Genomic DNA, 57,671 nt, shown 5'->3' on the forward strand with positions numbered 1-57,671 from the left:
ATAGGAAAAGCGCCCGAGAGCATTACAAAGGAGATCGTGATGGCCTCTCTGACCCGGAAGTGCTCATCGGGCTTATCAAGGTAATTAATCCTGATTACGAGCCGCCAAGGCTCGAGCGGATAAAGACAAAGACAAATGATTTCAAGGCATGCAAGCTGTCGAAGGGTGAGTATCTTCCCTTTGGAAACACACCGGAAGTAGAAGTGTTTGACGAAAGAATCAGAACGGAATACGGGTCTGCGCTGATTCCTATGACGGATTTCGTGAATGAGTTTCTCGACCTCGGAGAAACCGTGCATAAGGATGTCAGATTGGTAAAAGCACTGATTGAACTTGTCCAGTGTGACTACAGCATTGCATCGGATGAAGGATTCTTCATCCGCGACGATGGAGGGCAAATAAAAAAGGCCGCACTTAGCGACCTGACAAAAGTGTGCTATCCAGCATTTTTGCTTGGAATCTGGCACTATGTAGTTGTGAATCGGAAGGACAATAGCATCGGAAAACCTACATATGATGAATGGTGCCCAGAGAATGGCGGTGGCCCGAGAAACTACTCAGGCAATATGGGCAAAGGCATTACAGCTGACATCAGGACATATATGCCGGAGCCCACGGATGCGGAACCGGCGGATGATGCCCAGCCTGATAATGAGTCAAATGAAGATGAGCAAGAGGACGACAATCAGTCTGCCGCATTTTCGCAGCAGGTAATCAATAATCCTCTGTTTATTCAGCAAAACGGGGATAACAATACGATTCTGTCAAACTACGGCACAGTAAATTTGACAATCGGCGAAAAGAAAGGAGCCGCGGATGAGTGACAAACTTGAAGTAATATCAGCTTCCAATCTTCCGGACGACAGGAAGCCAGATGTGACACAGACCGGCAATGAGAATGTGGCCATTGCAAACTACGGCACAGTTCAAATGCAGGTCAACCAGCAGTTTTGTGGAATGCCACAGCTTGGAGGACAGTTTTATGTGCCACCGCGGATAAACCGCGAGTATTACAACATCTTTGTCATCGGCACTGAGGAGTACGACAAGCCTTATTTCAAAGTCCCGCGGGATCGAGCTTTGTCCGAGTGCATGTCTAAGGAGACAAAAGAAAAATTCTCTGGCATGACGAAAGAGGACAAGCAGCAAATCATTATGATGCCGTCTCTTTTCATGGCGGAGAATCATCAGTACGGTAATGCCGATGATGGCCAGAAGGTCATATACGGTTTCGTGTCGGATTACAAGATCTACGAAAATGATGTGAAGGTCTTCTGGTGCGGGTACAGACTGGACATTCCTCAGATACGGCTGAATGAGCTTCTGGAAGAGCTGCAGCTTATCGGAGACAACCGGTTCAACGAGATGAATCGGACGCATTGGGCAATAAAGAGATGCGACCTGATACAAGAACTTCAAGAAGCAGGCATCGAGATTCCGGTATTTACATATGGAACATCGAATTGAGACACGGAGGAACAGTATGAAAGACGAAGTTCAGAGAACAATGACGGCAGACGAAATGCCTGAAAAATGGGTGAACCTCGAAGATATAGCGGACTATCTGAGCGTCAGCAACGACACGATAAGAAACTGGATTAAAGACGGGAAGCTTCCTTATTACAAGGCGGGCAAGCGTTACAAATTCAAGATTTCGGAAGTGGACGAGTGGCTTCGCAAAGGAAAAATCACCGAATGATAGAACATAGTAAAGGGAGGAGGAACCGGGTATGCAGGATAAGATGACTTCGCTGATCACAAAGATAAAACTTGATGCCTCTACGGAAGCCTATACTTTTCATGATGAGGAAGTCTGTCCGACCTACATCAATTTCTTCTTCGGAAAGAACGGAGCCGGGAAAAGCAGTATAGCGGATGCATTCAGGCACCCAGAGTGCCTTGAATGGAAAACCGGCATCAGTCCGGCAAACTATTCTGTCCTGATTTACGATAAGACCTTCGTCAGCCAGAATTTTGCAGACTATGGCAATCTGAAAGGTGTTTTTACGCTGAGCCAGGAGAATGTCGAAGCAAGGCAGAAAGCGGAGGCTGCAGCGCAGGAACGGACGCAGGTCGCACAGGATGGTAAGAAAGCTGCTGAAGCCAGAGACAAAAAGCATGGAGAATTAGCTCCGCTGCTGGAGAATTTCAGAAACGTCTGCTGGGAAGGCGCACGCGAATATCGCAAGGACTATGACCAGACTAAGAAGAAGTCCCGCGAGCGGTTTACCGACGAGGTGCTGTCTGGAGACTATTCTCCAGTCGACCATAACGACACAGCCATAAAGGAGCTCTATGACGTAGCTTTCGATCCGGATGCCAGAAGATACGATCTGTTCAAGTCGTCTTCTGAGATTTCCAGCAGCTATGATTTGTCCGGGCTTTCGCTGCTTGCCGAAGCAATTACGAGCAGCGGCGGGACGGAATTTGCTAGATTCATGAAAGTACTGAACGCTTCAGAGTGGGTTCGCCGTGGCCACGATGCCTATGTTCATAAAGCTGACGGAAAATGCCCGTTCTGTCAGCAGAAGCTCCCCAGACGATTTTGAGACATCTATGGCAAGCGCATTTGATGAAAGCTATCAGGAGTCGCTAAACGCACTGCGTACTCTGCAGTCTAACTATGACACGAAAATGAAAGCTCTTGTTGCGCTGTACCAAGGCAATCTTGACGACGCCTATCCCAAGGCAGAGGAACTGGCCGTTTACGGAACAAAATTGGCAGAGCTTCAATCCCGCATTCTCGAAAACAATCAGCTGATTGCCGATAAGATTTCTTCACCGGTAAAGGTAATAGAGCTGAAGGATGCCGATGCGATTATTTCAGAACTGGATGCGTTGGTCTTACAAATCAACAGACAGATTCAGAATAATAATGACATTGTCGCTGCAAAATCCAGCAAGCAAAGTGAGTGCAACCGCATGGTCTGGGAAAAGATCGCCTTCATCCTGAAGGACTATGTTGCCGACTATATCGCTTCGAAAAAGAAGATCGAGGATGAAGAAGCGGTGCTGCAGGAAAAGGTCAAGGATCTCCAGACACAATATCGCTCTCTGACACAGGAGATAAACGACCTGAATGCCGGGATTATCAACACGGCTGATACGGTACGAAGCATGAATGGCTACCTGAAAGACTCCGGATTCGAAGGATTCAGCCTGCACGAAAAAGAAGGCGTCAAAGGCGGATATGAAGTCATACGCGATGACGGTAAAGTGGCCGTGAATCTAAGTGAGGGCGAGCGCAACTTCATCGCGTTCCTCTACTTCTATCATGTAGTTCACGGCATGCGGTCAGAAACAGACTCTGGCAAAAACAAGATCGTCGTAATCGATGATCCGGTTTCAAGTATGGACAGCAGCGCCCTCTTCATCGTAGGTTCGCTGGTCAGGGAAATGATAGGAATATGTGCAAATGTTGCTGATCCGGTTGAAAACGAGAATCCGATATTCGCTGGAAGGTACATCAAGCAGATTTTCATCCTGACGCACAACGTGTACTTCCATAGAGAGATAACCTATCAGCAGGTCGGCTATTATGATTGCACCACGTTTTATATGATTCGGAAGACCGCCAATATCTCGCGTGTACATATTTGCGAAAGGCCAAAGGACAAAGCCAAGACCGAGTATGAAAACTACAATCCGGTGCAGAGCTCTTATGCGGCTCTGTGGGAGGAACTACGTGATGCAGATTCTGTAATTCCGGCGCTCAACGTGATGCGCAGGATTCTCGAGTCGTATTTCCTGCAGCTTTGCGGATACGAAGGTACCAGTCTTCGGGAGCAGCTGCTCGAAGATCCAGAGAACAGAAAGAACTTTATTAAGGAAGTTCCAGGTGGCCAGCCAGATATGACCGACTACGAGCTTGCTTCGACTATGCTTGCTTATATCAACAATCCGAACGGCATCACAGACGGCTTGAATCTTGTGGTCGAGGATTATGACGATGTGGACATGTACAAACGAGTATTCAAGCAGATCTTTTACGTCATGCATCAGAACCAACACTATGACATGATGACAGCTGCGGTCAAGAAACATAATGAATAAGGTGGGAAACTGAATCAATGCCAAAACAAATAAAATCAAAGGAACGAGTCGCGGAACACGGCGAGGTTTTCACGAATGAGCGTGAAGTCAATGCCATGCTCGATCTCGTGAAAAGCGAGACCGACCGGATTGAGAGCCGGTTTTTGGAGCCAGCATGTGGCGATGGAAACTTCCTTGCGGAGATTCTCCGCCGGAAGCTTGCACGGGTGAAGCGACAATATAAGAAGAATAATTCCGAATACACGAAGAACGCTTTTCTGGCGCTTACGAGTATCTACGGAATTGATATACAGGAAGACAATGTCAAGGAATGCCGCGAACGGCTATTCAAGATCTGGGACGAAGCCTATACAAAGCAGGTCAAGAAGGAAGCCAGCGACGAAATACGCGGTGCAGCAAGGTACATTCTGCAGAAGAACATCCTGTGCGGTGATGCGCTCACGCTCATGCAAAATGACGGTACGCCGATCATCTTTTCTCAATGGGACTTCACAGTTGGTTACCGGATGCGGCGGAGGGACTTCACGCTCGATGCACTGATGCGTGATGAGGAACCGGAAAAGGTTGAAGATACTGGCCAGATGAATTTTATGGATGTTCTGGCCGAGAAAAAGAAACAGGGATGGGATTACGACGCCGAGACACACGGATGGACTCCGGCACCGATCAGAGAGTTTCCGTCCGTAGATTACTGGGAGGTTCAATATGTCACTGAATCCTGATTTATTTACAAGCGTATACAAACCGGACGTCCTGTCTTGCCTTGCAGACCTGTCGAACGATGAGGTCTTCACTCCGCCAGATGTCGCCAACAAGATGCTCGACATGCTGCCGCAGGAGCTATTCCGCGATCCGAATACGAAGTTCCTCGATCCAGCCTGCAAATCCGGAGTGTTCCTCCGCGAAATCGCGAAGCGTCTGATTGCCGGGCTTGCGGACAAAATCCCGAATCTGCAGGAGCGCTGCGACTGGATTTTCAAGAATCAGCTCTATGGCATTGCCATCACCGAGCTGACTTCGCTGCTGTCCAGAAGGTCGGTTTACTGCTCGAAGTATCCGAACAGTTCGTTTTCAATTACGCAGTTTGATGATATACAGGGGAATGTACTTTTTCACAAAGTCAAACACAAATGGGACCGAAATGATTCTAAAGGACATTGCATTTACTGCGGGATAAGTTATGGAAACGAGCTTAATGATATCAAACGTGAAGGAATGGAGAATCACGCATACGAATTTATACATACGTTACACCCGGAGGAAATATTTAATATGAAGTTTGATGTGATAATTAGTAATCCTCCATATCAACTCAGTGATGGAGGTGGTGGTGCTGGCAAGAGTGCGTCACCTATTTATCAGAAATTTGTGCAACAAGCAAAGAAGCTCAATCCAAGGTACATGACGATGATCACGCCATCTCGTTGGTTAAATGGCGGCAAGGGCCTTGATTCATATCGTCAGGAGATGCTCCAAGACAAAAGGCTCGTAAAGTTAGTTGATTATGCAGACTCAAAGGATTGCTTTCCAGGTGTAGATATCCCTGGCGGCATCAGCTATTTCTTATGGTCAAGAGATTCAAGCAATGATGACTGTACCATCGTAAACGTTAATAAAGGTGGTATAGAAACGTCGATGGTTCGGAACTTGAATGAATTTCCAACCTTTATTCGCAATAATGAAGCTGTGGCAATTGTCCGTAAAGTGAAAGCTTTCAAAGAAAAAACGATGGCTGATCAAGTGCTATCAAGAAGACCATTTGGGTTAGATTCGGCCACTCCTTTTGATGAGGATGGAGACGTGACACTTAGGAGCAGTAAAGGCCTTGGGAAAATCAGACATGCTTGCATTACACAGGGCAAGAATATTTTGAATAAGTGGAAGGTCATTGTCTCAAAGGTCTCTTTTGAGCACGCAGGTGTTCCCGATAAGAACGGTCAGATGCGTGTCCTTTCTGTGGTTCAAAAGCTACCTCCAAATTCTGCTTGCACGGAGAGTTATCTCGTCGCAGGAGTATATGAAGATGAGGAGCAAGCTGACAACCTAATATCGTATTTAAATACAAAATTTGCTCGATTTCTTATGATGCAAATGCTGGCATCTATGAATATGTCAAAGTCATCTTATTCATATGTGCCTGTACAAGACTTTAGTAGACCTTGGTCCGACAAAGAATTGTATGAAAAATATAATTTGTCGGGTGCTGAGCAAACTTATATTGAAGATGCTATTTTGCCGATGCCCGGTGAGGGAGGTGAAGACTGATGGCTGATATTTTTGATCAATATGTTCATCCGAAAACAGAAGTCAAGCCGATCATCTACGCCTATTCCGATACACGTTTTCCGGGCTGCTTGAAGGTCGGCTATACAGACAGGCCAATCGAAGTGCGTATGCACGAGCACTATCCGACGCTTACTCCGGGTCAGTCGTACAAGGTTGAATACGTCGAATCCGCTCTCAATGCTGACGGAGCAATCTTCATGGACCATGATGTTCACCGAATGCTGGAAGCACACGGCTTCCATGCGCAGAAGTCTCCGGACGGCAAAAAGAGCGAATGGTACAAGTGCTCGGTTGATGATGTGAAAGCCGCTATCCTTGCCGTCAAGACATCATCTCTCAACCTTGAGAACCGCACGCAGAATTTTCGTATGCGCCCGGAACAGGCCCGCGCTGTCCGGATGACAAAGGCTTACTTTGAATCCGAGACAAAGCGGAATCCGAATCATACGGCGAAGTTCCTTTGGAACGCGAAGATGCGTTTTGGTAAGACGTTCACGTCCTATGAACTTGCCAAGGCGATGGACATGAAGCGGGTGCTGATTCTGACCTTTAAACCCGCTGTTGAGGAATCGTGGGAAACCGATCTGCTCTCACACATGGATTTCGAGGGCTGGCAGTTCTATTCCCGTGAGGTCTCTCAGGAAACAGGAATTCGACCACAGGATCTGGATCAGTCGAAGCCGATTGTCTGCTTTGGCTCATTCCAAGACTTCCTCGGCACGAATGCCGCTGGTGGCATCAAGGCCAAGAACGAATGGGTGCATACGACGAACTGGGATCTGGTCATCTTCGATGAGTACCACTTTGGCGCATGGCGTGAGAACGCTAAGCACCTGTTTGAGAAAGAGGACGAGGACAGCTACGACGATCTGGATATCGATAAGTACAAAAAAGATGAGGCCGATAATGCTGTCAACGAGGACTTCCTGCCGATCACGACAAAGTACTATCTCTTCCTGTCCGGTACGCCTTTCCGGGCTCTGAACACCGGCGAGTTCATGGAGGATCAGATCTTCTCATGGACATATTCCGATGAGCAGAAAGCGAAAGAAAACTGGGACGACAATGACGGCCCGAATCCGTATGCGTCTATGCCGGAAATGGTCATGATGACTTATCGGATTCCGGACGAAATCCGTCGTATCGCCTACAACGAGGATTTTAACGAGTTTGACCTGAACGTGTTCTTTGCCGCGAAACCGGAAGTCGAAGGACACCCAGAGACGGCGCAGTTCGTCTATAAGGACTATGTCCAGAAGTGGCTTTCTCTTATCCGTGGCGCTTATATGCCCTCAACTGTCGACGATCTGAAGCTTGGCCAGAATGCCAAGCCAGTTATGCCATACTCTGATGCTCGAATGCTGTCGGTGTTGAACCATACGCTGTGGTTCCTGCCGAACGTGGCCTCCTGCTACGCTATGGCGAACCTGCTCGCCGAGAAGCAGAACGTTTTCTACCATGACTACACCGTCAATGTCTGCGCCGGAACAGCAGCAGGCGTAGGACTCGCTGCGCTTGAACCGGTGCGTGAGTCTATGGACCCGCCGCTCGAGACAAAAACCATCACGCTCTCTTGCGGCAAGCTGACGACCGGCGTGACGATCAAGCCGTGGACGGGTATTTTCATGCTGCGGAACCTGTCCTCTCCGGAGACATATTTCCAGGCTGCATTCCGCGTGCAGTCTCCTTGGACAGTTAAGAAGGAAGATGGTACAGAGGAAATCCTCAAAGAGAATTGCTACATCTTTGACTTTGCCCTTGACCGTGCATTGAGACAAATTTCCGATTACAGCTGCCGCTTGAACATCTCAGAATCAAATCCAGAAAAGAAGGTGGGAGACTTCATTCATTTCCTGCCGGTACTGGCTTTTGATGGAAGCACGATGACAGCCGTTTCTGCGTCCGACATTCTGGATATTACGATGGCCGGTACGTCTGCAACACTTCTCGCACGCCGCTGGGAATCCGCTCTGCTTGTCAACGTGGACAATGAGACGTTGCAGCGGCTGCTTGACAGCGACGAAGCCATGAAAGCCATTATGAACATTGAAGGCTTCCGTAGCCTCAATAAGGACATTGAGACGATTATCAATAAATCGAACGCCGTTAAGAAAGCTAAGGCTGAAAAAGGCGACGACATGACTCCGAAGGAAAAGAAGGAGCTGTCGCAGGAGGAAAAGGAATACAAGAGCAAACGTAAAGAAATACAGGAGAAGCTCATCAAGTTTGCAACAAGAATCCCGATTTTCATGTATCTGACGGATTTTCGCGAATACAGCTTGAAGGATGTCATCACCCAATTCGAGCCGGGACTTTTCAAGAAAGTTACTGGTCTAACTGTGGAGGATTTCGAGCTGCTCGTCTCCCTTGGAATCTTCAATGACTCGCTCATGAACAGCGCTGTCTACAACTTCAAACGCTATGAAGACGCGTCTCTTGAATATACAGGCATCAGCAAACATGCCGAGGATGAAGATGTCGGTCTGTTCAGTACGGTCATTTCCAAGGATGAGTACAAGGATATGGCCTCCGCGCAGACGGCTTCCATGCAGGAGAACCCATTCAAGAAGACTGTCATCATCGAGCAGCCAATTCAGCAGCCGAAACCCGCACCAGCCAAACCGAAGGTCGTGCCGATTAATCAGGGTTACTCTGTACCTGGCTTGGAGCGCGGTTCCTATGTCGCAGAAAAACCTGCTCCATACGACGCTAAGCCAAAATTCAAAGAGGTCGACCTGTCGAAATTCCGTGTTGGTACTATCGTCACACACAAGAAGTACGGTGAGGGCAAAGTGACGGGAATCAAATCGGGCAAGGTCATGGTTTCCTTTGATGTGGCGAATAAGACGTTCTTGTTCCCGGATGCCATTGAGAAGGGATTCTTAACGGTTAAGGAATGGTAGGAATTTCTGCTCAGACAATAAAGTATTGCGGAGGATGCATGAATGTTTGACAAATTTCGTTTGAAAGAGGTGCTCGTCCAGTACAAGAAGGATTTCCTTCCGAAGCACTGGAAAGACGAAAAATATAAGTGGGAAGCGGTTAAATGCTTTCAGGACAACTGGGATGTGAAAGCGGAGGACTTTGCTGATATGCTCAGCCGGTCTCTCTCCAAAACCTATAACCTTCTTGCCTCGATGAATAATTTCCCGGCACGAATGATTACCGGTTTCGCCAAGACTGCGCCGGAGGAAGTCCGGGCGATGTATATTGACCTTTTTGACGAGACCAAGGAAGTCTACGAGCGGATCAACGCATTCAAAATGCAGTCATCTATTCTGCTCGAAAAGTACGGAAACGGAGCCGGACAACATTATCAGTATGAGAATGCCATCACGACATACCTGTGGCTGCGATATCCGGACAAGTACTACATCTATAAGTTCGGTGAGGTAAAGGCAGCGTCCGATGTCCTCGAAAGCGACTACCGCTTCAAGAAAGGCGCATACGCGGATAATATCCGGAATTTCTATAAATTCTATGATGAAATCTGTGAGGAACTGAAACAGGATACAGAGCTGGTAAACCTGTTCCGAAGTCAACTTACAAGCGACTGCTATCCAGATCCGGAACTGAAAACGCTGACCTTCGATGTAGGGTTCTACATCTCGCGGGAATATTCTAAGAAAGATAGCGGCGATCCCGATAATAATGTGTGGTTCCCGTCACAGGAAGAATATGCGCCCGGCATCACTGTTCAGGAATGGGTGGCACTGCTGAATGATAAAAGTGTCTTTACACAGAGCAGCCTTGAAATTATGAAGCGCTTCAAGGACTACGGCGGCGCAGCCACCTGCACACAGCTTGCTGTCAAATACGGCGAGAGCAAGAACTTTTATAACGCCGGTTCTGTAGGATTGGCAAAACGAGTCGTCGAGAAGACCGGATGCCCGGTTATGCCGAGAGATTCTGATAATTCCAGATGGTGGCCTGTCCTCTATGTTGGCAGGCATGCTACAAAAGACGAAGACGGCGGGTACATTTGGAGACTTCGGAGCGAACTCTCCGATGCCTTGGATCAGGTCGATTTGAAGGACGTGGACCTCTATGCAAAATCTGATGACGGCGAAGAAGAACATGGCTACTGGTGGCTGAATGCGAATCCGAAGATCTGGAGCTTTTCAGATCTGCAGGTCGGCGAAGTGCAGGACTACACGCTCTTCAACGAGAATGGCAACAAGCGCCGTGTGTTCCAGAACTTTATTGACGCCAAGGCAGGCGATCTCGTCATTGGCTATGAATCGAATCCGGTCAAGCAGGTTGTAGCTCTTGTGAAGGTCAGTGCGGCGAACGACGGCCAGAAGATTTATTTTGAAAAGACAGAGTCGCTTGCAAACCCGATTGACTACCAGACGCTGAAGGAATGCCCTGAACTGGAGAAGATGGAGTTCTTCCAGAATCCGAATGGCAGCTTCTTCAAGCTGACAAAAGGCGAATATGAATTCATCATGGACATGATCCGTGATGAGAATCCGCTGAATACTGAGGTAAAGATTCCACCTTATACGAAGGAGGACTTCCTATCTGAGGTTTACATGACCGAGGAGAAATATGATCGGCTGGCTGGTGTGCTCCTGAACAAGATGAACATCATCCTGCAGGGTGCTCCAGGTGTCGGTAAGACATTCGCTGCAAAGCGCCTCGCCTACTCACTGATGGGTGAAAAGGATGACAGCCGGATTGAATTCGTGCAGTTTCATCAGAATTATTCCTATGAGGATTTCATGATGGGCTATAAACCGTCCGGCGACAGCTTCGAGCTGAAGTATGGCGTGTTCTATCGTTTCTGCAAGAAGGCCGAGAATCAGCCGGATAAGAAGTACTTCTTCATTATTGACGAAATCAACCGCGGAAATCTCAGTAAGATTTTTGGCGAACTTCTGATGCTGATCGAGAAGGATTATCGCGGCACAAAGGCTACGCTTGCCTATAATGGCATGCCTTTTACTGTGCCGGAAAATCTGTACATCATCGGCATGATGAACACGGCAGACCGCAGCCTTGCGATGATCGACTATGCTCTTCGTCGGAGGTTCAGCTTCTTTGAGATTGAACCGGGTTTTGAATCAAAAGGCTTTAGTGACTATCAGCGGACACTGGAGAACGATACATTTGATGAGCTGATCAAGAAAGTCATCGAATTGAATGAGGAAATCAGCCGGGATAAATCTCTTGGCAAAGGTTTCTGTATCGGGCACAGCTATTTCTGCGGCAGAACGAAGAAAACCTGCACCGACGAATGGATGCAGTCAGTTGTGGATTATGACATTCTCCCGATGCTTCAGGAGTACTGGTTTGACGACGACAGCAAGGTGCAGCGGTGGGATAACATCCTGCACGGAGTATTTCAATGACAAAGGATAAAAGCATATTCATAAAAAACATCTACTATATGCTGTCCTATGCGTTTACTACGCTCAAAGAGTCCGTCTACGACGATATTCAGAAAGAGTCATTCGAGAACATCCATAACCTGTTTGCGGCGATTCTGGCAAAAGGTATAGGCCTTCAGCTGAAGCAGGGACTTTATCGGGAATACATCAATCGGGTGGAGACACTTCCTGTTGTCCGCGGCAAAATTGATATGCCGGGTACAATCCGAAACCGGCTGGGACGCAGACAGGTTGTAACCTGTGATTACGACGAGCTTTCCGAGAATAACCTGCTGAACCAGATTCTTAAATCCACGGTCTTCCTGCTGCTTCGACAGAGGGATGTAGACGAGAAATACAAGGCGGAACTGAAAAAGGAGATGCTCTTTTTCTCGGAAGTGGATCAGATCGAGCTACAGCACATTCGCTGGTCGGATATCCGCTTTCAGAGAAATAATCGGACGTACCAGCTGCTTCTTGTAATCTGCCAGCTGCTGATAGAAGGCTCGCTACTTACAACTGAAAGCGGCGAATACCGACTGGCGAGCTTTGTGGATGAGCAGCGGATGAGCAGGTTGTATGAGAAGTTCATTCTGGAATACTATGCGCAGGAGTTCGGGCAGCGACTGAAGGGATTCTCTTCGAGGGCGTTGCAGATCCCGTGGCAGCTTGACGACGGTTACGATGCTCTGCTTCCGGTGATGCAGACGGACATCACGCTGACATACGGGAATCAGACGCTCATCATCGATGCAAAATATTATGAGCGGACGCTGCAGACGAACTTCGATGTGCAGACACTGCATTCGGGCAACATGTATCAGATCTTCACCTATGTGAAAAACAAGGAAGCGGAACTTGAAGGCACCGGGCATCAAGTGTCGGGGATGCTTCTGTACGCCAAGACTGATGAAGACCTTGTCCCAGACAATGTGTACCAGATGAGCGGGAATCAGATCTCGGTGAAGACTCTGGATCTGAATCAGGAGTTTCCGGAGATTGCTGGGCAGCTGAATAAGATTGTAGAAGATCATTTCATGGTGATGCTTCCTGACGCAGTTTAGCTGATTAAACCTTTCAACGATAGCCATACTTTTTAACGATTGCAGATTGGGGGTGTCGCTTTTGACCACAACAACCACAGCAGCATATGAATACAGGACCGGAAGTGAGCTCCCGCTCTATGCCCTGAAACGAAGAAAAGCCCAGAAACAGTGCGGTTTCCGGGCTAAAAGCACATACGGGCATTGTATCAAAGATAAGGTCTTAATAGATCCTCCCTACAATACGGGCAACGACTTTATCTACAACGACGACTTCAAAGTATCCAGCGAAGAATATGCAGATGAGTCCGGCGAAGTGGATGAAGAAGGTAACCGAATGTTTAAAAACACAGACTCCAATGGGCGTTTTCACTCCGACTGGTGCTCGATGATCTATTCAAGACTTATGCTGGCGAGGAATCTGCTGAGTGAGGATGGGTTAATTTTTATTTCGATTGACGAGCATGAATCCCATAATTTACGGAAAATATGCGATGAAGTGTTTGGACTCGAAAACTTTATTTCCCAAATTGTATGGGAAAAACGTTATACGAGAAGCAATAATGCGAAACGATTCACTACATTGACTGAACCGGTTATTTGCTATGCAAAAAGTTTAGCAAAAGTGACCGACATTAAAGAAAAACGTAGTGAAAAGGCAGACTCCATTTATTCTAACCCAGATAATGATCCAAGAGGAGTATGGACAAGTGTTTCTTACGTTAATCCTGCATCAAAAACTCAACGACCGAATCTCGTTTATAAGATTCACAACCCAGTAACAGGTGAGGATGTAGAGCATCCTACAAATGCATGGAAATATGAAAGGGCAACTTATGAGCAACACGTAAAAGAAAACCGATTGTATTGGGGCAAGAATGGGGAAAACACCTATCCAAGATTAAAGAAATTTTTATCAGAGATGGATGGTGGAATGGTTCCTGTGGACTTGTGGAGACATGAAGATACCGGGACTACAGATCAAGCAAGCAAAGAGTTAGAGAGTCTTCTTGGAAGAAACATATTTGATTTTCCAAAGCCCAAGGAACTAGTCATGCGGATTTTGTCCTTAATCATCAATGGCGATATAGGGCAGGATAATATCATCCTCGACTTCTTTTCCGGCTCCGCTACGACTGCCCACGCTGTCATGCAGCTGAACGCCGAGGACGGTGGACACCGCAAGTTCATCATGGTACAGCTTCCGGAAGAGACCGACGAAAAGAGCGAAGCATACAAAGCCGGTTACAAGAATATCTGTGAGATCGGCAAGGAGCGTATTCGCCGCGCTGCAAAGAAGATTCACGAGGACAATCCTGACGCAACGTTTGATGACGGTTTCCGTGTTTTAAAGCTCGACGATACAAACATGAAAGATGTTTACTATGCGGCAGGGGATTATACGCAAGATCTTGTTTCAATGCTTGAATCTAACGTGAAGCCTGACCGAACCGATCTTGATCTTTTATTTGGCTGCCTGATTGAATGGGGACTTCCACTGTCGCTTCCTTATACTTCGGAAACAATTGACGGCTGCAAGGTGCATACCTATAACGATGGGGATCTGATTGCATGCTTTGATGAAAACGTGCCGGAGTCGGTTATCAAGACCATTGCGAAGCGTCAGCCGCTTCGTGCCGTGTTCCGTGACTTCAGCTTCGCCAGCAGCCCGGAAAAGATCAATGTCGGCGAGATTTTCAAGCTGCTTGCGCCGGATACAAGAGTCAAGGTCATTTAAGGAGGTGGCAGAATGAAGCTGCAATTCAAGCATCAGAAGTTTCAGGCTGACGCCGCCAAAGCCGTCGTGGATGTTTTTGCCGGGCAGCCATACCTCACGCCCACCTACATGATGGACAGAGGAACCGGAATCTATCAGCCCGGCATAAACGAGGACGATGACTTCACGGGCTGGTCGAACGCAAAGATCGTGCCAGAACTGTCCGACGGACAGATACTTGAGCATATCCGTAAGATTCAGCGTGACGGGCAGATCGAGCCGTCCCAGTCGCTCGAGGGCAAATACAACCTGACCATCGAGATGGAGACCGGCGTCGGAAAAACCTATACCTACATCAAGACCATGTACGAGCTGAACAAAGCATACGGTTGGACTAAGTTCATCGTGGTCGTGCCGTCTATCGCCATCCGCGAGGGCGTTTACAAGTCGTTTCAGGTGACGCAGGACCACTTTGCCGAGGAATACGGGAAGAAGATACGCTTTTTCATCTACAACTCCTCTCAGCTTACTGAGATAGACCGTTTTGCCTCTGATAGCTCCATCAATGTGATGATTATCAATTCGCAGGCGTTTAACGCCCGCGGAAAGGATGCGCGGCGCATTTACATGAAGCTCGACGAGTTCCGTTCCCGCCGACCGATCGATATCATCGCCAGGACGAATCCGATTTTGATTATCGACGAACCACAGTCTGTCGAAGGCAAGCAGACAAAGGAACGCCTGAAGGAATTCCATCCGCTTCTGACGCTGCGTTATTCTGCCACACCGAGGGAGTACTATAACTTGATTTATCGTCTTGATGCGATGGACGCCTACAACAAGAAGCTCGTCAAGAAGATCGCCGTCAAGGGTATTACGGAAAGCGGGACGACAGCTACTGATGGCTTCGTTTATCTGGAAGGACTGAACCTTTCCAAATCAGCTCCGACGGCAACCATACAGTTTGACTGCAAGCGCGCATCCGGGATCAAGCCGATGAGCGCTACCGTGACGGAGGGCTACAACCTCTTTGACCATTCCGGCGAGCTGCCTGAGTACCGGGACGGCTTCGTGGTCAAGCGCATCGACGGCAGAGATGATTCCATCGAATTCATCAATGGCATCAAGCTTTACGCCGGAGACGTGATCGGCAAGGTGGACGAGAATCAGCTGCGCCGTATCCAGATACGAGAGACCATCCTCTCCCATATCGAGCGTGAGAGGGAACTGTTCAATAAGGGTATAAAGGTTCTGTCCCTGTTCTTCATCGACGAGGTAGATCACTATCGTGTATACGATAAGAACGGACAGCCTCAGAACGGTATCTTTGCCGACATGTTCGAGCAGGAATATGCCGACGTAGTCGGAAATCTGCAGCGGGAATTCGGCGACGACGAGTACATGCAGTACCTTGCGTCCATCACGGTAGAGAAAACGCATGCTGGCTACTTCTCCATCGACAAGAAGGGCCGCATGATCAACAGCAAGGTCGGCAGGAAGGAAACGACCTCCGACGATATCGACGCATACGACCTGATCATGAAGAACAAGGAGCTGCTGCTTGACCGTGATCCGAAGCGTTCGCCCGTGCGGTTCATTTTCTCGCATTCCGCGCTGCGCGAAGGCTGGGACAATCCGAACGTGTTCCAGATCTGCACACTCAAATCATCATCAAGCGAGATACGCAAGCGGCAGGAAGTCGGGCGAGGCATGCGTCTTTGCGTCAACCAGGACGGCGAACGCATGGACGCGGGAGTTCTCGGAAACGATGTGCAGAACGTCAACGTGTTGACCGTAATTGCGTCTGAAAGTTACGAGAGCTTCGCCAAGGGACTCCAGTCCGAGATTGCCGAGGATATCGCAGACCGTCCTCGTGCTGTTACGAGAGACCTGTTCCTGAACCGTGTTGTCACGGACGATCACGGCAACGAGATGGTTATCGATTCCGATACGGCGTCGGCAATCATGTACGAAATGACCGTGAACCGTTATGTTGACCGCAAAGGCGTTCTCACAGACAAGTACTATGAGGACAAGGCAAACGGCGAGCTTAAGATGGCCGAGGAGGTCAAAGGTTTTGAAGCCGCCGTCGTGGACATCATCGATTCTATCTACGATCCAAAGGCAATGAAGCCTGAGAATGCCCGCAGCAACAACGTGGAACTGCAAGTTGACGAAGAGAAGCTTAACAGCAAGGAGTTCAAAGCACTCTGGTCGCGGATCAACGCAAAGTCCGTCTACGTGGTGGATTTCGATACGGACGAGCTTGTCCGCAAATCTATCGCAGCACTCGACAGCAGGCTGCGCGTGGCGAAGATCTACTTCAAAGTCGAATCCGGCTCGATGGTTGAAATACAGTCCAAGGAGCAGCTGCGGTCCGGCGCGGCGTTTGTCCGGGAATCGTCTTCTACATTCGGCATCAAGCAGGCCATAGTCGCCAGCAAGAGCGTCACATATGACCTTGTTGGAAGAATCGTTGAATCCACCGGGCTTACCCGGAAGGCTGTCATTCAGATCCTCATCGGCATTAATAAGGCTACGTTCGACCAGTTCAAATACAATCCGGAGGAGTTTATCCTCAAGGCGTCGCAACTGATTAACGACGAGAAAGCTACGGCAATCATCGAGCACATCACCTACAGCGTGATGGACGACCACTACGGTACGGACGTCTTCACCGAGCCTACCATCAAGGGTAAGCTCGGCACGAACGTCATGAAGGCAAAGAAGCACCTGTACGACCACATTGTCTACGATTCGACGAACGAGCGCGACTTCGCCACCGAGCTTGATACAAATACGGATGTGGCGGTTTACGTAAAGCTGCCGGACGGATTCTACATCTCCACTCCGGTCGGCCACTACAATCCTGACTGGGCGATTGCCTTCTATGAAGGAAGCGTCAAGCACATCTACTTCGTTGCTGAGACGAAAGGCTCCATGTCCTCGATGCAGCTCCGGCTGATTGAGGAGTCGAAGATCCACTGCGCCCGAGAGCACTTCAAGGCAATCTCCAGCGGCAATGTTGTCTACGACGTAGTAGACAGTTATAAATCACTGATGGAAAAGGTAATGAAGTGAGGGACTTGATATGGCAGCGCATGGAAAGAATATACAGTTGTATTTGATGGACGGAAAACCGCGAATTCTGGCAGAGAAAATTCGACCGGAATACATCAAGAGACAGGGATGTACAGAATCAGCTGAAAGCTGACGGATGGAACGTGATAGTCGTATAGGAATGCGAACTTTCCAGAAAAGCTGACCGCGAGGAACGGCTGCGAAGGCTTGAACGGGAAATCAGGGAATCAAGGGGAAAGCAATGAATAACTACGTTAAAAAGATAGTGTCAGATTACTGCGTGCTTGACACGGAGACCACAGGTCTTTCCGCCTATTATGACGAGGTGATTGAGATTGGAATTCTGAAGGTGCGCAGTGGAGATGTGACCGACAGGTATGAACAGCTGATCAGACCGAAGTATGAAATAGACGGATTCATCACCAGCCTGACTGGCATCACAAACGAAATGGTGGCGGACAAGCCGCCTATCGAAGATGTGAAGGGAGATGTCCTCGCGTTTTTGGAAAACGACATCATCGTCGGTCATAACGCGTCCTTTGATGTCCGATTCCTCGCCGCGGGATTCCAAGAGAACATCAATAACGAGTACATGGATACGATGCAGTTTGCCAGAAAACTGTATCCTGATTTGCCTCATCACCGGCTTTCAGATTTGTCCGAGTATCTGAATCTGACGAACAATGAACATCGAGCCATCGCGGACTGTGTCACAACGATGGAGCTGTATGAGGCGATGAAAACTGAAATGGCTCAGAAAGGACTGGGCATCAGAGACCTGTGGCAGGTAAATTCAAGCGGACACAGTGGGATAAACATAGGCGCAATTACAGCGACAACGGATGACATTGATGAAGACGGGTTCTTCTACGGAAGGCATGTGGTGTTCACCGGAAAACTTGAACGAATGACGCGCAAGGAAGCGATGCAGATTGTCGTCAATATGGGAGGCATTCTTGACAACAGCGTGAACAAGCACACGAACTATCTCATTCTTGGCAACAATGATTACAACGCTGTGCTCCACGGAGAAAAATCCTCCAAGCACAAGAAAGCTGAGAAACTGAAGCTGGAGGGCCAGGATATAGACATCATTGATGAATTCACGTTCTATGACATCATCAATGGGAATTAGGGCAGATGAACAGAACCTTTCAAAGATACATCTGCACCTTTTAAGGATCGACCGAACATTTTAATTTCAGCCTTAGTTGCTGCTATCAGCGAGCAGATCGGCAGGATCAAAGTGCACTTGCATGGCAATCTGAATCTGCACCTGAGAAAAGGAGACAGAACACGAACAATTCATTCGTCGTTTGCCATTGAGCATAATTCCCTTTCGCTTGAACAAGTTACGGCCATCGTTGATGGAAAGCGTATCCTTGGAAATCTGAATGAAATTCGGGAAGTGAAGAATGCCTACGACACATACGAGATGATGCTTTCTCTTGATCCCTGTTCTGTGAAAAGTACAAGAGAAAGCAACTTGATCGGTGCCCGACCAAGATAAGCGACCAAGATACCGACCAGGTTAACGGCAGGCTGGGTTGAGACCTTGATCATAAACCGATTGAGCAGAGGAGAGCAGGTCGAGACGATGGCTTCCCTCCTGCCCGCCGTATTATAGGTAGAGAAAACACGTGGACCAGTTCCCGCAAACGGAGAGCACCTGTAAAAGCGCCGATTTTCGGCTTAGAGCAGTTCCCGCAAACGAACGGAAATGTGTCCGGAATCCAGACATTCGGGTGCTTGTCTCATGCCACATCGAAACCGTTTCCCTGCTGACGAGGGAATAAGAAATCTAAGAGGAGGCAGCCATGCTGATTAATTTCAATGAAATAAAAGAAGCCAAGCGTTAGCGAAGGCTGATTACATGCAAGCTGTGCTGAGACATGTGTCCTCTTAACGAAGGCAAGTGTTTGCGAAACCTAAGCCTGAATTTTAGAGGCAGAACGTCCTTATAAAAATTGATGTCAGGAAATTGAACCCTGGTACCGTAAAAGCCTTGAAAACAAGGTATTTCTGTGCATTTATCTCTTCGCGTCCAGACAGCCGTCCGGACGCGAAAATTCGTTATAGGGAACTTGTCCAAGGGAAATTGTGCCCACCTCGAGTTATGAGGTTGGATGTCAGAGGCTTGAGGTAGACCAGAATCTGATTGATGAGTTTTCGTACCAGCCCATCGTCAAACTCTACGATGGCGGTTTCCTGACCGGCGATAAAATCCTGAGGTTCAGTGATGCGCTTCAAGGTCAGGAAGTCTGTGGTATAAGTCATTTGCAGCGAGGAGATAGATCAATGATTGATATGTTAAAAAAGTGCGGAATCCGCAATATTTATCTCGTGTGGAAAGGGGATACATATGGAGTTTCCAAGAGAATTATACTTACAGAAGCTGATCGGCAAGATGCACAATGGCCGCGTGAAGATCATTACAGGCATCCGTCGCTGTGGTAAGTCATATCTGCTCTTTCATCTGTTTACCCGCTATCTGCACGAGCAGGGAGTCACAGATAATCAGATCATTGGGCTTTCACTGGAAGATCTGCCAAATGCCAGATATCGTAATCCGCTGGAGTTGGATCAATACGTGCGGAGTCGAATTGTGGATCAGTCACGTCAATACTATGTGATGATTGATGAAATCCAGTTTGTGACGGCAATTCCTAACCCGTATCTCGATGATCCGAACGCGAAGTTAACATTTATCGATGTGATCTTGGGATTGATGAAGTTATGCAATGTCGATCTCTATATCACAGGCAGTAATTCGAAGATGTTGTCCAGTGATATCCTCACACAGTTTCGCGATCGAGGGGATGAAATACGTATCTATCCGCTGTCATTTGCGGAATTTAGCGGGGCATATGAAGGTGACAGTCGAAGAGCATGGGCCGATTACTGTACATATGGCGGTATGCCGACAGCGGTGGAACTTCAGACACATGAAGAGAAGAGCAGATACCTGCAGGATCTGTTTCAGAGGACGTACCTTAAGGATGTGATTGAGCGTCATAACATAAAAAATGACGTGTCAATATTAGATGATCTGCTAAATGTTGTCGCGTCGGCAATTGGATCACTTACGAATGCATCAAAGCTCTCCCGAACATTTATGAGCGAAAAGCATGTTAGCATCAGCTCGACTACAATAGAACGCTATTTAGGATATTTTGAGGAGGCTTTTCTCATTAGTAAAGCCAATCGCTATGATGTGAAGGGAAAGCGATATATGCAGACTCCCAGCAAATATTACTTCACAGATGTAGGTCTTCGAAATGCGAAATTGAATTTTCGACAGCAGGAGGAGACGTATATCATGGAAAATATCCTCTATTGTGATCTTATACGACGTGGATATGATGTCGATGTGGGACTCGTGGAGCAGAATGCCGTAACTGCTGAGGGAAAGAAGATCAGGAAGCAGTTGGAGGTAGATTTTGCCGTTAATCGCGGAAGCAATCGTACATATATTCAATCAGCGCTTACGATTGCAGAGCCTGAGAAGCGGAAGCAGGAGATAGCATCTCTGATACATATTCCTGACTCATTCAACAAGATTGTGGTGGTGCGAGAGTATATCACATCATGGCGTGACGAGAATGGGATTCTTTATATTGGAATCGAGCAGTTCCTGCTGGACTAAAAAGTGTTAGGTTATTAACTTCCAGTTTGTTGAGTTGGTTCGAAATCAGATGGATATGTTTTCGCATACCCTCGGATTTTGGATATATTCCCGCAGACACTCGACATTCATAATGGTGTCTCCGGGCACATCGAAACCGTTTCCCTGCTGACGAGGGAGTAAAATAAAAAGGAGCCAGCCATGCTGATCAATTTCAATGAAATAAAAGAAGCTGTCTTCTCCGGAATGAATGGCGGGGAAGGAACAATGGCTGTCCGGATGTTCAATGACAGCAAATACCGCATCATCCCGACGAAACTCCATCCGGGCGCATCGATCGGACTCCACAAGCAGGAATCCGGAGACGACATCAATTACATCCTTTCCGGCACCGGCAAGGCTATCTGCGACGGGAAAGAAGAAATCCTCACCGCCGGCTGCTGCCACATCTGCCCTAAAGGATCCTCCCATACCATCATTAATACTGGAGAAGACGACCTTACGATGCTGACCCTCGTCGTTCATGGATAGGAGGCAGCCATGAAATACAAGACCATCGACCACATCGTGATCACTACGGAAAATCTTGAGGCATGCCTTCATTTCTATGTCGATATCCTTGGCATGAGGGCCGAGGAGAAGAACGGGAGATACGCACTCTTCTTCGGGAATCAGAAATTCAACATCCATACAAGAAAAGCCGAATTTCTTCCTGCTGCCGGGAATCCCGAATACGGCAGTCTCGATCTCTGTCTTGCCATTGAAGGCAGCATCGAAGATGCCGAAAAGGAAATCAAGGAAAAAGGCGGCGCCATCGAAGAAGGCCCTGTCACACGCCATGGGGCGCGGGGTGAAATGAAAAGCATCTACCTGAGAGACCCCGACGGCAATCTTATCGAACTTGCCTCTTATGAAGGCTGAATTGGACCATTTGGAAGGAGAAATCTATGAATAAGGAAAAAACCTGCCAGTACCTCAAAGACCACGGAATCACTTTTGAGACCACCGAGCATAAGGCTGTATTCAACATGGAAGAACTGGCAGAGGACAAGCTTCCTTATCCGGAATGGGACGCCAAGAACCTTTTCGTCAGGGATGACAAGAAAAGGAATTACTACCTCATCACCGTCAAGGGTGAAAAGCAGGTGAACCTCAAAGAATTCCGCAAGGCGCAGGGCCTGAGGGCCCTCTCCTTTGCCAGTCCCGATGATCTCTTGAAGTACCTCAAGCTCACCCCGGGCTCTGTCACTCCGCTCGGCCTTCTGAATGACGAAGAAAACGCGGTTCACTTCTACCTCGATGAGACATTTTTGAGCCATAAGATGGGTGTTCATCCCAATGATAACACAGCCACCATCTGGCTGGACACAGAAGACCTCATTCGCATCCTCAAAGATCACGGAACCGAAGTCAACATCGTGGAAATATAAAAAGGAAATGAAAAAGCAGCCTTGCAAAAGGACTGCTTTTTTAGTGCAAGAACCCGCCTTCCTCATTCCCTCTCGAGTTCCGGCGCTAAGACGAGTATATCGCCGTCTTTGATCACGGTGCTGCCGGAAGGAATGATGGTGTCTATGCCTCTCTTGATCAGGAGGACGCGGCGGGCGCTGGAGGAGGGGATGGCGGCAAGCGGACGATTGGCCGCTTCGCTTGCGCGGTCGACGACGACTTCTTCCAGAGCGTGATGCTCTTCATCCTCGAAACTGTGAGCCGCAAAAACCAGAAGGTCATTTTCCTTCAGAACCGTACTCCCGTCAGGCACAAGGACTTCGCCATTTCTCATAATCATCGCCACGAGAAGATCTTTCGGAAGCTGAAGCTCTGCCAGCGACTTGCCGCACCAGCTGCTCCCTTCCTTTAGGCGCAGCCGGACGAAGCTGATATCGCTGTCATCCTGGTAATCATTAAACGTCGTGCGGATATCCGCCGTAGGATCGATCATCGAAAGCTTCTTGGCCGCGAACGGAAGAAGCGTTCCCTGAATGGAAATCGAGAGAAGTACCATGCAAAACACAAGGTTATAAAGATTGTACGTAATGTCCAACTCGGCCAGCACAGCACCTATGGCAAATACAATCGAGGCCGCCCCGCGGAGGCCCGCCCAGGAAACCAGGGCAATCTGCTCCCGCTTGGCCCCGAAAGGCGCCAGGATCGCCGCGCTTACCAGAGGTCTTGCCACAAGCGTCAGGAACGTTGTCAGCACCAGAGCCGGCACAATCACAGACGGCAGTTCCACCGGCGTCACCAGAAGTCCCAGAAGGAAGAAAATCATCACCTGCGCCACATTCGTCAGGACATCGAAGAAATGGACCAGGTACTTCTTCTGCGGAAGCTTCGAATTTCCGATATAAATCCCGCAGAGGTAGACACTCAGATATCCATTTCCATCAAACTCTGCCGGAATCGCATACGCCAGCACCATGATCGAAAACAGGAAAACCGTGTGACTCTGCTGTGAAGGAAGCAGCCGCGAATGCAGAAGCTTCAGCGCAAGCCAGCCGATTGCGAGCCCGAAAGAAGCTCCGATCAGAAGCTGCTTGGCCAGGAGCAGAGGGAAAGAAAACGCTGCCCCGCTCAAAAGCGCAATCGCCGCCATCGTCAGCATATAACTCATCGGGTCATTCGAACCCGACTCCACCTCAAGGAGCGAGTCCGTATGATACTTCAAAGCCAGCTTCTGCGAACGGAGAATGTTGAAAACTGAAGCCGCATCCGTCGAAGAAATCACGGCCCCGATCAGAAAACTCTCCAGCCACGAAAGCGACAGCGCGAAATGAGCGAATACAGCCACAGCTCCCGCCGTCCCCGCAACTCCCAGCGAAGACATTAGAGCTGCCTCGCGCAGAACCGGCCGCGCTGCCCGCATATTCGTCCCGAAGCCGCCATAAAACATAATGAAAATCAGGCACACTGAGCATACCAGGTTCACCAGAGCATAATGATCGAACTGAATCCGAAACGGCCCGTTCTCCCCGAAGAACATGCCCAGACCGATAAAAATGAGCAAAGAAGGAACAGGAATCTTCTCCAAAAACCGATTCAGCAAAATACAAATCAAAATCACAGCCCCCAATAAAAGCAAGGGTTGATTCAACCACACCACATCCTTCCCTAAGTAATAGAAAATACTCTATTTATAACTGTAACAGCTAGGACGCAATACTGTCAAATAATCAGAGCAAATCATCGATAATAAAAAGAAATATATGAGAAATTGGGAAGAATGGCATGGAAATGAGGGGAATAAGGAAGAAATGAGTGAGATTAGATGTATCGCTAACACTTGCCTTCCCAGACGGGGAAGTACGCCCTTGACCTTGCTCTGGAAGAGAAGGTCGGGATAAGATTATGAAAGGTTTCAAACAAATAAACAGAGCTCTTTCTTTTATTCCTCTTGAAGCTGCCCCCGACGGAGGGAAGAATGCCTTTTACCTTGCTCCGAAGGAGAAGACCTGCTACACAAGAACAAGCCCCAATTTTAATTTTTTGGTATTTTTTGAATTTCTTATAGAATTTCTTGTCGGATTTCCTGACTGATCCTAACTGATTAGATTTTGGAGTTTGGCCGACTAATTCATTGCACTACGAAAAAGCCGATCTCACACTCGGCTTTTTTCGCTTTTCTTCACTTGTTTGCCTTATTTACGCAGCAAGGCCTAAGTCGCGATACAAATGCATCACCCGGCCGTAGTATATTCGTAAAAACTTAGCCATTCCTGCTACTTTTGCTACTTTTTTATACTTTCCTTCTGCCTCTTTCTTCTTTATGAACCTATATACTGCATCATCTTTGGGGATTTTATGCATAACTAACGACATCATTACTTGATACAATACCTTCCGCAGACGCGCAGGACCTTTCTTTACTATGTGATTCTGCGAGGCTCGGAATTTCCCTGATTCATGTATTGATGGGGTCAGGCCTGCAAAGCAGATCAGAGAATGCTTGTCTTTAAAGCGTCTCACATCTCCGATCTGGGCAATAAGCGCTACTCTGGTAACTCTTCCGACTCCGCCCATCTCGCCGACGAGTTCATATTCCGGCAGATCCTTGGCTATATCTTCCATTCGTGTTAAACTAGCCATAAGAGCCTCGTCGGCTCTTCTCAGTAATCCGACATACCACATGATGGTTTCTCTAACAATTGGATTATTGGGGATGGAAGGGATACCATTCTTTGCTTGAGCGTAGATCGTCGCTGCTTTACTCTCATTGGAACGGTATCCTTTTTCTTTTGCCCATTCGCGATAAGATGCGACAAATTCTGCTTCCGATTTAGCAATAATATCCTCAATGTGGCAATACCTTTTTAGGAAATCCAGCAGTTTGTCTTTACCGCTGTTTATGTCGAATCCTCCGAAAAGATCGAAGATTCCTGGCATGGTCTGCTCCAATTGACTTTGCAGCAGGAGAAGGATGCGGCTTCTTTCCTCCGAAAAGTTAAGATAAGCATCGCAGAGTCTCTTCAGGAGGAAATACTTATCTCCATTAAGATCGAATTGCGGTAACTTTGCCCAATAAGCGATTCCATATCTGGCAATATTCGTGGAGTCGATGGAGTCTGTCTTTGTGTGTCTGAAGTTCTCTGCCTTATTAAAATTAGCAACCTTCAGAGCGTTGACGACAGATACAAAAATCCCATTCTGCTGCAAGAAATAGGCTATCGACAGGTGATAGACGCCTGTTGATTCCATGACGACTTTTATCTCGTCATACTTTGCTTGTACCCGAATTTCATCGACCAGAGGCTGAAGTTCCTCTTTTGTGTGCTTAACATCAAAGGGCCTGCGGATGATCTTGTCGCCAGGCGCCATGAAACACACCGTACTTTTTCTCTTGGATACATCAATACCTACACAGATCATAAGTGACCTCCTATAAAAGATATTTGTAGTTGGTAGACGCTAATCCTTCACACACTTATTACCACTCAAACTAGTTTTTTTACACGAACACGGAGATAAACCCGCCTAACGCGAGCACACATAATAAGGGGAAGGCTGACCCTCTTCTCCACGTCCAGTAAACGGACCGGTGGTTCGCCGTCAAGCCATCTACTCCCCTAATTATATGCAATAAGCGCAGCGGATAGGAGCGACCTATCTACTACACTTCTATTGTACTAGGTGGCTCGTATACCGGTTGACAATAATGGCAATTGCACAAATGCCTAATAAGTTAGTGTACGAGACGGATGAGATGTAGTTCCTCAGCCGTAGGCTGGTTTTATGGTTTTTAAAGGTGCAGTAAATAGAAAAGGACATCAGCGGTAACAACACAAATGTCTCATAAGTTGGTGTACGGGGCGGAAACAGCATTTCTCTCAAGGCGTCAGCCTTGGTTTTATGGTTTTCAAAAGGGTTGATTACCACGCAGCAAAGCTGCGGCTGTATGACTTCCTCTGTTATCCTTTCCTGCCCGCAAAGCCATAAGATTTCATGATACGGGGGTAAAACTCCATTTTAAATTTGATGATTTCTGGTTCCGCCATCTAAAAAGCCCCGCATTTGCGGGGCTTTTCCTGTCTTACTTTTATTCTTCCTTCTTATCCAGATCGTACAGGATGAGTCCGATGAAGACGAGGTTTTCTTCTCCTATGTTTTCGATGCCGTGAGAGTTTCCGTTTTCACAGCAGGCGGAGTCGCCCGGGTTCATTTCGTAGGTCTTGTCGTTGTCGGTGTAGAGGGCTTTGCCGGAGAGGATGTGGTAGATCTCGCGGTCGCCCTTGTGTTTGTGGACGCCCATGGAGCAGCCCTTTTCGAGGGTGGCTTTGACGAAGAGGCGTGCGTTTTCGCGGAGGGTTTCCGGGCCTGCGATGTGTTCTAAGATGATGCGGCCTTTTCCGCCGTTGGCGTGGTCGATGATGGTTACGGGTGGTTTTTCGAGCATGATGGGTCTCCTTTACGATTCATTGGTCCAGCCGCGGCGGAGGAGTTTCAGGGTTTCTGTATTTCCTATGTTGACGTGGCGGAGAGATTTTCTGGCAATATTTCCGAGCCTGACGAGGGTGTCGACGGGTGTCGGCGGCAGGTCCTGCATGCGGAGGCGCGGGAAGAAACGGGTGATGTGGAGGGGAAGGTCCGGGCTGACGGAGGCGAGCCAGACGGAAAGGTCTTCGAAGGCTTCGGGGTCGTCGTTGACACCCGGGATGATGAGGCAGGTGATTTCGACGTGGGACACTTCACTGGCGCGGACGATGGTGCGTTTCACGGTGGGAAGGTCGCCGCCCCAGGAGCGGTAGAGCTCTGGGTCCCATGTCTTGAGGTCGATGTTCCATGCATCGATCAGGGGAAGAAGGGCAGTGAGCGGCTCTTCGTTCACGCAGCCGTTGGTGACCATGGCGTTCACCATGCCGGCCTCTTTGATGAGGGGCGCGGTGTCACGGATGAATTCGTAGGACAGAAGGGGCTCGTTGTACGTGTAGGCGACGCCGATATTTCCTTCTTTCCTTGTGGAAATGGCAAGGTCCAGGACGTCCTTGGGCGTCATGCGGCGGAAGGCCGGTTCTGCCTGGGAAATTTCCCAGTTCTGACAGAAGGGGCAGCACATGTTGCAGCCCATGCTCCCGATGGAGAGGATGCGCGAGCCCGGATGGAAGTGGGCGAAGGGCTTCTTCTCGATGGGGTCGAGCGCAGCGGACGTGCACATGCCGTATGTGACGGCGCGCAGCAGCCCGTGGTCGTTCAGTCGCGTGCGGCACCAGCCTCTGTGGTTCAGAGGGATCTGGCACTCGTGCGGGCAAAGATGACAGACGATGCTGCCATCGGTATTTCTTTCATAAAATACAGCTTCCATGATGCCTCCGAAAGGCCGGAGGATCAGTAGTACCTCCGGACGGTGAAACGATACATTTTGACGGGCTCATCGGCTCCGATGCCTGCTTTCCGGCGGGCGATTTCGACCTGCTCACGGGGATCGGTGATGCCCGGCAGGTCGGGGAGGAGAAGGCCTCTTCGGAATCCTCTTTCGACGATGACGCCGTAGATTTTCGGGTCAAGGTCGCCTTCCGAGGAAATGGGCTCTGGTGCGGAAAGGACGTCGACGGAAATGTCGAGGTCGTCCAGCTCGTAGGGATTGACGGGCGGGAACCGCGGGTCTTCACTCGCCGCGGCTTTTGCGTTATGGATGATTTCCTCAGCCGCCGAATTTCGGACGGGAAGGATCGTCCCGATGCAGCCACGGAGGGCGCCGAATTCGTGAAGGGACACGAAGACGCCGGCTCTTTCCTTGAGCTCTTCGGGAATGTCCGCTGGCGGTTTGGGAAGTTTTCCCGTCTTCAGGTACTCGGCAATCGAGTCCCTGGCCAGACGCACGCGGATATCATGGGCTTCTTTTCGCCCATCGGCTTCCTCGGGCAGGCAGAGGCAGACGCCGTAGCCGACGCCGAAGGGGCCTTCGTGCGAGAGGACGGGGATGGACCATTCCTTGCCGGAGAGCGCGCCGAAGAGGAAATAGACCGAGGGCAGGCCGCACATGCCGATGCGTTCGATGAAATCATCGGTCATCGTGAGGAGCGGTTCCATCGTTTTCCCTTCGAGCGCCTTCATGACGCCCCGGTCGAAGACGATGCCGTCAGGGCTGTAGCCGTTCGGCGAATCCTTCGTCAGACGGTGGGAGAGGTCGCCGGATGCGACGATGGCAATGCGCCGGCCCAGCTTTTCAGCGCAGTTCGTGACGATTTCTCCAAGCACCTTGTTCATGTCGTAATTCGTAAAGCAGGGCGAGAAGAGAAGGACATTTCCTTTGAAAGCGGCTTCCTTCAGGAAGTACATCGGGACGAACATGCCCCAGTCGATTTCAATCTTCCGTCCGAATTTCTTCGCTGCCGCCTCATCCATGCGGAAAAGCGGGATGACCGGCTCGGCTTCCTTCATGACCGCCTCGGCGAGCTCCTGGTCGACGGAAAATTCCATCGAAACCTCGGGGTGCCCAAAATACATGAGATCACCTGCGAGGTTTTCCTTGATGAAAATGGCAGGCCCGCTCGGCAGGCAAAGATTATGCGGAGACATGACGACGACCGTCTCCGGATCCGTCTCCATGATGAGCTTCATGGATTTCCGGACCGCGTCCATCGTCTGCTGGATTTTCTTCGTTTCCTTCCCGCCGATTTCGGGAACCATGATAGGCGGATGCGGAAAAAGCCCCGCAGCCGTCAAAAGTCCTTTCATACGACGCCTCCTTTCGGGGAATAAGAATCTTTCTGTTTTCTTCAGTGTAGCCCTAATGATGGGAAAAATCAAAGGGGAGGGGTGCGGATTTCCTGCACAAAAAAGGATGATCCTCTTTGTGAGAATCATCCTTCATAGGAGTTCGGCTATCGGTATTTATTCTGCTTCAGCGGCTTCCTGGACTTCGTCCTTCGGCTGCGGGTATTCGCCGCGGTATTCTACGACTTCAGCCAACGGCTTTCTTGGCATGGCTTTGATTTCCTTGTCCGTGTAACCAAGAGCGATAGCTGCGACCATTTCGCCGTCAGCGTGGAGCCATTCCTTCAGTTCGTCATACGCGAAGAAAATGTTGCAAGTCCAGAGACTTCCGATGTTTCTGGCAGTTGCTTCGAGGCACATATTCTGGATGGCTGCACTGATGGACTGGATATCAGCCAGTTCCATCATGTACTTGTCAGACGGGTAGGACTGACGATAGTCCATGCCCTTGGTATTCACTACGAATACAATGACCGGTGCCTGTTCCAGGACGCGTGCTGTATAGATGGCAGAAGGAATGAATTTGTCATATCCCTTGCTGAAAATGGCAGTCTCATCGCCTTTACGGTTGCGCATGATGCCCTTCTTCAGGCACTTCACCATAGCTTTTCTTTCTTCACCACGGATGATGATGAACTTCCATGGCTGTTCATTCTTTTCTGACGGAGCCCACGTAGCTGCTGTCAGAATCTCGTCAAGATCTTCCTGTGCGATAGGCTTCTGCAGGAAATGACGGGTACTCCTTCTTTTGTAAATTTCCTCAATCACTCTTAAAATCCTCTTCTATCGGAAAAATTCCGGACTCCTCCATTAAATACAATATAAGGATTATTATATGTGTTTTTTACAAGAAAATCAAGTCTTTAGACTAATAGTCAATAAGATAAAATTCCGCCGGTATCGGACCCGGCTTGGAAGGGGAGCAGGAAATGACAGAGACTTTGCATATCGGGTTTTTTCATTTTTACAATCCGGGTGTATAATTAGGAAATATGAACCCGAGTCAGATGAAAGGTGGAAATAGTATGTACAACGTGATCTTCAAGAGAAGAAGTGTCAGATTCTTCAAGAGCAACCCGATCTCCAAAGTAGATATGAGAGAAATCCTCCGCGCAGGCATGTGGGCACCGTCCGCAAAGAACCGCCAGCCATGGAAATTCGTCGTCGTCAGAGGCAAGAGCAAGGATGAAATGCTCGCCCTCATGGAAAAAGGCATCGAACGCTCCGAAAAAGGCGAAGGCGTCCTCGCAGGAAGTTCGGACCTCTACACCAACGCACGCTTCACCCTCAAATGCATGAAAGAAGCATACAATATCGTATTCATCGTCAACCCGAACGGCCGCGACATCGAAGAAGAATGGACACCGGCAGACAAGATCCATGAACTGAGCGACGTCCAGGCCATCGGCGCAGCAGCCCAGAACATGGCACTCCAGGCCACCTCCATGGGCATCGGCAGCCTCTGGATCGGAAACATCTTCTTTGCCTACGAAGAACTCACCGAATGGCTCGGCAAAGGACAGATGGTCCTCGCCATGGCATTCGGCTACCCGAACCACAACCCCTGCCCGCTCGCCAGAAAGAGCGAAGACGAAGTCATCGAAGTTAGAGACTAAAAGAGACTACTATATAATGTATAAAAAAGGACTGCGGCAAATGCGATCATTTGTTACAGTCCTTTTTGCGTGGGAGGGCATATTCCTCGAGCGCCGCTAAACTCGCCTTTCCAGACGGGGAAGTACGCCCTTGACCTTGCTCTGGAAGAGAAGGTGCGCCGGATACCAGTTGACATCAGCGGTAACAACACAAATGTTTCATAAGTTGGTTCTTCACGCTTTTTTGTGGGATAAAAATAATAACATATAAGATTGGCATTGAAAAAGAGCATTATCTACTCCAAAATGTAAGTTGCCTAAAACTACGCACGGAGGTCGAATAATGCTCTTTTATTACCATAATGAAATCACTTTTAATTGTCAATATTATCGCACAGAAAATATCACTAACCATCCAAATCCTCATTGCCATACCCGAGTTACCAGTCTACGGACTGCCAGAGATTTTTCCTGTCCGCACTGTCACTCCCGTATGTATAGTTATGGGGCTTTTTCTGTACTCATCAAGGATTTTCCAGATTTTCCTAAGCAAAAGAAGTATATAGAGTTCTCGGGGCACAGATTCCGCTGCACATCCTGCGGGGAGACCATAACGGAAGATATCCCCTGCCAATGCCCTTTCACACGCGTTACTTGGGATATGGCCTTGTGGATTATCCATCTGCTTAAGTGTCATACATCCATTTCTGCCATTTCGGCCATGCTCTCTGTACATTGGAGTGCCATACAGAAAATACAAAAGCATATCATGGATAAGGCGTTGGCTGCCTTTGAAACCTGCCTGAAGAAAAGTAACTATCGCCCACGGTATCTGGCCGTAGATGAGTTCGCTATCCATAAGGGCCATCGCTATGCCACCTGCGTTATGGATTTGGAAACGGGATTCATCTTGTGGGCCGGCCTGGGCCGCTCCATGGCAGATTTTGAGCACTTTTTTAAGAGCATTGGCCTTTCGCTTCTTTCCAGGCTAAAAGCGGTGGCCATGGATATGAACGCATCCTTTAACAGGCTGTTTCAGAAATATTGTCCGAAGGCCCCCATCGTTTATGACCGGTACCATATGCAGGCACAGTTTGGGCGTGATGTTATGGGAGCCGTGCGCCTGGAGGAAGCACAAAAGCATAGGCAGGAAGCAGAAGCATTAAAGAAATATACGAAAGAAACTAATAATCCAGAGCTCCAGAAGATGGCCAGGGAAAAGAGCCATGAAGAAAGGAAGCTTTATACCGAATTAAAGAAATCCCAATGGATACTGTTAAAGAAGGACGACCACCTGAATGAAAGGCAGAAAACTCATCTGTTGGATATCCTGAGCGAGCATAGGGATTTGGCGATTTGTTATGCCATGAAGCAGGAGATGACTCGTCTGTTCACATTGACTGACTATGAAGAAGCTCTCGCCGGATGGACAAAATGGATTCAGGCTGGACTGGAGAGCGGGATTCCTGCCCTGGTAAAGTTTGCCCGGCAAAAGCAGAAGCGAATCAAGGGACTGGCTGCTCATGCCCTGTATCCTATCAATACGGGGAAGCTTGAAGGATTCAATAATAAGATCAAGGTACTAAAAAGAATCGGATATGGGTACCGAAACATGGATTATTTCTTTAACCTTATCCGATTCCATTCTTTACCTAAAAATTATTCATCCCCCAAATTTCCGTGAAGAGCCCTTTTTTTTCATTCCTCTGCTTTTAATCCCCTTTCTTTCCTCTCATCCATAAATCTAATCCTATAAATAATATAAATGGTGTATAATGAGTAATAGAGACGATTGCCGATGAAGACGTAAGGCTTCCTTTCCTGTGCCGGGAAGTGCGGGAAGGGAACCGGGCTCTGGGGAAGAGGACCTGTCTTTTGACGGCGGTTTATCTGTAGAATATTATTTCCAGTAATTCGAGGGAAGGAGACTTATATGAAAAAGAATTACAAACTTTTGGCGACCCTTGTATTGTCCGGTCTGGCGGGGGCCGCTTTTGGCGTGCTTCCAGCAGAGGCTGCCGTGACGGTCGGACCTGTGGACGGCACAGAGAAGCCTTTGACAAATACGGAGTTTACAAGTCTGTACGGAAATACGTACACGGGTTCTACCAGCGGCAATACCGTTTCCATCAGCGGAGAAGGGACTGTCACCCTTAATACATTAGCCGGCGCTTATACGTTAGAGAGCGGAGATGCATCGAACAACAAGCTTTCCGTAACGGATGGAGCATCTGTCAGCTTTAGCAATGCCACGGACAATTGGATCGCAGGCGGCAGGTCTATGAAGGGCGCTGCCTCGGGCAACCAGGTCACGCTGTCAGGGGTTTCTCTGAATTTGCCTGACGCCACCCCAAGCAGCTTGAAAATTGCAGGCGGGGAAACCGAGTCCGGCAATGCTGATGGCAATACGGTCACACTGGATACGATCACTTCCTCTGGCATCGTCTACGGCGGCCGTGTAGGGAATGGCAATAACGTTGTTGCAACTGTGAATATGAGCGTTCTGCCTGTCTCTGCAGAGGAAAGCACGGAAACGGATACCAGTACAGAAGCAGATCCCATATCCACCAGTGCCAGCAGCAACTCGGTAACGATTACGGGCAGCCAGGTCGAGGGTGTGTACGGCGGCTATATGCAATACTATGGCGATACTTCTGCTGAGGCTGATGCTGTTGCCGGGGTCAATCATAATACGGTCACGTTAACGAATACGTCCGCTTCCGGTACCAGTGTCTATGGCGGCTATGTGTTGAGCTCTGGTAGTGCACCGGCCCTTAATGCCAGCAGCAATACCGTGGAGATTTCCAATACTGCGGAGAAGGAGTATGGCGTCTCTACTGTTACGGGCGGTTATACGGGGTACGGCGATGCCAATGACAATACGGTGAAAATCACGGGGACAAAGGTTACAGACGATGATGAAATCTACCTGACCTCTGTGAGCAGCGATATTACCGGCGGGGAAACCGAGTCCGGCAATGCTGATGGCAATACGGTCACACTGGATACGATCGCTTCCTCTGGCATCGTCTACGGCGGCCGTGCAGGGAATGGCAATAACGTTGCTGAAGCTGTGCTTATGAGCGTTCTGGCTGTCTCTACAGAGGAAAGCACGGGAACGGATACCAGTACAGAAGCAGATCCCATATCCACCAGTGCCAGCAGCAACTCGGTAACGATTACGGGCAGCCAGGTCAAGGGTGTGTACGGCGGCGTGGGCCAGATCGGCTCGGCCAAGGGAAATATCGTCACCATTACGGACAGCAGCGTGGAAATGGAAGCAGTCGGCGGAGAGACGGGTTACATGGTGGGCTGGATTACGCAGCCCGGGCAGCTGAAAGATGCTGAAAACAACCAGGTCATTGTCAATGGATCAAGCACCATCGGCACCGTCGTCGGCGGCGAAGCGGCAGCAGCGAATACTTCTGATGAAAAAAATGGCGAAGTGCAGACAAGCGGCAAATCTTCCGGCAACACCGTCACCATCAATGACGGCACTGTAAAGAACAGCGTCCTTGGCGGCCACTCGGCCATGTCAGATGCCATAGGAAATACCGTCAACATCGCAGGCGGCATTATCGGCACGGAATCATCAGGCACTGGTGAAGCCGATGACAACGCCATCGCCGGCGGTTTTGCCGAAGAAGGACAGGCGAACAATAACACCGTCAACATCACAGGCGGCACCCTGGGCGCCATGATGAGCCTCTACGGCGGTTACAGCGAAAAAGGAAGCAGCGGCAACACGCTGAACCTTCATACGAAAGGAAATACCGTGAAGAATCTCGGCTATTTCCAGAACCTGAACTTCTACGTCCCGGAAGGAACAGCGGCAGGAGAAACGATGGTGACCGTCACAGGAAACGCCGACGTTTCCAAAGCAGTCATCCAGGCGGGAATTGAGAAAACGACGAAACTCGCGCCCGGACAGGCCATCAACCTCATCTATGATGCAGGCGGCATCAAGACAGACGGCACATCATACAGCATGATGAGCGGCAAAGACATCGTCAGCGACGCCGGCTTCGTCGACCGCAAGGCAGCCGTCAAAAAACAGGACGACAACACCATCGTCGTCTATGTCCCGAAAGACGAAAAAGGCACCATCCATCCGGACACCAAGATCATTCCGGAAGACCGTGAGAACGGGATCAATACCATCAAGAACGCAGGCGATCTCGTTTCCAATGCAGCAGAAGGCGCATGGAAAGAAGACCATGACGTCGATGCGAAATTCGTGCCCTATGCCATCGTAGGCGGCTACGACCTCCACTACAACACGGGCTCTTACATCGACAGCAATGGCATGGCCGCCAACGTCGGCCTCATCCGGAGAATCCGCCGCGATGGAGCCATCGACACCGTCATGCCGTTCCTCGAATACGGCAGGAGCAACTACGCCAGCTTCCTTGACGACGGAGCCAGAGGCGACGGCCGCCAGCACTACACCGGCGGAGGCGTCCTCCTGAGACGCGACCTCGATGACGGCAAGTACTACGAAGGCGCTATCAGAGCCGGCCGCCTCAAAGGCGACTTCCACGGTATCATCGACAGCACCGCCCTCCGCTACGACAGCAGCGCGCCGTACGTCGCAGCCCAGGCAGGCGCAGGCAAAATCTACGCCAAAGACAGAGACACCTATGACCTCTACGGCAAATTCTTCTGGACTCACCTCGGAAGCGATACCGCCACCATCAGAAACAGCCGCGGCGAAGCGAAGTACGAATTCGACGACATCAACTCCTACCGGACAAGACTGGGCATGAGATGGACCAGAAACTTCGACAAAGTCCGCTCCCTCTACGCAGGCATCGGCTGGGACTATGAATTTGACAGCAAAGCAAGAGCTTTCTATGATGCCTACAGAACCGACACCCCGACTGTCAAAGGATCCAGCGAATTCCTCGAACTCGGCTGGAAGAGCAAAGTCACCAGCGACCACCCCTGGGGCGTAGACCTCAAAGCCACAGGCTGGACCGGAAAGCAGGAAGGCGGCACACTCTTCGCGACAGTTAGCAGAAGCTTTTAAATGAATTAACGCGTTTTACGAAAAAGGACCCGTTCTATGTGAATGAGTCCTTTTTCCGTGTCTGCTTTCTCGAGCAAAGCGAGGCTTAGCTGTCCCCGTTAGGGGAAAGTGGCGCGCATGCGCTGAAAGGGGTTCATCTCCCCGGACATAGTCCGGTTGTCTGGTTTTATCTTCTTCCGCTCAAATCTATCTTTCCGGAATTTATAACAAAACTATAAATAACTACACAAAAATGTTGTAAAATATAAATAATAACGGAATTATATAATTCCATTCTTTATATAAAAAATAAGAAGAAGTATCCGGCGTATGAGAGGGATGCTTTAAGGAAAGGAGGCGCGGTTCCGCAAGGGTGCTGCTGCGGCAGGATCCACTCAGAAGATTCTGGGAGAGCGAGTTTGCGGATGGTGGTGGAAGGCCATCCCCGCTTGCGGTTTATAAAAGGGGAGGAATATTAATGAAACAAGAACGCCGTAAAATTATGACGGCATTGATCATGTCCAGTCTCCTGAGTCTGGGCTTTTGTGGTGCGCCGGCTTATGCCGCGGTCACTGCAGAATCCAGCTCCGGGACGGTGACCGGGAATGAAGATACCGGGACGGTCAATGGAAACACATTAAACATCGTATCAGGAACCACTGTGGGAAGCGCGGTGGCTGGAAGTACGATAACAACAGTAGAATCAGGTATGACAGACAGCATTTCCACAGACAGCGTATCAGGGAATACGATTGCCGTTACAGGCGGAACAGTCAATTCTCTGGCTGCGGGCGGACTGTCGCTTAATGGGTCAGTAACCGGGAACAGCGCATCCATGGGAAATTCGGATACAGTGCAGTCCTCTGCCGCTGTCATTGCTGGCGGTATTTCCGGCGCCGGTGATGCCAATAGGAATACGCTTTCATTCAGTGGTGGCAGCGTATCAGAATTAGCCGTCGGCGGCTTTTCTGACTATGGCGGGGCCTCGGACAACAGTGTCACGATGAGTGGAGGTTCCGTCTACAAACTGGCAGGCGGCGCTTCTGTGGGAGGTGTTGCTTCCCTTGGTCAAACCTTGATTAATGATTTTAGCTCCTTAGGTTCCGGATTGAGTTACAAAGGAACCACCGGCGGATCTACAGAAAATAATAGGGTAACCATGAGCGGCGGATCGGCGACGTACGTCTGGGGTGCCTATAACTGGAATCTCACAGGAACAGAAGGAAATGTAGACGTCATCGGCAACCAGGTGACAATCAGCGATACAGCCGTGGTCAATGGGACAGGTTGTTGGAGGTGAAGCAGATGCAGGCAGTGCGGACAACAATGCGGTCATTATTAAAGGAGGCATCATTAATGGTGCTGCCTCTGGCAGTGGACCCAAAGGTATGTCTGTCATTGGTGCCAACACGAACGTGTCCGGCAGCGGTGGCGCGAATACAAATAACAGTGTAACGATTTCCGGCGGCACGTTCGGGGAAACCGCGGTAGCAGCTGGCAACCGTATTATCGGGGCGTATTCCCAGAGCAGCGATGAAAATATTTCCGGTAACAGAGTGAAGATTTCCGGCGGTACTTTCGGCCAGGAGCAAGGCAGCGCTAACTTCGTCTATGGCGCTTACGATCTGGGGCATGGCAGTACGATTTCGAAGAACTCCGTTGCTATTTCCGGCGGCACGTTGGATGCGCAGGGAGGCTATGACATTCTGATCGGCGCTTATATAGATGTAGATGGTACGAGTGATACGGCTTCAGAAAACAGTGTCAGCCTGACAGGCGGTTCTATCGGTGCTTCCGGCAGTGCTGATACTTTGCAGATCAAAGGCGCACAAATCAATGAAAACGGCACTGCCAGCGGCAACAGCGTAGAAATTAATGGAGCTGACATTGGTTCAACATCGGCCCAAGGCATCGAAGTGGAGGGCGGTATCGTAAAGACCGGTGCAGCTTCGGAGAATAAAGTGACGATTTCGTCGGGAACGTTGAATACATCATCGGCAGCAGCGTTGCAGCTCTTTGGTGGTTTTGTGCAAAGTTCCGGCGACGTGACAGGCAATGATATCAACGTTACCGGCGGCACCATCGGCAAAGACAGCGGTGCACCCTATCTGTATGGTGGTTATACCGCTTCAGGTAATGCTGCAGAAAATAAGGTCGAAGTATCAGGAGCCGCCCTGAATCCTAATGCAGTCTTTGTCGGCGCCTTTACCGGATCTGGCGATGCGTCCGGCAATACAGTATCCCTTACTGGGCAGACGGGCGGTTATGCCAGCGCAGGACAGGCCGCAAGTGGATCTGTATCAGGAAATACAGCTGCATTGGATGGCAGCACAGCGACACTCGTCTATAACGGACGTATCCAGACGGCAGGCACATCTTCAGGCAATAAGGTTACGCTTTCGAATAACAGTGCTGCTGGCGCCGCTTATGGTGGATATTCGCCCAGCGGTGACGTGAGCGAAAATACGGTCGATGTAGAAAGCGGCAGTTTTGCCAATAATGCCATTGGCGGATGGACAAATTCTGGAAATGCCACGGGGAATAAAGCTATAGTCAATGATTCAAAAATCGGTTCTGATACATCAACTGCCTATGTCTTTGGCGGCTATTCGGCTTCCGGGGAAGCATCAGGCAGCAAAGTGACGGTCACGAACAGCATGCTTGGAAGCAAGACAGAAGTCTACGGCGGTTATGGCACGACAGGAAGCTCGGGCAGCAGCGTCACTTTCACGGGCAGTACGGGCGGATCGTTAATCACTGGCGGCTATACCAGAAGTGGCAGCGCCAGCAAAAATACACTCGGTGTCCAGGACGGCACAGTAAATGGAAGTATCACTGGCGGACAGACTGGTACAGGCGATGCTGCAAGTAATACAGTGAACATGAGCGGTACAAATACAACGGGAAGTGTTTACGGCGGTCATGTAACGACATCTGGTAATGCCACGGGAAATACAGTCAATTTTACAGAAGGAAGCAGTAATACATCCTTGATTTATGGCGGTTATACCTCCAAAGGCATGGCCAAAGATAATCACGTCAATATTTCCGGAACGTCGCTGAATAAACTCAAGCTTATTTACGGTGGCTATTCCAATGCGGCCGGAACTGGGGAAGATGCCGGAGCAGCCTTGAACAATACAGTATCAATTACAGACAGTGAAGAGGCAGACGGCTCTATCGCCTTGGTAAATTATACTTATCCACGCATATATGGCGGTTTCTCGAAGGCTGGCGACGCATCGGGAAATGAAGTGCTGTTCGACATGGAAGATGGGAATGTTTACCAAATATTCGGGGGCAGTACACAGTCAGCGTCAGCCAGTGCCAACAGCAATACTGTTACCATCAAATCTGGTACGATAACGGGTTTAGTGTTTGCTGGCCGTAATACAGCTGGCGGGCAGGCCAATGATAATCACCTGTATGTTCAGGGCGGTAGTCTGGAAGTCAATTCCCATATTGTGAGCGGCTATGGGACAACGGCAGGTAATAACACGTTAGAAATTTCCGGCGGCAGCTTGGGCTCTACGAAGGCTAACTATACCCTGAATATTGCTGCCGGTGAAAGTTATAAGCCCGGCGGTGTAACGGAAGGCAACCAGTTATCCATTACCGGCGGCAAGATCGGAATGGGCGAAAACGCAAAAATACATATTTTTGGTGGATATAATCATAGGGATTATGCCAACAAGCTTGCAGCCTCGGCATCGGATAATCATATCAGCATGGAAAATGGTACAATCGATTCCCACGGTGGCTCCGTATCCATGATTGCCGGCGATATGGAAAATGCAGGATCCGGCAGCAGTACTATGACAAACAATACCATCACCATTTCCGGAGGTTCCATCAATGCTGCAGAGGATGGCAGTACCGGAGGAGATATCAATATAGCAGGTGCTTATTCAGATAGTTCCGGGGCGTCCTCAAATGAAGTCAATATTTCCCGCGGCACAATCGGTACAGCCAGCGGCGTGATCTCCATTTCCGGGGCCGCTGCCTACCCGGGAGATGCATCTGGAAACAGTGTCACCATCACGGGCGGCACCATTGGCAGCACGGATGGCGTCGATCCTGAGAACCCTTCCAGTATCGTGGGCGCTTTATCCGTACCTGGCAAAGCAACGGATAATCATGTGTCCATTTCGGGCGCAAACCTGATAGGAGCTATAGAGATCTATGGCGGAGAGAGCGGCGCAGGCAGTACGGGCAACAGCGTCACCCTCGCAGGCGATGCATCAGGAAACATTTATGGCGGCCTCACAATGGGAAGCGGTGCAGCTTCAGGAAATACCATCAATCTGGAGAGCGGCCATATCAGCAGTTCACAAATTATTGCCGGTTATACGGTTAGCGGCGAAGCATCGGACAATACAGTCAATATTACCGGCGGCGTGCTGAATGGCACCGCGGCTCTCTATGGCGGCTATGGCACGTCAAGTACAGGAAATACGCTCAATGTCTATTCGAAAGGAAATACCGTCGGCGAACTGGGATATTTCCAGAAGATTTATATCGCACCTGAGGCAGAACTCACCATCGGTTCAGCAGACGCAGAGGGAGCAGAAAACACAGGCAGTTTTGCTGTCGGAAATGGCACGACTGTTGATGCAGAAGGCGCTCTGACGATTGCCGGAGATCTCTCTTCCGATGCATCGACTGTCACGGCAGGAAATGCTGCTATCGGCGGCACGGTTTCCTCCACGAATGGATCGACCGTTTCCTTAGGCGGCAATGATCTCGCTCTGACGACGGCCAATGTGGACAACACCAGTACTCTGACTCTGACGAGCGGCAAGCTGACGGCAGAAAAACTCTCCGATTCTATCACGGGCGGCGGCAAGCTTACTCTGGATGGTACGGCTACACTTGCTACGACAGCAGGCCAGGTATTTACCGATGGGGATACCACAGAAACGACAGCCGGGGACAACGGTCTGACCGAGACCACGGCGGATTCCGTCAATTTCAAGGCAGGCACGCTCTCCCTCTCGGATGATTACAGCTATACATACCTTACAAATATCCAGAAGACCATGGATGCGCTGGAAGATTCCACGACCAGTATCGTCATGACGGGCAACCTCGTGGATACCACGGGCATCAGCAACACGCTCACGACAGAAGGCAGCAACATTTCCATTGGCGCTCCTTCCTCGGAAGACAACACGACATCGCTGGACCGCGGATTCAATGTCGCCGCCCTTGATATGGGCGGTGCGGATACGGTATCCGTAGCCGGCGGTCAGAATCTGACACTGGGCGACAGTGAAACGACGGATGTCATTACAACCGACAGCGGCACGGCTTCAGTTAATCTGGCGGAAGGGTCTACCTTTACGATTGGCAACAGCGCTGTTGCAGAAAATCAGACACTGAACGTCGCTGCTGATGTGACTGCGGAAAACAGTACTATCGCAGCGAATGGACAGACGACTGTCACGGGTGATGTCGCTTTGACCGACTCTGCCCTCACATCCCAGACCGGTACGCTGACTCTGGAGCAGAACCTGACGACAAGCGGAACATCCGTCGTCACTGGTGATGTTACTGTCGCCAAAGCCATCACCGGTGATTCCAGCATCATACTGAAACTGGGAAATGAAGAGGAATCTGTTAATCTCAGCGCAAGAAGCATCAACCTGAATGGCGGTACGCTCTACCTCGATCCGGTCTGGATAGGCGGGACGCAAGAGGACGGCGCAGAAGCCGCTGCAGGTTCTATTTCCGGATCCAAAGTCGTCATAGGAAACAACTCTACGCTGACGGTTGGCTCCACCGACAAGACCCTTGCTGAAAAGGCATTTACGGACAGCGGACTTACCTGGAGTGACACGGATATCCTCTCTGCCCTTTATGTTGCAACGAGCGCCAGCCTCTCCGATGGCAGCGTTGTCATCGACAGTTCGGCCAATGCGGACAGTGCGGCAGCGATTGGCACATTCAAGATGGGAAAGAATTCCCTCCTGATGATTGACGGAAATAAAGTATCCGGAAGCCAGGCGGCAGCCATTACGGATGTAAGCACTACCGATATTTCCCCTTCCGCAAAGATTTACATTTTAAATGCCAAGGGCAATACCACATACAACATCCTCTCCGGCACGAACGACAAAGATGGAAACGGCCTCTTTGCAGAAGCCGGGGCAGCCGTAAACAGCAATGTCTTCTCGTACGGACATCTGCTTGAATTCGTTGGCGCTGAAGGAAATGGGGAAACACAGTTCTCCGTCACCGCTGAATCCCAGGACGCGCATGATGTATACGGCGATAAAGTCATTGTGCACCCAATACCATCAATGCTGCTATGGATAGCGGCGGTGCTGCATCTGCCTTTGCTCTCGCGGCTTCTGACGACAATTTGACCGAAGAAGCACAGGAAAGCGCATTTAACAGCGCATCAGCCCTGACTGAACTTGCCGGCGTACAGCATGGACTCTATGCGGCAAACAACCTCTTCGACAGCTCTCTCACATTCCACCTGACCGGCCTTTACACAGAAGATCAGGATAAGGATCTCTGGGCTCATTTCATCCACTCCAAGGAAAATGTCCGCGGTCTCGGCCTGGCCAATATGGGCGCTTCCTATGATGCACAGTTCAATGGCGTTGTCGTCGGCAGTGACTTCTACAAGAAGGGAAATGCGACAGTCGGCGCAGCCCTGACGTACATGGATGGAAGCTTCTCTGGAAATACCGAAGCAGCGCACACCAAGAACGACGTCGACTACTACGGCCTTGCTCTCTATGGCAGAGTCGAACAGGGACCAATGACATACCTCGGCGACATCTCCTACCTCCATGGAAGCAACGACCTCAAGCAGCATAACAGCGGCAGCACCATCACTGGTTCCACTGACAGTGATGCATACAGCATCGGCGTCAGAGCCGAAAGAGGCATCGGCCTTGGCATGGGCACTCTGACCCCGTTCGCAGGCCTCCGCTACGCACACCTTGGCACGGATGCCTACACCGACAGTATCGGCGTCCGTCATGACAGCGATGATGCTAACGTCTGGATGTTCCCGCTCGGTCTCCGCTACAGCGCAGACATCAAGAACGGCATCTGGACCATCCGCCCGATGGCAGAAGCAGGCTACGTATGGACATTCGGCGACCGCGACGGCACTGACAAAGTAAGCTTGGGCGGTGCAAGCGACGCCTTCGGCTTCGACATCGCCGACGCAGGCAGCTGGTATGGCAGACTTGGCGTACAGGCAGCCAAAGGAAACTTCACCTACGGAGTCGCCTACCAGTACCAGCACGGCACCAGCGTACAGAGCAACACCTGGACCGCAGCCGTCAGATACCACTTCTGATAGGGAAATTATGTAGGAAATAGGGAAAACTCCACTCACCATTTTCTGATGAGTGGAGTTTTTGCGTGGGATAGGAGAGGAGGGCCGTAGGCCGGTCTTGACCTTGCTCCGGGAGGAGAAGGTGGGAAATTTTTGCTTTCTAAAATTTCTCGGATGAGTTGAATTTCCCAGCCTGCAAGGCGGCTGTATGGTTTTAAAACCACAAAACCAGCCTTCGGCTGAAGGAGATGAACCCCTTTCGTCGCCTGACGGCGCCACTTTCCCCTGACGGGGACAGCTAACCACACTTCTTTCCTAATATCCCTCAGCTCTCCTCCTATAGAAATCCGTCCATATTTATTACGAGAAAAATCATACTTAGTTTATTTTTGAATTTTTATTGTTGCAGGCGTTATCATAAGATTTTATTATAAAAGCTTCGCATATCAATTATTTTTATACCGGTCAATTTCGACGCGGTCTGGTTCGGCCAAATTTCTTCGCCCGGGACGCATTTATTTTTTAAAATGTGAAATTTTCCGATATATTGCTGAATAGCTTCCCTTTTGGGCCTTTGGCGATTTCCATCCTAACAAAATGAGTTTATAAACTCACCAAAAGATAGATATGAGGCATGCCTGCGTTTATAGTTTCGTGTGATTTGATTTTTAGAAAAACGTTTTCCATGGTACAATCAAGAAAAATCCGCTTTCTGGCGGGGAAGGATGTGGAGCATGGAAGGAATGAATGAGCGTTTGAAGGCTGCGGCAGCAAAGCTTCTCTTGACGGAGGATTGTTTTTACTTGTATGACGAAGCAGGGATCCGGTCCCGCGCTAGGGCTCTTACGAGGTCTTTTCCTTCGGCGAAAATCCTGTATTCTCTAAAGGCGAATCCTTTCCTTCCTGTGGCACGTGTGATGAAAGAAGAAGGTTTCGGCGCGGATGCGGCAAGCGCAGCCGAGGTGCGCCTGGCAGTTTCTCTTGGGATGATGAAAGAGGAGATCCAGTACTCGGCGCCGGGAAAGCGTGCAAAGGACATCCGGGAGACGCTGGAGCTCGCGACGCTTGTCGCTGACAGCGCGGGCGAGATTGCGCGGATCGAAGAAGCGGCTAAGGAAAAGGGGATCCATGTTTCGATCGGCCTCCGCATTCATCCTTCCTTCGGTTTTGCAGGAGGCAGGGGCGAGCCGTCGAAGTTCGGAATCGATGAGGAAGAGGCGATTACCCTCTTGAATGACTGGCATTTTCCCCATTTGTCCCCGGCGGGCATCCACGTCCATCTGAAGAGCCAGGAGCTCTCCGAAGAAGCACTGGCGCTCTATTATGAGAACGTCCTTCTCATGGCGGAACGTCTTGGACGGACGGAGGCGATGGAGCTTTCGTTCGTGAACCTGGGCTCGGGGATCGGGATTCCGATGGATCCGGAGGACGAGGAAATGGACCTGGCGCTTCTTGAGAAAGCCTTCGCTGCGCTTGCCGGGCCCTTCCATGACCGTTTCCCGAAGGCGCGCCTGTTCCTTGAGAGCGGCCGGTATGCGCCCGGGCCTTCGGGTTTCTATGTGACGAAGGCGCTCGACAGGAAGGTGTCGGAGGGGAAAGTCTTCCTCATCACGGCGGGTACGATGCATGGTTTCCTTCGCCCGGCACTGGCGCGTCTTGTCGAAAAGTACGATGAGACCGGCCATCCGGCGCTCTGCGAGCCGCTTTTCTCGGGCGCGCGGGCATTTCCCATTTCCACTTTGAGGGAAGGAAATCCGGAGACGGTCACGATCACGGGCAACCTCTGCACGGCGGCGGACATCATCGCAGAAGACATCACGCTCCCGCGCCTTGCCGAAGGGGACGGCATCGTCATCGGCAATGCGGGCGCGTATGCGGCGACGCTTTCGCCCTTTGCCTTCTCCTCACTGGAGCGGCCGAAGGAATTTCTTCTGAAGGAAACGGGAGACCTAGAGGGAGTATAAATTTCTTGAATGGAAGGGCGGAGAAATCCGCTCTTTTTCAATGGCCAGACAGGCCTTTTCGTGCCAAATCTTCCTTTATGGCGGACTTTTTACGGTATATAATAAAGAAAAAATTTCCCATGGTAAACGTCCCCGATGGAGACCGGCAGGCTTTTCGCCGGGAGGGGAGCGGGAGGGATGAAAATGAGCGAAGATGAACAGATAGAAATCAAGGTGAGAGAGCCGGATTTCCGGGAAATGATTTATCGTACTTGTTTCATGACGATCAATGGCGCTGTCTTCTCTGCGCTGATGGAAGCGGGCCTGCGGGGGCTCTTTCCGGGCGAAGATGAGAATGGCGTCATCGTTTACGGCTACATCGACCCGGTGAAGGGCATCTGTTTTGAAATTCTGGGCGGAGGGCGCGAGCAGAACGGCATGGTCTCCGTCCTTTCCGCGCTGCAGGAAACGTCGGCTTCCGTGACGAAGGAAAGCGTCAATGACTGCCGGATCATCCCCTTTGCCGGAGAGAAGATTCCTGCCTTCCAGAAGAAAATGGAAACGATCCGCGCCATGTACGCCTGCCCGCGGGACCTCGCGAAGGTCCGTGAAATGGACATCATCGACGAATGGCGCCATGCGGACATTCCCGACCGCGTCCTCGTCTACCTCATGAGAGACGGCGAGCTGCCCGAACCCTGCTGGGTTCTGACGACAGGCCTGAACGGCCGCAAGATCAAAGGCCGCCTTCTTCGCGACCCCAGAGGCGACTTCGGCGTCCGCGGCGGCGATGATATTGAATTTTCCATCCATAGGGAGGACGGAGACGTCATCTGTGTGGCACAGTTTTAGGAGGAAACATGAAGAAAAGAAAAATCGGAAATCTGACCGTCTCGGAAATAGGGATGGGGTGCATGGGATTCTCCCACGGCTATGGGAAAGTGCCGGAAACATCGTACAGCATCGCTGCCATCCGCGCAGCACATGACTACGGCTGTACCTTCTTCGATACCGCTGAAACGTATGGCAGGGAACAGTTCTACCGGGGCCACAACGAAGAAATCGTCGGCCGCGCTGTCGAAGGATTCAGGAAGGACATCGTCCTTGCGACGAAGCTCCATATTTCCACAGAGGAATACGATCCAGAAGGGGACATCTACAACGTCCTTCTCCGCCACCTGACCGCATCCATGAGACGCCTCCGCACCGATTACGTCGACCTCTACTATCTACATCGCTTCAACGAAGCCATTCCGATCGAGAAAATCGCAGAAAGCATGGGCCGTCTGATCAGGGAAGGAAAAATCCGCGGCTGGGGCCTCTCCCAGGTCGATGTTTCCATCCTTTCCAAAGCCCATGAAATCACGCCCGTCACCGCCGTGCAGAACCTGTACTCCATGGTCGAAAGAGACTGCGAAAAGGAAATCTTCCCGTATTGCATCGAGCATCACATCGGCGTCGTGCCCTTCTCGCCCCTCGCCAGCGGCCTCCTCTCCGGCAAAGTCACCGCCGAAACCAAATTCGGCACTGACGACGTCAGAAAATTCGTCCCGCAGCTCTCCAAAGAAAACCTCGAAGGCAACCGCCCGATCGTAGAACTCCTCGAAGAATTCGCCAAAGTGAAAAAAGCCACGCCCGCGCAGATTTCCCTCGCATGGATGCTCTATAAATACCCCAACGTCGTCCCGATCCCGGGATCCAAGAACAAAGAAAGAATCCTCGAAAACCTCAAAGCCTCCGAAGTCACCCTCACCAAGACCGAATTCGCCCGCCTTGAAGAAGCCCTTGGCACCATGGAAATCCACGGCCACAGAGGCATCAACGAATCCCAGCAGCACTCCTTCTCCAGCCACTGGATGAAGAAATAGGGGCTTGATCTCGCTGCGTTCGAGGAACCTTTTATAAAAACCAATGAATACTGCACCCCTTTCTCCGGCAACTTTAGAAAATGCATTTTATAAAAAACCATAAAACCAGCCTAGAGGCTGAAGAAATGCAACTCATCCGCCCGACATCAGAATTTAAGGTCGGGCACCTTCCCTTCCAGGGCAAGGTCAAAGGCATTCTTCCCCGCTGGGGCAGGTCAAAACCTTCCGTATCGTCGCGAACGGCTATGTAACTGCGATGTACTGAGTCTTGATTTTTCCGAGTATTTCGCCCTCGCTAGAGAGAAATCAGCAAATTTCTCTCCATCCAACACAAAAACGCCTTGAAAATGACTGATCATTTTCAAGGCGTTTCTTTATTCGCTTAATTATAAATCCTTATGGATGAAGTGTTTCTTTCCGCTGGCGTAGTCGCCTACGATGTCTCCGTGGCCGAAGAGTTTGTACTTGTAGGAGAGGAGGCCTTCGAGGCCTACGGGGCCTCTGGCGTGGATTTTGGAGGTGGAGATGCCTACTTCGGCGCCGAAGCCGTAGCGGAAGCCGTCGGCGAAGCGGGTGCTTGCGTTCTGGTAGACGTTGGCGCTGTCGACCAGGGTCATGAATTTCTCGGCTGTTTCTGCGTTCTGGGTGAGGATGCAGTCGGTGTGGTGGGAGCCGTAGGTATTGATGTGATTGATGGCTTCATCGACACCGCCTACGATCTTCAGGGCGATGATGAGGTCGACGTATTCATGATGGAAGGATTCGCTTTCCGGGATGATCTCCACGGGAGTGATTTCGTTGACTTCTTCTGTGCCCCTCAGTTTCACGCCGGCGTCCCTCAGCGCTTTGGCAAGGCCCGGAAGGAAATCTTTGGCGACGTCCCTGTGGATCAGGACGGTCTCGACGGCGTTGCAGGCTGCCGGGTACTGTGTCTTGGCATCGACGATGAGGGGAATCGCAGTTTCCTTGTCATATTCCTTATCGACGTAGATGTGGCAGACGCCGTCGGCATGGCCGAGGACGGGGATGTTCGTATGGTTCATGATGTACTGGACGAATGCGTTCGAGCCTCTTGGAATCAGGAGGTCGACGGTGTCGTGGCATTCGAGGAGTTCGTCGATTTCATTGTGCTGCTCTGCCTGGAGGAGGCAGTTTTCCGGAAGGCCTGCGTCGATGGCTGCCTGATGGATGAGGGAGAAAAGGACGCGGTTCGTCCACGTCGTTTCCTTGCCGCCTTTCAGGATGGCGCAGTTGCCGCTCTTCAGGCACAGGGAGGAAATCTGGACGAGGGCATCGGGGCGTGCTTCGAAGATGACGCCGATGACGCCGATCGGGCAGGTGACGCGGTAGAGCGTGAGGCCCTGGTCGAGTTCGCGGGCAAGGGTGATATTGCGGAGCGGATCCGGAAGCGCCATGAGGCCTGTGAGTTCTTCGGTGACGTCAGAAAGCTTCGCTTCGTCGAATTTGAGGCGTTTCTTGACCGGAGCCGGGACGCCTGTTTCCTCGGCAAGGGCCAGGTCTTTTCTATTGGCTTCGAAGATTTCTTCTTTATGCGCATTCAAAGATTCGCGGATGAGGGCGAGCGCCTTGTTTCTCGTTTCAAGAGATGAAGCGGAGAGAAGGGGCGATGCGAGTTTCATTTTCAGTGTTTCGTCATGGATATTCATAGCGGGCCTCCTTTGGCAGGAATGTACCCTCATTGTAGTCGGACAGGGCGGGGCGCGTCAAGGCAATCCTTATCAGGCGGGGCGGATTGTGCTATGATGAAGCAAAGGAGGGGAGCCTATGTTCAGGAAATTGAAGCAGTACCGGAAAGAACGGAAATGGGCGATGTACGCCGCCGTTCTTTTCAGTGTGCTCGTTTCACTCTTCCTCGTCGTGCTGCTCCTCTTCAAAATGGCGAGCCTCGGCGCGGCCGGAATCTTCAATTATGCCGTATCGAAGCAGAAAATGCTGCGCGGGACGATCACGGTCGAGGAAATCACAGCGAATATCCATGGCGGCGTGACGTTCACGAACCTTGCCTGGGATGATCCGCAGGGAAATCCGATCCTCCGTGTGCCGACAGGGACGCTGAAGGTCAATCCATGGGACATCGTGACCCGGAGAATGAAATCGACCACGCTGGAAGGCATCACGCTGAACGATCCGGTCTTCGCCGTCCGCTACGATGAGAATATGCAGGGCGACTTCGTCAATCCAAAGGAAATCGAAGATAATTCCGAAGACGGCAAGGCGAACTTCAACAGGAACGGCAAGCGCCTCAAAATGAATTTCGTCCTGAACAATGCAAAGATTCAGACCTTCTACCTGGAACGCCATCATATTTTCAATCACGTGAATATGGAAATGGACCTCGACACGAAGGGCATGACATACATTTCCCTGACGACCGGACCCTTCGGAGGCACGGCTGTCGGCGACGGCGTAAAACTCTACGGAACCGTGGACTTTTCGAAACCCGATCAGGAATGCCACTTCGATGCAGAATTCGACGGCATCGATCCTTCCTCCCTGGGCCTTGGGACAAGCATCCGCGACCGCCTGACTCTGAAAGCCCATGCCGACGGACCCTTTGCAGGGCCAATAGCAGACGGGACACTGGAAATGAAACGCCTCCGCATCCCTGCGCTGTGCTTCCATGACGTGCACGGCGACATCCACTACGAAGGCGGACTTCTGACCTTCTCCAACGTCAAAGCAGGCGTCTACGGAGGAAGACTCCTCGCCCGCGGCGACTACGACATCGATTCCCGTGCCTACAATATCTACATCAATGCCTGGGACATGGACACCAGGTACCCGCTGAAGAGTGATAAATTCTACTGCCTCGTCGACCTCGTCGGTGAAATGCACTGCGACGGCAACCCGGCAGACCTCGACTCCTTCGGCACCTTCCAGTCCGGAAGCGGCTTCTACATGCTCGCTCCCTTCGAAAAGATCACAGGCCGCTTCGATAACAAGGGCCACACCCTTGCCTTCTATGACGTTAAACTGTACACGAAACTGGGCATCGCAGAAACCGACGCCTTCAGCATCGTCAAAGGCCGCCTCCACCTGGGCGAAATCCGCCTCGTCGACCCCGACACCGGAGAAGCCATGCGCATCACCGACGCCGTAGGAGAGCAGGAAGCCGTCAAAACCTTCAGGGGCATCCAGCAAAACATGAAAGAAATCAAAGAACAAGTCGACGACTTCAAAGATGCGCTGAAGAAATAGGGGGCCGGTTTTGACCTTGCCCTGGAAGGGAAGGTGGCAGCGGAGCTGACGGATGAGTTGCATTTCCTAGCCTGTAAGGCGGCTGTATGGTTTTAAAACCATACGACCTCGCTATGCTAGAGAAAATAAGCAGTGAACCCCTTTCGACCATTATGAAAATTCTACAATCATTTCTGTGATTTCACGTGCAATCATTTGTATAATGGCCACTTCCCCCCGAAGGAGACAGCTTCCTGAGGAATAAAAGAAAGAGCGCAACTCTTATTTGTTTGAAACCTTATGTAACCCCATCCCTGCCATACTCCTTCCCCTAACGGGGACAGCTAAGCCACGCCCCGCCCCAACTCCCCACGCAAAAAAGGACATCCCATTTCCGGAGATGTCCTTTTTCTTATCCTTTTCCTTATTAAAATCCTTTGGAGCGGAGTCTCTTTTCCCACCAGTTGAAGAAGAGGGTGAGGAGGATGGCTACGGCCCAGTAGGCTATGGCGTCGGCGATGTAGGGTTCGGTTCTTCTGTTGTAGAGAGCAGAGAAGATGTCGGCTTTGGCGAACATGTCGACGACTTTGACGGTGAATACCAGGGCGAGGAGTTTGATGGTCTTCAGGTAGTAGGTGAAGAAGGCCGGCATGGCTACGACGAAGGCCTGGGGGAGGACGATGCGGGTGAAGGCGCAAAATGGGGTCATGCCCATGGCGACGGCTGCTTCGTACTGCCCGTGGTCGACGGAGCGGAGCGCTCCTCTGAGGTTTTCAGACTGGTAGACGGTGTTGTAAAGGATGAATGTGGTGTAAACGGTCCAGTAGGGGCTGACGTCGAAGGGTTTCACGGTGTGGCCCAGGATAGACGTGAAGAGGGGCGCGAGGAGGTAGGGCAGCGAGTAGTAGACGATGAAAAGCTGCACGATGCTCGGTACGCCTCTGAAGAAGGAAATGAAAACGGTGATGAAACCGTTCACGATGACGTTCTTGCTGCGGATGCGGATGAGTGCAATCACGGAGCCCAGAAGGATGCCGAAGAAAAGGCTGACGAATGCCATGAAGAGGGTATTCGGGATGGCTTCGGCGATGAAGAGGAGGGCGGTCGGTATGACAGCAAAGTCTATCATTATGTGGTCCTCCTTCCTTTATCGGTCATGCGCTGTGTCGCATGGAATACCATTTCCACGAAGATGACGAGCACCCAGTAGATGAGGGCGACGGCGCAGTAGGTTTCAAGTTTTCCCTGGCCATAGTTGGCGTTGATGATGTTGCCGGCGCGGCCCATGAGGTCGATGACGCCGATGAAGTACATGACGGAGGTATCCTTCATGATGTTGATGGCTTCACTGACGAGGTTCGGAAGGGCTACAGGAAATGCCTGCGGCGCTACGATGCGGAAGACTCTGTGGAAGGGCGAAAGGCCGAATACGACGGCAACTTCGCTCTGCCCCTTGTCTACGGAAAGGTAGGCAGGACGGATGATTTCCGAAATAACCGGTGAATAGTGGAATGTCAGCGCGATGAGGACGTACGCTGTCAGAGGCCAGCCGTCAGGGCTGATGCCAAGTCCGCGGACGATGACCGGCAGGACGAAGTAGACGAGGTAGAGGTCCAGGATGAATGGCATGCTTCTGTTGTAGGAGAGCCAGATTTCGCAGAACTGATGAAGGACGGGAATCCTTGCGATGCGGATGACGGCGATGATCATCCCTACGATAAGGCAGAGGAGGATCGAGCCGACGATGACTTCCGCCGTGTAGGGGATGGCCGTCGCGAGCCTCGGGAAAAGTCCGAGGAAGTAATCAAAATTAAAAGTTAACATAGAGAAGACCTCTTTCTAACGAATGAGCGGGAAACGAAAATCAGTGTTCGTCTCTCTTGAGCATTCGCTGGAGGAACTGCTGGGTCTTTTCTTCCTTCGGGTGGGTGAAGAGGTCTTCCGGGGTGCCTTCTTCGACGACGAGGCCGTCGGACATGAAGACGACTTTGGAGGAGACTTCGCGCGCGAAGTGCATTTCGTGGGTGACGATGATCATCGTGATGCCAAGGGTAGCAACTTCAGCGATGGTGTCGAGGACTTCGCCGACGAGTTCCGGATCGAGGGCTGATGTCGGTTCGTCGAAGAGGATGACGTCAGGACGCGGAGCGAGGGCGCGAGCGATGCCGACGCGCTGCTGCATGCCGCCGGAGAGTTCAGACGGATACATCTTGGCGTAGTCTTCCATGTGGACGCGCTTCAGTTCTTCCATGGCGATGTCCTTCGCTTCGGAAGCGGACTTGCCGTAGCCGTAGATGAGGCCTTCGGTGATATTTTCCAGGACGTTCTTATTTCTGAAAAGGTTGAACTGCTGGAAGACCATCGTGGATTTCCTTCTGAGGCGTTTGACTTCATCTTTGGAAATTTTGGAGAAATCGACAGATACGTCGTCAATCGTGAGTTTGCCGGAGTCTGGCTGTTCGAGATAGTTCAGGCAGCGGAGGAAGGTAGTTTTCCCCGTGCCGGACGGGCCGAGGATCGATACTACATCACCTTTTTCAACGTTCAGGTTGATGTCTTTCAGGACTGTATGATTGCCGAAAGATTTGCGAATATGTTCTGCAGTCAATATGCGGGACATGATGAGGACCTTCTTTCCTAGAATGTGTTAGTTTTTAGTTTTTTGGTTGTATGGTTTGCGATGCAATAAAAAAAGCCCCGCCGCAAAGGGACGGGATTTTCCGTGTTCCACCCAATTTCGCCCCTGCGTTGCCGCAAAAGCCTTGGTAAGTCAAAAAGACTCAGCCACTGTAACGGGTGATCCCGGGCCGCTTACTTGGGTTCAGCTGGCCGGCTCGAAGAGGCACTTCCATGGAATTCCCACGCCCGTTTCCACCATCGGGGCTCTCTTTGGAGGTTCCATCCATGTACTTTCTCTTGTCATCGCTCATATAAAAGATTAATTATCATCAATATAACATAGAACGGAAAAGAAAATCAAGGGTTTACAAATCTTTTACCACGGGGTTCCTGCACTTTCCGTTTTCCTGTTGCCTTGCGCGGCTTGCCAAATATATAATAAGGAGACAGGCGCGCTGTAAGAGGCGCGTATCCAGGGAGGTAAAATGAGAGTTTCAATCATCGGAGCCGGCGCGATGGCGCTTGCGGCGGCTTCTTATTTAAAATTAAGGGACGTTTCGTCCCTTGTCTACGTCAGAAGCGAGAAGAAACTTGCTGCATGGTCGACGAAACCGGTCCGCGTGACGGGCGTGATGGAGAGCTCCTTCTACGTGCCGATGGCCAAGACGATGAAGGAAGCGGTGAACTATTCCGATACCGTCATCATCTGCACCCGCGCAGGCGACTATGAAGACGTCATCAATGAGCTTCTGCCCTGTCTTCGTAAGGGGCAGTGCATCCTTTTCCTGAACGGCTGCTGGGGCGCTGTGAAGACGTACCGCCTGCTGAAAGAAGATGCGAAGTACCTGACCATCGCAGAGACAGCCGGGTCTCCTTTCGTTGCCAGCCTTTCGGAAGATTTCCTGACACTGGAAATGAAGGGCATCCGTACGGAAATCGGGTACTCGGCGCTGGGAACGAGCAAGGATCCGGGCGAGCTTCTCCATACGATTGCACCGCGCGTTTCCCGTATTTCCTCACCGGTCTCCACATCCCTTTCGCAGGCGATGCCGATCGTGAATGCGGCCAGTGCCTTCTTCAATATCTCGCGCATCGAGAACGGGGAAGACTTCGAACTCTTCGGACCATCGTTCACCAGCCGCGCAGCCGACTACATGGAGCACTGCGACAAGGAACGCCTCGCCGTGGGAAAGGCTCTGGGGCTTGAACTTTACAGCCTCCTTGAGACCGTGAATTCCCAACGATCTGAGAAGAAAGCGACCCTTTACGAGGCGTTTAAGAATAATGCACTCTACGACGGGCTCAAAGGCCCCGTTTCCTTATCCGACAGAAGCCTTTCCGAAGACCTTCCCTGCGGACTGGGAAGCCTCCTCGATCTGGCGGACATGATGCATGTCCCCGCGCCGTATATCACGGCGATGGTGGACACCGCCTCACTCTACATGGGGAAACCTTACGAGCCGTTTCTGACAGTACAGGACCTCAGGGCGATCAAAGCGCTCCGGGGCAAGTAAATCAGGAGGGATTTATGAAGAAATTATTTACCGCCATACTCGCGTGCGCCATGATGGCAGGCGCATCCGCCAGCGCTCTCGCAGAAAACTGGGTAGCGCTCCCGGGCACGAGCGGCGTCAAAGTCGATACAGATTCCTACGTGGACGGCGGAATCCTGGCGCAGATGACACTCGAGCTGCCAGCCGGCGGAAAGAACGTCATTTCCTCGATGGCCTTCAACCGCGAGGACAATACCTACCGCATCGCGACACTCCAGATGCCTTCCAAAGACGGGAAGATGGAAACGAAAGTCTATCCGGACAATCCGGAAAACTGGTCCAAGATCCTTCCGAACACACTGGGAAAGACCATCTACACCCACTACGTCGAAAATCCGCTTCCGCGCTTCACCAACCCGGACTGGGTCACGCTCTATAAAGAACAGGGCGTCCGTTTCCATGGAAGCGAATACCAGATCGAAAAGAACACGATGAGCTACCGCGACGGCTATGCGACATTCTGGATGCGTATCACCTACCCGTGGAAGGACCAGAACTTCTCCGCTGCCGTGTACCAGGTGAAGATGGACGTGCCGAACAAGAAAGTGCAGACACTCTCCATGACAGAATATGATTACGACGGCAAAGTCCGCTCCCATGGCGCAGGCTCCAGAGACCGCGGCAATATCGAGCCGGACACACCGATGTACAAAGTATATGAATACGTGAACCATGCCCTCCGCACCGGACAGCTTAAGATGGTCACGACAAGACATGGATAATAAGACAGACGCTTTTCTGATGGAAGGCGTCTTTTCCATCCCTTATATAAGGTATAGAAAGGAAAACATATGAAGAAATTACTGACCGCTGCAGCGCTCGCCTCTGCGCTCCTCCTCTCCGCACCCGCCGCCTTTGCTGAAAACTGGGTCGAAGTCGCAGGCTACCAGGGCCGCATGATCGACACTGACTCCTGCAAGGTACAAGGAAATACGCCCGTCCTCACCGTAAGGCCGACAGACGGCACCGAAATGACGATCCAGTTCAATAAGAAAGACATGACATACCAGTTCCTTTCTCTGAAACGCCTTGATGGAAATGGGAAAGTCATCGACGAAGTCCCGGCAGACAAACTCGCCGGCCACTTCCTCCCGCTCAAGGAAGGATCCCTCATCTCCAGTCTCTACATGCAGTACGTCGCTTACCCGATCCCGCAGCTCGCCAACGCTGAATGGGTCACTATCTATCGCACCGGCATGGGTGCGAACGCCGGCAGCCGCGTCTCCATCGACAAGAACCACATTTCCTATGACGGAGACTACGCCGTATTCTGGCTGAAAAACGACTACGTCCCGGCAGAAAAAGGCATCGCCTCCCAAATCAGCCAGGTCAAGGCAAACATGGCAAACAATCAGGCGAAGATCCTGTCCCTTACACTCTACGATGAAAACGGAAAAATCCTCCAGCACGACGCCAGAGGCGAAGCCGCAGAAGTCCGTGACGCCAGACAGGGCATCATGAACGAAGCCGTCACCTTTGCCAGGGAACACATCCTGCAAGGCACCAGGTAAGGAGGCATCATGGCAGACATCCGAGTAAGAAACCTCTCGCAGGAAGCGGCTGAATCCTGCTATGAAGCCTACCTCAAAGGCGAAAGACCAAAAGAAGGCACCATTCTCGTCTCCGGCCCCGTCGTCGTCTTCACCAGCGACACCTTCGAAATGAAAGGTGAAACACTGGAAGACGGCGAGGAGAAATTCGTCTCCATCCTGGACAACGAAGCCAAGAGCAGGGCGGCCCTTTGCGAATACAAAAACGGCCGCCGCCTCCCCGCAGGCGCAGCCCTTGCTGCCATGAAAGAAGGATACTTTGCGTTCCAGAGCGAATACATGAACGAAGAAGGCACGCCATTTACACTCTCCTTCGACCCTTTGGAAGAAGTCATGACAGCCCAGGAAGCAGGGAAACTCTACGGAATCCCTGCCAAGAACATAGAAAAAGACTGCGAAAGCGCAGGCCTTGAAAGCCCCCTGAAACAAGGCGAAACCAGACACTCCGGCAACGTCTGGCTCCTCCAGAAATCCGCAGCAGAACGCGCCTATGCAGATAAAGAAGGCAAAACCTACGCCGTGAACCCGCTCCTCCTCGTCTTCTCCACTGTAGAAGGCGCCGACATCTGGAACAGAGACAGCGGAGTCGTCAGAAGCGCCGCAGGCGGCGCCGGCCACATGAACGCCAGAATGCACGAAGAAGAAAGAAAAAAATCCGGCCGCGTATGGCTCGTCACCCGAAGCGCCATGGAAAGACTCTTCGGCCAGGCCCTCCCGAACAAGATGAAAGAAGCCATGAAGGGGATATAAAGGAAATCCCCAAGCGCCGCTAACACTTGCCTTCCCAGACGGGGAAGGAGGGCCACGTAGTGGCGGTTAGGGTTCATTTATCCCCAAATCCCCATTACCATAAAGGAGTCCTTATGAAGAAAGCGATTTCTGATTTTGCTGATCAGCAGGGAATTTTAATAGAAGATAATTTCACCTTTGGCGAATGGGAAGCGCTCCGGATCCGCAGGGGAAGAGACCTTCGCGGATTCATGAAAGCAGCCGACCTCGTCGGCGCTAAAATAGAAGCGATTGCCGCCCCTGATGATTACCTGCACCGGTTCGGCAAGCCCCTTACGTGGGAAGCGGAAGAGCTCTATTCCGATGGAGACGAAGCGCATGAGGCGCTCATCAGGTCGTACCTGAATAATCCCGACTGCATCATGGGACTCGGTTCTTATGAGCTCTATGAAAGAATACTCGTCGTGACGGACAAGGGGACACTCGAAGTCTATTTCGAGGACGAAGATCTCTATATCACCGTCGATTCCGCTGACCGTTCCGTCTATGCGAAAAACCACGACAGATATGCAAGCTTTGACGTCCGCAAACTTTTTGGCAGCGTCAAAGGCGATACGATCACAGGATACTGGGTCATGGACAGGGAAGGGAAAGATGAGGACGACGATGACTTCGACATATTCAAGGACCAGAAGCCGTGCATCACAAAACTCAGCCTTGCCCTCGAAAGCGGACGGCGTCTGAATTTCTCCCCGTACATGGACGTCTTCGACTTTGAATTAGTGAATCCGGACGGTAACGTCGCAGAGATTTCCTTTGCCGAAGTACTCCGGTGCCTGAAATAAATCCCGCGATCGGGAAATGCACATAGATTTCCTTGACAAGGACGGCCGCACCGGTCTATAATAACGCCAATATAA

At 50.6% G+C, this 57,671-nt stretch carries 43 protein-coding genes and 1 other annotated feature (1 of these 44 running past the window's edge); of the genes, 33 read left to right on the plus strand and 10 right to left on the minus strand.

Going from position 1 to position 57,671, the window contains the following annotated elements; translation table 11 throughout:
- The 17 genes from Dia5BBH33_RS10335 to Dia5BBH33_RS10430 all read left to right on the plus strand — a co-directional run.
- Positions 1-824, plus strand: partial view of a hypothetical protein gene (locus Dia5BBH33_RS10335; RefSeq protein WP_162501805.1) — the 3' portion only. It extends 91 nt beyond the left edge of the window; the window shows 824 of its 915 coding nt (coding positions 92-915); the start codon falls outside the window, past its left edge; its stop codon occupies positions 822-824.
- Positions 817-1,467 carry a hypothetical protein gene (locus Dia5BBH33_RS10340; RefSeq protein ID WP_144269299.1) on the plus strand — a complete coding sequence of 217 codons (651 nt, stop codon included), beginning with the start codon at positions 817-819 and terminating at the stop codon, positions 1,465-1,467. Before Dia5BBH33_RS10335 ends, Dia5BBH33_RS10340 begins: the two co-directional genes overlap by 8 nt.
- Positions 1,468-1,483: 16 nt before the next feature.
- Positions 1,484-1,699, plus strand: a complete 216-nt coding sequence (locus Dia5BBH33_RS10345; RefSeq protein WP_232518051.1) for a helix-turn-helix domain-containing protein — start codon at positions 1,484-1,486, stop codon at positions 1,697-1,699.
- 31 nt (positions 1,700-1,730) lie between these two features.
- Entirely contained in the window at positions 1,731-2,549 is an 819-nt protein-coding gene (locus Dia5BBH33_RS11400; protein WP_144269300.1) for an AAA family ATPase, read from the plus strand.
- A 7-nt stretch (positions 2,550-2,556) separates the two neighbouring features.
- The gene (locus tag Dia5BBH33_RS11405) at positions 2,557-4,053 is read left to right on the plus strand and encodes an AAA family ATPase (RefSeq protein ID WP_162501806.1); all 1,497 of its coding nucleotides are present in this window, start codon (positions 2,557-2,559) and stop codon (positions 4,051-4,053) included.
- A 17-nt stretch (positions 4,054-4,070) separates the two neighbouring features.
- A complete protein-coding gene (locus Dia5BBH33_RS10360) occupies positions 4,071-4,775 on the plus strand; it encodes an SAM-dependent DNA methyltransferase (protein ID WP_144269302.1) in 705 nt (234 codons plus the stop codon).
- The gene (locus Dia5BBH33_RS10365; protein ID WP_144269303.1) at positions 4,759-6,318 is read left to right on the plus strand and encodes an Eco57I restriction-modification methylase domain-containing protein; all 1,560 of its coding nucleotides are present in this window, start codon (positions 4,759-4,761) and stop codon (positions 6,316-6,318) included. Before Dia5BBH33_RS10360 ends, Dia5BBH33_RS10365 begins: the two co-directional genes overlap by 17 nt.
- The gene (locus tag Dia5BBH33_RS10370) at positions 6,318-9,242 is read left to right on the plus strand and encodes a GIY-YIG nuclease family protein (protein WP_144269304.1); all 2,925 of its coding nucleotides are present in this window, start codon (positions 6,318-6,320) and stop codon (positions 9,240-9,242) included. The genes Dia5BBH33_RS10365 and Dia5BBH33_RS10370 overlap by 1 nt, the downstream gene beginning before the upstream one ends.
- Positions 9,243-9,284: 42 nt before the next feature.
- Positions 9,285-11,693, plus strand: a complete 2,409-nt coding sequence (locus Dia5BBH33_RS10375) for an AAA family ATPase (RefSeq protein WP_144269305.1) — start codon at positions 9,285-9,287, stop codon at positions 11,691-11,693.
- A complete protein-coding gene (gene mcrC, locus Dia5BBH33_RS10380; RefSeq protein ID WP_144269306.1) occupies positions 11,690-12,775 on the plus strand; it encodes a 5-methylcytosine-specific restriction endonuclease system specificity protein McrC in 1,086 nt (361 codons plus the stop codon). The genes Dia5BBH33_RS10375 and mcrC overlap by 4 nt, the downstream gene beginning before the upstream one ends.
- A 61-nt stretch (positions 12,776-12,836) precedes the next feature.
- Entirely contained in the window at positions 12,837-14,492 is a 1,656-nt protein-coding gene (locus Dia5BBH33_RS10385) for a site-specific DNA-methyltransferase (RefSeq protein WP_232518052.1), read from the plus strand.
- A gap of 12 nt (positions 14,493-14,504) precedes the next feature.
- A complete protein-coding gene (locus Dia5BBH33_RS10390; protein WP_144269308.1) occupies positions 14,505-17,552 on the plus strand; it encodes a type III restriction-modification system endonuclease in 3,048 nt (1,015 codons plus the stop codon).
- Between the two features lie 241 nt (positions 17,553-17,793).
- On the plus strand, positions 17,794-18,687 hold the full coding sequence (locus tag Dia5BBH33_RS10400) for an exonuclease domain-containing protein (RefSeq protein ID WP_144269309.1): 894 nt from the start codon (positions 17,794-17,796) through the stop codon (positions 18,685-18,687).
- Between the two features lie 1,227 nt (positions 18,688-19,914).
- The gene (locus Dia5BBH33_RS10415; protein ID WP_144269310.1) at positions 19,915-21,198 is read left to right on the plus strand and encodes an ATP-binding protein; all 1,284 of its coding nucleotides are present in this window, start codon (positions 19,915-19,917) and stop codon (positions 21,196-21,198) included.
- 180 nt (positions 21,199-21,378) lie between these two features.
- Positions 21,379-21,708 carry a cupin domain-containing protein gene (locus tag Dia5BBH33_RS10420; RefSeq protein WP_144269311.1) on the plus strand — a complete coding sequence of 110 codons (330 nt, stop codon included), beginning with the start codon at positions 21,379-21,381 and terminating at the stop codon, positions 21,706-21,708.
- Positions 21,709-21,717: 9 nt separating this feature from the next.
- A complete protein-coding gene (locus Dia5BBH33_RS10425; RefSeq protein ID WP_022382881.1) occupies positions 21,718-22,098 on the plus strand; it encodes a VOC family protein in 381 nt (126 codons plus the stop codon).
- A 26-nt stretch (positions 22,099-22,124) separates the two neighbouring features.
- Complete coding sequence (locus tag Dia5BBH33_RS10430) at positions 22,125-22,607, plus strand: prolyl-tRNA synthetase associated domain-containing protein (RefSeq protein ID WP_144269312.1); 483 nt, start codon at positions 22,125-22,127, stop codon at positions 22,605-22,607.
- Positions 22,608-22,669: 62 nt separating this feature from the next.
- On the opposite strand, the gene Dia5BBH33_RS10435 is transcribed toward Dia5BBH33_RS10430, so the two are convergent.
- Positions 22,670-24,223 (minus strand): potassium/proton antiporter, encoded by a 1,554-nt coding sequence (locus Dia5BBH33_RS10435; protein ID WP_232518053.1) that lies wholly within the window; start codon positions 24,221-24,223, stop codon positions 22,670-22,672.
- A 302-nt stretch (positions 24,224-24,525) separates the two neighbouring features.
- Between Dia5BBH33_RS10435 and Dia5BBH33_RS10440 the strand changes: the two genes are divergently transcribed.
- Positions 24,526-24,714, plus strand: coding sequence for a hypothetical protein (locus tag Dia5BBH33_RS10440; RefSeq protein WP_144269314.1), 189 nt, complete (start codon positions 24,526-24,528; stop codon positions 24,712-24,714).
- Positions 24,715-24,819: 105 nt separating this feature from the next.
- Here Dia5BBH33_RS10440 and Dia5BBH33_RS10445 read toward each other — a convergent pair whose 3' ends face one another.
- The 5 genes from Dia5BBH33_RS10445 to Dia5BBH33_RS10465 form a co-directional block, all read right to left on the minus strand.
- Positions 24,820-26,043 (minus strand): IS110 family RNA-guided transposase, encoded by a 1,224-nt coding sequence (locus Dia5BBH33_RS10445; protein WP_144269315.1) that lies wholly within the window; start codon positions 26,041-26,043, stop codon positions 24,820-24,822.
- A gap of 667 nt (positions 26,044-26,710) precedes the next feature.
- Positions 26,711-27,067, minus strand: a complete 357-nt coding sequence (locus Dia5BBH33_RS10450; RefSeq protein ID WP_022381608.1) for a cupin domain-containing protein — start codon at positions 27,065-27,067, stop codon at positions 26,711-26,713.
- Between the two features lie 12 nt (positions 27,068-27,079).
- A complete protein-coding gene (amrS, locus tag Dia5BBH33_RS10455) occupies positions 27,080-27,973 on the minus strand; it encodes an AmmeMemoRadiSam system radical SAM enzyme (protein ID WP_108850303.1) in 894 nt (297 codons plus the stop codon).
- Between the two features lie 23 nt (positions 27,974-27,996).
- Positions 27,997-29,349 carry an AmmeMemoRadiSam system protein A gene (gene amrA / locus Dia5BBH33_RS10460; RefSeq protein WP_108850302.1) on the minus strand — a complete coding sequence of 451 codons (1,353 nt, stop codon included), beginning with the start codon at positions 29,347-29,349 and terminating at the stop codon, positions 27,997-27,999.
- Positions 29,350-29,505: 156 nt separating this feature from the next.
- Positions 29,506-30,156 (minus strand): nitroreductase family protein, encoded by a 651-nt coding sequence (locus tag Dia5BBH33_RS10465; RefSeq protein WP_144269316.1) that lies wholly within the window; start codon positions 30,154-30,156, stop codon positions 29,506-29,508.
- A gap of 257 nt (positions 30,157-30,413) precedes the next feature.
- On the opposite strand from Dia5BBH33_RS10465, the gene Dia5BBH33_RS10470 reads away from it, so the two are divergent.
- The 9 genes from Dia5BBH33_RS10470 (at position 30,414) to Dia5BBH33_RS10510 (ending at position 47,102) form a co-directional block, all read left to right on the plus strand.
- A complete protein-coding gene (locus tag Dia5BBH33_RS10470; protein ID WP_022381604.1) occupies positions 30,414-31,004 on the plus strand; it encodes a nitroreductase family protein in 591 nt (196 codons plus the stop codon).
- 322 nt (positions 31,005-31,326) lie between these two features.
- The gene (locus Dia5BBH33_RS10475; protein ID WP_108850300.1) at positions 31,327-32,667 is read left to right on the plus strand and encodes an ISL3 family transposase; all 1,341 of its coding nucleotides are present in this window, start codon (positions 31,327-31,329) and stop codon (positions 32,665-32,667) included.
- Between the two features lie 249 nt (positions 32,668-32,916).
- Positions 32,917-36,012 (plus strand): beta strand repeat-containing protein, encoded by a 3,096-nt coding sequence (locus Dia5BBH33_RS10480; RefSeq protein WP_144269317.1) that lies wholly within the window; start codon positions 32,917-32,919, stop codon positions 36,010-36,012.
- A gap of 457 nt (positions 36,013-36,469) precedes the next feature.
- Positions 36,470-37,291 (plus strand): hypothetical protein, encoded by an 822-nt coding sequence (locus Dia5BBH33_RS10485; protein ID WP_022382190.1) that lies wholly within the window; start codon positions 36,470-36,472, stop codon positions 37,289-37,291.
- A complete protein-coding gene (locus Dia5BBH33_RS10490) occupies positions 37,269-42,359 on the plus strand; it encodes a beta strand repeat-containing protein (protein WP_144269318.1) in 5,091 nt (1,696 codons plus the stop codon). The genes Dia5BBH33_RS10485 and Dia5BBH33_RS10490 overlap by 23 nt, the downstream gene beginning before the upstream one ends.
- Positions 42,302-43,312 carry an autotransporter outer membrane beta-barrel domain-containing protein gene (locus Dia5BBH33_RS10495; RefSeq protein ID WP_144269319.1) on the plus strand — a complete coding sequence of 337 codons (1,011 nt, stop codon included), beginning with the start codon at positions 42,302-42,304 and terminating at the stop codon, positions 43,310-43,312. The genes Dia5BBH33_RS10490 and Dia5BBH33_RS10495 overlap by 58 nt, the downstream gene beginning before the upstream one ends.
- Positions 43,313-44,034: 722 nt before the next feature.
- Positions 44,035-45,255: a type III PLP-dependent enzyme domain-containing protein gene (locus Dia5BBH33_RS10500; protein ID WP_232518131.1), complete on the plus strand. Its 1,221-nt coding sequence runs from the start codon at positions 44,035-44,037 to the stop codon at positions 45,253-45,255.
- A gap of 183 nt (positions 45,256-45,438) precedes the next feature.
- Complete coding sequence (locus Dia5BBH33_RS10505; RefSeq protein ID WP_144269321.1) at positions 45,439-46,086, plus strand: hypothetical protein; 648 nt, start codon at positions 45,439-45,441, stop codon at positions 46,084-46,086.
- Positions 46,087-46,094: 8 nt separating this feature from the next.
- Positions 46,095-47,102 carry an aldo/keto reductase gene (locus Dia5BBH33_RS10510; RefSeq protein WP_144269322.1) on the plus strand — a complete coding sequence of 336 codons (1,008 nt, stop codon included), beginning with the start codon at positions 46,095-46,097 and terminating at the stop codon, positions 47,100-47,102.
- A 386-nt stretch (positions 47,103-47,488) separates the two neighbouring features.
- On the opposite strand, the gene Dia5BBH33_RS10515 is transcribed toward Dia5BBH33_RS10510, so the two are convergent.
- Entirely contained in the window at positions 47,489-48,769 is a 1,281-nt protein-coding gene (locus tag Dia5BBH33_RS10515) for a glutamate-5-semialdehyde dehydrogenase (RefSeq protein WP_144269323.1), read from the minus strand.
- Between the two features lie 118 nt (positions 48,770-48,887).
- Here Dia5BBH33_RS10515 and Dia5BBH33_RS10520 point away from each other — a divergent pair, with 118 nt between their 5' ends.
- Complete coding sequence (locus tag Dia5BBH33_RS10520) at positions 48,888-50,321, plus strand: translocation/assembly module TamB domain-containing protein (RefSeq protein ID WP_144269324.1); 1,434 nt, start codon at positions 48,888-48,890, stop codon at positions 50,319-50,321.
- A 406-nt stretch (positions 50,322-50,727) separates the two neighbouring features.
- On the opposite strand, the gene Dia5BBH33_RS10525 is transcribed toward Dia5BBH33_RS10520, so the two are convergent.
- From Dia5BBH33_RS10525 to Dia5BBH33_RS10535, 3 genes are read right to left on the minus strand one after another with little or no spacing between them, the layout of a single operon-like run.
- Positions 50,728-51,429 (minus strand): amino acid ABC transporter permease, encoded by a 702-nt coding sequence (locus Dia5BBH33_RS10525; RefSeq protein WP_144269325.1) that lies wholly within the window; start codon positions 51,427-51,429, stop codon positions 50,728-50,730.
- Complete coding sequence (locus Dia5BBH33_RS10530; protein WP_144269326.1) at positions 51,429-52,124, minus strand: amino acid ABC transporter permease; 696 nt, start codon at positions 52,122-52,124, stop codon at positions 51,429-51,431. The genes Dia5BBH33_RS10525 and Dia5BBH33_RS10530 overlap by 1 nt, the downstream gene beginning before the upstream one ends.
- 40 nt (positions 52,125-52,164) lie before the next feature.
- Positions 52,165-52,920 carry an amino acid ABC transporter ATP-binding protein gene (locus Dia5BBH33_RS10535; protein ID WP_108850295.1) on the minus strand — a complete coding sequence of 252 codons (756 nt, stop codon included), beginning with the start codon at positions 52,918-52,920 and terminating at the stop codon, positions 52,165-52,167.
- Positions 52,921-53,003: 83 nt separating this feature from the next.
- Positions 53,004-53,232 (minus strand) — a binding site (T-box leader).
- Positions 53,233-53,404: 172 nt separating this feature from the next.
- Here Dia5BBH33_RS10535 and Dia5BBH33_RS10540 point away from each other — a divergent pair.
- The 5 genes from Dia5BBH33_RS10540 (at position 53,405) to Dia5BBH33_RS10560 (ending at position 57,596) form a co-directional block, all read left to right on the plus strand.
- Positions 53,405-54,433 (plus strand): NAD/NADP octopine/nopaline dehydrogenase family protein, encoded by a 1,029-nt coding sequence (locus Dia5BBH33_RS10540; RefSeq protein WP_144269327.1) that lies wholly within the window; start codon positions 53,405-53,407, stop codon positions 54,431-54,433.
- A 14-nt stretch (positions 54,434-54,447) separates the two neighbouring features.
- Complete coding sequence (locus tag Dia5BBH33_RS10545) at positions 54,448-55,194, plus strand: hypothetical protein (RefSeq protein WP_108850293.1); 747 nt, start codon at positions 54,448-54,450, stop codon at positions 55,192-55,194.
- 69 nt (positions 55,195-55,263) lie between these two features.
- Positions 55,264-55,983, plus strand: a complete 720-nt coding sequence (locus Dia5BBH33_RS10550; RefSeq protein ID WP_144269328.1) for a surface-adhesin E family protein — start codon at positions 55,264-55,266, stop codon at positions 55,981-55,983.
- Between the two features lie 9 nt (positions 55,984-55,992).
- Positions 55,993-56,772: a helix-turn-helix domain-containing protein gene (locus Dia5BBH33_RS10555; RefSeq protein WP_144269329.1), complete on the plus strand. Its 780-nt coding sequence runs from the start codon at positions 55,993-55,995 to the stop codon at positions 56,770-56,772.
- A gap of 113 nt (positions 56,773-56,885) precedes the next feature.
- Complete coding sequence (locus tag Dia5BBH33_RS10560) at positions 56,886-57,596, plus strand: hypothetical protein (protein ID WP_144269330.1); 711 nt, start codon at positions 56,886-56,888, stop codon at positions 57,594-57,596.
- Positions 57,597-57,671: the final 75 nt, after the last annotated feature.

Source organism: Dialister hominis (assembly GCF_007164725.1).
Lineage (GTDB): Bacteria > Bacillota > Negativicutes > Veillonellales > Dialisteraceae > Dialister > Dialister hominis.

Excerpts from the sequence above, each read along its gene's own strand:
- Dia5BBH33_RS10345 (WP_232518051.1), top strand. The coding sequence starts at position 1,484 with ATGAAAGACGAAGTTCAGAGAACAATGACGGCAGACGAAATGCCTGAA.
- Dia5BBH33_RS11400 (WP_144269300.1), top strand. The coding sequence starts at position 1,731 with ATGCAGGATAAGATGACTTCGCTGATCACAAAGATAAAACTTGATGCC.
- Dia5BBH33_RS10340 (WP_144269299.1), top strand. The coding sequence starts at position 817 with ATGAGTGACAAACTTGAAGTAATATCAGCTTCCAATCTTCCGGACGAC.
- Dia5BBH33_RS10550 (WP_144269328.1), top strand. The coding sequence starts at position 55,264 with ATGAAGAAATTACTGACCGCTGCAGCGCTCGCCTCTGCGCTCCTCCTC.
- Dia5BBH33_RS10480 (WP_144269317.1), top strand. The coding sequence starts at position 32,917 with ATGAAAAAGAATTACAAACTTTTGGCGACCCTTGTATTGTCCGGTCTG.
- Dia5BBH33_RS10525 (WP_144269325.1), bottom strand. The coding sequence starts at position 51,429 with ATGATAGACTTTGCTGTCATACCGACCGCCCTCCTCTTCATCGCCGAA.
- Dia5BBH33_RS10370 (WP_144269304.1), top strand. The coding sequence starts at position 6,318 with ATGGCTGATATTTTTGATCAATATGTTCATCCGAAAACAGAAGTCAAG.
- Dia5BBH33_RS10360 (WP_144269302.1), top strand. The coding sequence starts at position 4,071 with ATGCCAAAACAAATAAAATCAAAGGAACGAGTCGCGGAACACGGCGAG.
- Dia5BBH33_RS10430 (WP_144269312.1), top strand. The coding sequence starts at position 22,125 with ATGAATAAGGAAAAAACCTGCCAGTACCTCAAAGACCACGGAATCACT.
- Dia5BBH33_RS10510 (WP_144269322.1), top strand. The coding sequence starts at position 46,095 with ATGAAGAAAAGAAAAATCGGAAATCTGACCGTCTCGGAAATAGGGATG.
- Dia5BBH33_RS10515 (WP_144269323.1), bottom strand. The coding sequence starts at position 48,769 with ATGAATATCCATGACGAAACACTGAAAATGAAACTCGCATCGCCCCTT.
- Dia5BBH33_RS10545 (WP_108850293.1), top strand. The coding sequence starts at position 54,448 with ATGAAGAAATTATTTACCGCCATACTCGCGTGCGCCATGATGGCAGGC.
- Dia5BBH33_RS10475 (WP_108850300.1), top strand. The coding sequence starts at position 31,327 with ATGCTCTTTTATTACCATAATGAAATCACTTTTAATTGTCAATATTAT.
- Dia5BBH33_RS10390 (WP_144269308.1), top strand. The coding sequence starts at position 14,505 with ATGAAGCTGCAATTCAAGCATCAGAAGTTTCAGGCTGACGCCGCCAAA.
- Dia5BBH33_RS10440 (WP_144269314.1), top strand. The coding sequence starts at position 24,526 with ATGAAAGGTTTCAAACAAATAAACAGAGCTCTTTCTTTTATTCCTCTT.
- Dia5BBH33_RS10400 (WP_144269309.1), top strand. The coding sequence starts at position 17,794 with ATGAATAACTACGTTAAAAAGATAGTGTCAGATTACTGCGTGCTTGAC.
- Dia5BBH33_RS10495 (WP_144269319.1), top strand. The coding sequence starts at position 42,302 with ATGGATAGCGGCGGTGCTGCATCTGCCTTTGCTCTCGCGGCTTCTGAC.
- Dia5BBH33_RS10540 (WP_144269327.1), top strand. The coding sequence starts at position 53,405 with ATGAGAGTTTCAATCATCGGAGCCGGCGCGATGGCGCTTGCGGCGGCT.
- Dia5BBH33_RS10520 (WP_144269324.1), top strand. The coding sequence starts at position 48,888 with ATGTTCAGGAAATTGAAGCAGTACCGGAAAGAACGGAAATGGGCGATG.
- Dia5BBH33_RS10505 (WP_144269321.1), top strand. The coding sequence starts at position 45,439 with ATGAGCGAAGATGAACAGATAGAAATCAAGGTGAGAGAGCCGGATTTC.
- Dia5BBH33_RS10420 (WP_144269311.1), top strand. The coding sequence starts at position 21,379 with ATGCTGATCAATTTCAATGAAATAAAAGAAGCTGTCTTCTCCGGAATG.
- Dia5BBH33_RS10535 (WP_108850295.1), bottom strand. The coding sequence starts at position 52,920 with ATGTCCCGCATATTGACTGCAGAACATATTCGCAAATCTTTCGGCAAT.
- Dia5BBH33_RS10560 (WP_144269330.1), top strand. The coding sequence starts at position 56,886 with ATGAAGAAAGCGATTTCTGATTTTGCTGATCAGCAGGGAATTTTAATA.
- Dia5BBH33_RS10485 (WP_022382190.1), top strand. The coding sequence starts at position 36,470 with ATGAAACAAGAACGCCGTAAAATTATGACGGCATTGATCATGTCCAGT.
- Dia5BBH33_RS10555 (WP_144269329.1), top strand. The coding sequence starts at position 55,993 with ATGGCAGACATCCGAGTAAGAAACCTCTCGCAGGAAGCGGCTGAATCC.
- Dia5BBH33_RS10445 (WP_144269315.1), bottom strand. The coding sequence starts at position 26,043 with ATGATCTGTGTAGGTATTGATGTATCCAAGAGAAAAAGTACGGTGTGT.
- Dia5BBH33_RS10500 (WP_232518131.1), top strand. The coding sequence starts at position 44,035 with ATGAATGAGCGTTTGAAGGCTGCGGCAGCAAAGCTTCTCTTGACGGAG.
- mcrC (WP_144269306.1), top strand. The coding sequence starts at position 11,690 with ATGACAAAGGATAAAAGCATATTCATAAAAAACATCTACTATATGCTG.
- Dia5BBH33_RS11405 (WP_162501806.1), top strand. The coding sequence starts at position 2,557 with ATGGCAAGCGCATTTGATGAAAGCTATCAGGAGTCGCTAAACGCACTG.
- Dia5BBH33_RS10470 (WP_022381604.1), top strand. The coding sequence starts at position 30,414 with ATGTACAACGTGATCTTCAAGAGAAGAAGTGTCAGATTCTTCAAGAGC.
- Dia5BBH33_RS10490 (WP_144269318.1), top strand. The coding sequence starts at position 37,269 with ATGGGACAGGTTGTTGGAGGTGAAGCAGATGCAGGCAGTGCGGACAAC.
- amrS (WP_108850303.1), bottom strand. The coding sequence starts at position 27,973 with ATGGAAGCTGTATTTTATGAAAGAAATACCGATGGCAGCATCGTCTGT.
- Dia5BBH33_RS10375 (WP_144269305.1), top strand. The coding sequence starts at position 9,285 with ATGTTTGACAAATTTCGTTTGAAAGAGGTGCTCGTCCAGTACAAGAAG.
- Dia5BBH33_RS10530 (WP_144269326.1), bottom strand. The coding sequence starts at position 52,124 with ATGTTAACTTTTAATTTTGATTACTTCCTCGGACTTTTCCCGAGGCTC.
- Dia5BBH33_RS10425 (WP_022382881.1), top strand. The coding sequence starts at position 21,718 with ATGAAATACAAGACCATCGACCACATCGTGATCACTACGGAAAATCTT.
- Dia5BBH33_RS10365 (WP_144269303.1), top strand. The coding sequence starts at position 4,759 with ATGTCACTGAATCCTGATTTATTTACAAGCGTATACAAACCGGACGTC.
- amrA (WP_108850302.1), bottom strand. The coding sequence starts at position 29,349 with ATGAAAGGACTTTTGACGGCTGCGGGGCTTTTTCCGCATCCGCCTATC.
- Dia5BBH33_RS10415 (WP_144269310.1), top strand. The coding sequence starts at position 19,915 with ATGGAGTTTCCAAGAGAATTATACTTACAGAAGCTGATCGGCAAGATG.
- Dia5BBH33_RS10450 (WP_022381608.1), bottom strand. The coding sequence starts at position 27,067 with ATGCTCGAAAAACCACCCGTAACCATCATCGACCACGCCAACGGCGGA.